The 55,351-nt window shown below is 62.2% G+C and carries 52 protein-coding genes and 1 pseudogene (1 of these 53 running past the window's edge); 29 read left to right on the top strand and 24 right to left on the bottom strand.

Annotated features, from left to right (window positions below; genetic code table 11):
* Positions 1-73 precede the first annotated feature (73 nt).
* The 3 genes from LHFGNBLO_RS22220 (at position 74) to LHFGNBLO_RS22210 (ending at position 1,000) form a co-directional block, all read left to right on the top strand.
* Entirely contained in the window at positions 74-388 is a 315-nt protein-coding gene (locus tag LHFGNBLO_RS22220) for an SH3 domain-containing protein (protein WP_258601492.1), read from the top strand.
* 62 nt (positions 389-450) lie between these two features.
* A complete protein-coding gene (locus tag LHFGNBLO_RS22215; RefSeq protein WP_258601491.1) occupies positions 451-729 on the top strand; it encodes a DUF982 domain-containing protein in 279 nt (92 codons plus the stop codon).
* 31 nt (positions 730-760) lie between these two features.
* Positions 761-1,000, top strand: coding sequence for a DUF2188 domain-containing protein (locus tag LHFGNBLO_RS22210; protein ID WP_258601490.1), 240 nt, complete (start codon positions 761-763; stop codon positions 998-1,000).
* 163 nt (positions 1,001-1,163) lie between these two features.
* Here the strand turns inward: LHFGNBLO_RS22210 and LHFGNBLO_RS22205 are convergent, their stop codons facing one another.
* Entirely contained in the window at positions 1,164-1,430 is a 267-nt protein-coding gene (locus LHFGNBLO_RS22205; RefSeq protein WP_258601489.1) for a hypothetical protein, read from the bottom strand.
* A 156-nt stretch (positions 1,431-1,586) separates the two neighbouring features.
* Positions 1,587-2,561 carry an alpha/beta fold hydrolase gene (locus LHFGNBLO_RS22200; RefSeq protein WP_258601488.1) on the bottom strand — a complete coding sequence of 325 codons (975 nt, stop codon included), beginning with the start codon at positions 2,559-2,561 and terminating at the stop codon, positions 1,587-1,589.
* A gap of 202 nt (positions 2,562-2,763) precedes the next feature.
* Between LHFGNBLO_RS22200 and LHFGNBLO_RS22195 the strand changes: the two genes are divergently transcribed.
* The 5 genes from LHFGNBLO_RS22195 (at position 2,764) to LHFGNBLO_RS22175 (ending at position 6,135) form a co-directional block, all read left to right on the top strand.
* Complete coding sequence (locus LHFGNBLO_RS22195) at positions 2,764-3,507, top strand: competence/damage-inducible protein A (protein ID WP_258601487.1); 744 nt, start codon at positions 2,764-2,766, stop codon at positions 3,505-3,507.
* 82 nt (positions 3,508-3,589) lie between these two features.
* Positions 3,590-4,423 carry a universal stress protein gene (locus tag LHFGNBLO_RS22190; protein WP_258601486.1) on the top strand — a complete coding sequence of 278 codons (834 nt, stop codon included), beginning with the start codon at positions 3,590-3,592 and terminating at the stop codon, positions 4,421-4,423.
* Between the two features lie 93 nt (positions 4,424-4,516).
* Positions 4,517-5,017 carry a xanthine phosphoribosyltransferase gene (gene gpt, locus LHFGNBLO_RS22185; protein WP_258601485.1) on the top strand — a complete coding sequence of 167 codons (501 nt, stop codon included), beginning with the start codon at positions 4,517-4,519 and terminating at the stop codon, positions 5,015-5,017.
* A 209-nt stretch (positions 5,018-5,226) separates the two neighbouring features.
* The gene (locus LHFGNBLO_RS22180) at positions 5,227-5,715 is read left to right on the top strand and encodes an NUDIX hydrolase (protein WP_258601484.1); all 489 of its coding nucleotides are present in this window, start codon (positions 5,227-5,229) and stop codon (positions 5,713-5,715) included.
* Positions 5,716-5,823: 108 nt separating this feature from the next.
* Positions 5,824-6,135 (top strand): PilZ domain-containing protein, encoded by a 312-nt coding sequence (locus LHFGNBLO_RS22175; protein ID WP_258601483.1) that lies wholly within the window; start codon positions 5,824-5,826, stop codon positions 6,133-6,135.
* A gap of 75 nt (positions 6,136-6,210) precedes the next feature.
* On the opposite strand, the gene LHFGNBLO_RS22170 is transcribed toward LHFGNBLO_RS22175, so the two are convergent.
* The 3 genes from LHFGNBLO_RS22170 to LHFGNBLO_RS22160 form a co-directional block, all read right to left on the bottom strand.
* Positions 6,211-8,016 carry an ABC transporter ATP-binding protein gene (locus LHFGNBLO_RS22170; RefSeq protein ID WP_258601482.1) on the bottom strand — a complete coding sequence of 602 codons (1,806 nt, stop codon included), beginning with the start codon at positions 8,014-8,016 and terminating at the stop codon, positions 6,211-6,213.
* A gap of 415 nt (positions 8,017-8,431) precedes the next feature.
* The gene (locus LHFGNBLO_RS22165; protein WP_258601481.1) at positions 8,432-10,114 is read right to left on the bottom strand and encodes an NAD+ synthase; all 1,683 of its coding nucleotides are present in this window, start codon (positions 10,112-10,114) and stop codon (positions 8,432-8,434) included.
* 175 nt (positions 10,115-10,289) lie between these two features.
* The gene (locus tag LHFGNBLO_RS22160; RefSeq protein WP_258601480.1) at positions 10,290-11,003 is read right to left on the bottom strand and encodes a DNA-3-methyladenine glycosylase I; all 714 of its coding nucleotides are present in this window, start codon (positions 11,001-11,003) and stop codon (positions 10,290-10,292) included.
* Between the two features lie 94 nt (positions 11,004-11,097).
* On the opposite strand from LHFGNBLO_RS22160, the gene LHFGNBLO_RS22155 reads away from it, so the two are divergent.
* Both LHFGNBLO_RS22155 and LHFGNBLO_RS22150 read left to right on the top strand, forming a co-directional pair.
* Positions 11,098-11,661, top strand: a complete 564-nt coding sequence (locus tag LHFGNBLO_RS22155) for a DUF1003 domain-containing protein (protein ID WP_258601479.1) — start codon at positions 11,098-11,100, stop codon at positions 11,659-11,661.
* Entirely contained in the window at positions 11,658-12,254 is a 597-nt protein-coding gene (locus tag LHFGNBLO_RS22150) for a DedA family protein (RefSeq protein ID WP_258601478.1), read from the top strand. Before LHFGNBLO_RS22155 ends, LHFGNBLO_RS22150 begins: the two co-directional genes overlap by 4 nt.
* 96 nt (positions 12,255-12,350) lie before the next feature.
* Here LHFGNBLO_RS22150 and LHFGNBLO_RS22145 read toward each other — a convergent pair whose 3' ends face one another.
* On the bottom strand, positions 12,351-12,710 hold the full coding sequence (locus LHFGNBLO_RS22145) for a diacylglycerol kinase (RefSeq protein ID WP_258601477.1): 360 nt from the start codon (positions 12,708-12,710) through the stop codon (positions 12,351-12,353).
* Between the two features lie 78 nt (positions 12,711-12,788).
* Positions 12,789-13,208 (bottom strand): GFA family protein, encoded by a 420-nt coding sequence (locus LHFGNBLO_RS22140; protein WP_258601476.1) that lies wholly within the window; start codon positions 13,206-13,208, stop codon positions 12,789-12,791.
* Positions 13,209-13,552: 344 nt separating this feature from the next.
* On the opposite strand from LHFGNBLO_RS22140, the gene LHFGNBLO_RS22135 reads away from it, so the two are divergent.
* From LHFGNBLO_RS22135 to thrS, 4 genes are all read left to right on the top strand, one after another.
* Complete coding sequence (locus LHFGNBLO_RS22135; protein ID WP_258601475.1) at positions 13,553-14,623, top strand: GGDEF domain-containing protein; 1,071 nt, start codon at positions 13,553-13,555, stop codon at positions 14,621-14,623.
* A 104-nt stretch (positions 14,624-14,727) separates the two neighbouring features.
* Positions 14,728-15,111, top strand: coding sequence for an MbcA/ParS/Xre antitoxin family protein (locus LHFGNBLO_RS22130; RefSeq protein ID WP_258601474.1), 384 nt, complete (start codon positions 14,728-14,730; stop codon positions 15,109-15,111).
* On the top strand, positions 15,071-15,838 hold the full coding sequence (locus tag LHFGNBLO_RS22125) for an RES family NAD+ phosphorylase (RefSeq protein WP_258601473.1): 768 nt from the start codon (positions 15,071-15,073) through the stop codon (positions 15,836-15,838). The genes LHFGNBLO_RS22130 and LHFGNBLO_RS22125 overlap by 41 nt, the downstream gene beginning before the upstream one ends.
* A 268-nt stretch (positions 15,839-16,106) precedes the next feature.
* Positions 16,107-17,336 (top strand): threonine--tRNA ligase, encoded by a 1,230-nt coding sequence (gene thrS / locus LHFGNBLO_RS22120; protein ID WP_258601472.1) that lies wholly within the window; start codon positions 16,107-16,109, stop codon positions 17,334-17,336.
* A 69-nt stretch (positions 17,337-17,405) separates the two neighbouring features.
* Here thrS and LHFGNBLO_RS22115 read toward each other — a convergent pair whose 3' ends face one another.
* The 5 genes and pseudogenes from LHFGNBLO_RS22115 to LHFGNBLO_RS22095 all read right to left on the bottom strand — a co-directional run bounded on the left by LHFGNBLO_RS22115 (position 17,406) and on the right by LHFGNBLO_RS22095 (position 23,683).
* Complete coding sequence (locus LHFGNBLO_RS22115) at positions 17,406-18,779, bottom strand: class II 3-deoxy-7-phosphoheptulonate synthase (RefSeq protein WP_258601471.1); 1,374 nt, start codon at positions 18,777-18,779, stop codon at positions 17,406-17,408.
* Positions 18,780-18,915: 136 nt separating this feature from the next.
* A pseudogene (locus LHFGNBLO_RS22110) lies at positions 18,916-19,349 on the bottom strand (DUF3995 domain-containing protein).
* The gene (locus LHFGNBLO_RS22105; protein ID WP_258601469.1) at positions 19,346-19,684 is read right to left on the bottom strand and encodes a DUF962 domain-containing protein; all 339 of its coding nucleotides are present in this window, start codon (positions 19,682-19,684) and stop codon (positions 19,346-19,348) included. The pseudogene LHFGNBLO_RS22110 and the gene LHFGNBLO_RS22105 overlap by 4 nt, the downstream one beginning before the upstream one ends.
* A 201-nt stretch (positions 19,685-19,885) precedes the next feature.
* Positions 19,886-23,383 carry a transcription-repair coupling factor gene (gene mfd / locus LHFGNBLO_RS22100; RefSeq protein ID WP_258601468.1) on the bottom strand — a complete coding sequence of 1,166 codons (3,498 nt, stop codon included), beginning with the start codon at positions 23,381-23,383 and terminating at the stop codon, positions 19,886-19,888.
* A 12-nt stretch (positions 23,384-23,395) separates the two neighbouring features.
* The gene (locus tag LHFGNBLO_RS22095; protein WP_258601467.1) at positions 23,396-23,683 is read right to left on the bottom strand and encodes a succinate dehydrogenase assembly factor 2; all 288 of its coding nucleotides are present in this window, start codon (positions 23,681-23,683) and stop codon (positions 23,396-23,398) included.
* Between the two features lie 316 nt (positions 23,684-23,999).
* Between LHFGNBLO_RS22095 and recG the strand changes: the two genes are divergently transcribed.
* Entirely contained in the window at positions 24,000-26,108 is a 2,109-nt protein-coding gene (gene recG, locus LHFGNBLO_RS22090; protein WP_258601466.1) for an ATP-dependent DNA helicase RecG, read from the top strand.
* Here recG and LHFGNBLO_RS22085 read toward each other — a convergent pair.
* From LHFGNBLO_RS22085 to glmU, 3 genes are all read right to left on the bottom strand, one after another.
* Positions 26,060-26,818, bottom strand: coding sequence for a DUF502 domain-containing protein (locus LHFGNBLO_RS22085; protein ID WP_258601465.1), 759 nt, complete (start codon positions 26,816-26,818; stop codon positions 26,060-26,062). The genes recG and LHFGNBLO_RS22085 overlap by 49 nt on opposite strands.
* Before the next feature lie 79 nt (positions 26,819-26,897).
* Positions 26,898-28,721: a glutamine--fructose-6-phosphate transaminase (isomerizing) gene (glmS, locus tag LHFGNBLO_RS22080; RefSeq protein ID WP_258601464.1), complete on the bottom strand. Its 1,824-nt coding sequence runs from the start codon at positions 28,719-28,721 to the stop codon at positions 26,898-26,900.
* Positions 28,722-28,910: 189 nt separating this feature from the next.
* Positions 28,911-30,269: a bifunctional UDP-N-acetylglucosamine diphosphorylase/glucosamine-1-phosphate N-acetyltransferase GlmU gene (glmU, locus tag LHFGNBLO_RS22075; RefSeq protein ID WP_258601463.1), complete on the bottom strand. Its 1,359-nt coding sequence runs from the start codon at positions 30,267-30,269 to the stop codon at positions 28,911-28,913.
* Positions 30,270-30,518: 249 nt separating this feature from the next.
* Between glmU and LHFGNBLO_RS22070 the strand changes: the two genes are divergently transcribed.
* Complete coding sequence (locus LHFGNBLO_RS22070) at positions 30,519-31,589, top strand: DUF4238 domain-containing protein (protein WP_258601462.1); 1,071 nt, start codon at positions 30,519-30,521, stop codon at positions 31,587-31,589.
* A gap of 34 nt (positions 31,590-31,623) precedes the next feature.
* Here LHFGNBLO_RS22070 and LHFGNBLO_RS22065 read toward each other — a convergent pair whose 3' ends face one another.
* Entirely contained in the window at positions 31,624-32,370 is a 747-nt protein-coding gene (locus LHFGNBLO_RS22065; RefSeq protein WP_258601461.1) for a cytochrome c biogenesis CcdA family protein, read from the bottom strand.
* Between the two features lie 178 nt (positions 32,371-32,548).
* On the opposite strand from LHFGNBLO_RS22065, the gene LHFGNBLO_RS22060 reads away from it, so the two are divergent.
* The 8 genes from LHFGNBLO_RS22060 (at position 32,549) to rpmG (ending at position 41,606) form a co-directional block, all read left to right on the top strand.
* Positions 32,549-32,926 (top strand): hypothetical protein, encoded by a 378-nt coding sequence (locus LHFGNBLO_RS22060; RefSeq protein ID WP_258601460.1) that lies wholly within the window; start codon positions 32,549-32,551, stop codon positions 32,924-32,926.
* Between the two features lie 372 nt (positions 32,927-33,298).
* Positions 33,299-35,935 carry a type I DNA topoisomerase gene (gene topA / locus LHFGNBLO_RS22055; RefSeq protein ID WP_258601459.1) on the top strand — a complete coding sequence of 879 codons (2,637 nt, stop codon included), beginning with the start codon at positions 33,299-33,301 and terminating at the stop codon, positions 35,933-35,935.
* 4 nt (positions 35,936-35,939) lie between these two features.
* Entirely contained in the window at positions 35,940-38,246 is a 2,307-nt protein-coding gene (gene rnr / locus LHFGNBLO_RS22050) for a ribonuclease R (protein ID WP_258601458.1), read from the top strand.
* A complete protein-coding gene (locus LHFGNBLO_RS22045) occupies positions 38,246-38,698 on the top strand; it encodes a DUF983 domain-containing protein (RefSeq protein WP_258601457.1) in 453 nt (150 codons plus the stop codon). The genes rnr and LHFGNBLO_RS22045 overlap by 1 nt, the downstream gene beginning before the upstream one ends.
* 73 nt (positions 38,699-38,771) lie before the next feature.
* A complete protein-coding gene (locus LHFGNBLO_RS22040) occupies positions 38,772-39,518 on the top strand; it encodes an NUDIX hydrolase (protein WP_258601456.1) in 747 nt (248 codons plus the stop codon).
* A 15-nt stretch (positions 39,519-39,533) separates the two neighbouring features.
* On the top strand, positions 39,534-40,709 hold the full coding sequence (locus tag LHFGNBLO_RS22035; protein WP_258601455.1) for an MFS transporter: 1,176 nt from the start codon (positions 39,534-39,536) through the stop codon (positions 40,707-40,709).
* A gap of 104 nt (positions 40,710-40,813) precedes the next feature.
* Positions 40,814-41,272: a hypothetical protein gene (locus LHFGNBLO_RS22030; RefSeq protein ID WP_258601454.1), complete on the top strand. Its 459-nt coding sequence runs from the start codon at positions 40,814-40,816 to the stop codon at positions 41,270-41,272.
* A 166-nt stretch (positions 41,273-41,438) separates the two neighbouring features.
* On the top strand, positions 41,439-41,606 hold the full coding sequence (gene rpmG / locus LHFGNBLO_RS22025; RefSeq protein WP_006201775.1) for a 50S ribosomal protein L33: 168 nt from the start codon (positions 41,439-41,441) through the stop codon (positions 41,604-41,606).
* Positions 41,607-42,118: 512 nt separating this feature from the next.
* Here the strand turns inward: rpmG and LHFGNBLO_RS22020 are convergent.
* On the bottom strand, positions 42,119-43,492 hold the full coding sequence (locus tag LHFGNBLO_RS22020; RefSeq protein WP_258601453.1) for a PleD family two-component system response regulator: 1,374 nt from the start codon (positions 43,490-43,492) through the stop codon (positions 42,119-42,121).
* Positions 43,493-43,525: 33 nt separating this feature from the next.
* Positions 43,526-43,897 (bottom strand): response regulator, encoded by a 372-nt coding sequence (locus LHFGNBLO_RS22015; protein ID WP_023667574.1) that lies wholly within the window; start codon positions 43,895-43,897, stop codon positions 43,526-43,528.
* Between the two features lie 236 nt (positions 43,898-44,133).
* On the opposite strand from LHFGNBLO_RS22015, the gene LHFGNBLO_RS22010 reads away from it, so the two are divergent.
* Both LHFGNBLO_RS22010 and LHFGNBLO_RS22005 read left to right on the top strand, forming a co-directional pair.
* Complete coding sequence (locus LHFGNBLO_RS22010) at positions 44,134-44,433, top strand: DUF3572 domain-containing protein (protein WP_258601452.1); 300 nt, start codon at positions 44,134-44,136, stop codon at positions 44,431-44,433.
* On the top strand, positions 44,430-45,083 hold the full coding sequence (locus LHFGNBLO_RS22005) for a hypothetical protein (protein ID WP_258601451.1): 654 nt from the start codon (positions 44,430-44,432) through the stop codon (positions 45,081-45,083). Before LHFGNBLO_RS22010 ends, LHFGNBLO_RS22005 begins: the two co-directional genes overlap by 4 nt.
* Before the next feature lie 11 nt (positions 45,084-45,094).
* Here the strand turns inward: LHFGNBLO_RS22005 and LHFGNBLO_RS22000 are convergent, their stop codons facing one another.
* On the bottom strand, positions 45,095-46,621 hold the full coding sequence (locus LHFGNBLO_RS22000) for a hypothetical protein (protein ID WP_258601450.1): 1,527 nt from the start codon (positions 46,619-46,621) through the stop codon (positions 45,095-45,097).
* A 107-nt stretch (positions 46,622-46,728) separates the two neighbouring features.
* On the bottom strand, positions 46,729-47,304 hold the full coding sequence (locus tag LHFGNBLO_RS21995) for a GNAT family N-acetyltransferase (protein WP_258601449.1): 576 nt from the start codon (positions 47,302-47,304) through the stop codon (positions 46,729-46,731).
* A gap of 68 nt (positions 47,305-47,372) precedes the next feature.
* On the opposite strand from LHFGNBLO_RS21995, the gene LHFGNBLO_RS21990 reads away from it, so the two are divergent.
* Positions 47,373-48,701, top strand: a complete 1,329-nt coding sequence (locus LHFGNBLO_RS21990; RefSeq protein WP_258601448.1) for a DNA polymerase IV — start codon at positions 47,373-47,375, stop codon at positions 48,699-48,701.
* Between the two features lie 10 nt (positions 48,702-48,711).
* Here the strand turns inward: LHFGNBLO_RS21990 and LHFGNBLO_RS21985 are convergent, their stop codons facing one another.
* Entirely contained in the window at positions 48,712-49,218 is a 507-nt protein-coding gene (locus LHFGNBLO_RS21985) for a hypothetical protein (protein ID WP_258609848.1), read from the bottom strand.
* A gap of 155 nt (positions 49,219-49,373) precedes the next feature.
* On the opposite strand from LHFGNBLO_RS21985, the gene LHFGNBLO_RS21980 reads away from it, so the two are divergent.
* A complete protein-coding gene (locus LHFGNBLO_RS21980) occupies positions 49,374-50,255 on the top strand; it encodes a DMT family transporter (RefSeq protein ID WP_258601447.1) in 882 nt (293 codons plus the stop codon).
* Between the two features lie 3 nt (positions 50,256-50,258).
* Here the strand turns inward: LHFGNBLO_RS21980 and LHFGNBLO_RS21975 are convergent, their stop codons facing one another.
* The 3 genes from LHFGNBLO_RS21975 to dnaE all read right to left on the bottom strand — a co-directional run bounded on the left by LHFGNBLO_RS21975 (position 50,259) and on the right by dnaE (position 55,015).
* On the bottom strand, positions 50,259-51,062 hold the full coding sequence (locus LHFGNBLO_RS21975; RefSeq protein WP_258601446.1) for a potassium channel family protein: 804 nt from the start codon (positions 51,060-51,062) through the stop codon (positions 50,259-50,261).
* Between the two features lie 279 nt (positions 51,063-51,341).
* Positions 51,342-51,476 carry a hypothetical protein gene (locus LHFGNBLO_RS21970; RefSeq protein ID WP_258601445.1) on the bottom strand — a complete coding sequence of 45 codons (135 nt, stop codon included), beginning with the start codon at positions 51,474-51,476 and terminating at the stop codon, positions 51,342-51,344.
* 44 nt (positions 51,477-51,520) lie between these two features.
* Positions 51,521-55,015, bottom strand: a complete 3,495-nt coding sequence (dnaE, locus tag LHFGNBLO_RS21965; RefSeq protein ID WP_258609847.1) for a DNA polymerase III subunit alpha — start codon at positions 55,013-55,015, stop codon at positions 51,521-51,523.
* A 278-nt stretch (positions 55,016-55,293) separates the two neighbouring features.
* Between dnaE and LHFGNBLO_RS21960 the strand changes: the two genes are divergently transcribed.
* A protein-coding gene (locus LHFGNBLO_RS21960) for a hypothetical protein (RefSeq protein WP_258601444.1) crosses the window boundary here: on the top strand, positions 55,294-55,351 show its 5' portion. It continues 170 nt past the right edge of the window; 58 of the gene's 228 nt are visible here — the first part of the coding sequence; the start codon lies at positions 55,294-55,296; its stop codon lies off the right edge, out of view.

The raw sequence follows: 55,351 nt of genomic DNA, 5'->3' as shown, positions 1-55,351 counted from the left end.
TCGCTTTAATCCCATCCGCAATATTCCCTAGGGTAAGGTCGCGATTGACGCGGCCGGGTTTGGGAGCAAAGTCATGTCATCAAGGGCAATCTATCCCGCAGCAGCCGCAGTTCTCGCCGGGCTGGCTTTCGGCGCGCCATCTCCAGCCAGCGCGCAATATTGCGAAGGCACGGTGCACGGCCTTTCCCGCCACTACAATCTGGCGACGGGAAGCGGTTTCCTTGCCGTACGGGCGCGGCCGAGTTCGTCGTCGCGCATGATCGGGCAATTGTTCAATGGCGATCATACCGAAATCTTCGACCGACGCGGAAACTGGTACAAGGTCGGAATCGGCGGCGCGACCGGCTGGGCGAACGCACGCTGGCTGCGCAACGACTGCGGTTACTGAGACGTTTGGGCGCAGGCTGACGGACACGATTGCAACCAAATTGGCTGCTTTGCGTTGCGGCCATGATGGACAACAAACCTTTTGAAAAACCGGTCGTGGTCGAACTCGGCCATGTCGGTAAGTATCGCCAGATCCGCAGCACCCAGGAGGCGGCGGAATGTTTGATGACGGTCTGGCCGCTCAATCGCGGCCCGCGCCATCGTGATGCCCTCGACACTTGCCTCAAAGTGCTGGAAGGTTATCGTTCGACGGCAGATGCACGCCGGGCCTTGATCGAGGCAGCCAGGGAATCGGAAGTGCTGGTTCCCGACGACAGGCTGCCCGAAGACAAACTGCATTGAGCGAACGGGGCTTTTTCAACCGGAGGACTTCATGGCGAAGCTGACTTACAAGATCGTCGAGCACGACGGGGGCTGGGCCTACAAGGTCGGTTCGACATTCTCGGAAACGTTCCCCAATCATCAGGATGCGCTACGCGCCGCCGAAATCGCTTCGGCCGAGCAGCAGGTCGCAGGCGCGACCGACGGGATCCAGTACGAGGATGCCGATGGCAAATGGCACGAGGAACTGGCCGATGGCCGGGACCGGCCGCAGACGGAAGTTTCAGACTAAAGCGCGTCGCGTTGACGCGCTTTAAGTCTTTGTCTTTATGCATGTCGTTGTCCAAAACCGCTGCGCACTTTTGGGCGACATGTATTAGTTTTTTCTCATCTCCTGGCGGCAGTGGATGCCCGGCGAAGGGCATCCTGCCGGCCAGTCGAGGATCTGCAGCCGATTACTTGCCGCAGTAGTGATCGTTGACGTTCAACCCGGCGTTGGCGTCGGGTCCAGCAGTATTCGACGCGCAAGGTCCAACCGCACCGGTGTCGCCAAGGCTGTTCAGACCTGAGGCATCGCTGCCCGCATTGATGCTGCCGGTGGTCATCGTCTGTTCGTGGCTGGAGACCGGGCGATGGGTTTGGTAGGTGCCCGACGATTGCGCCATCGCCGACGTGGCGAGGCCAATTGTGAAGACCGAGACCGCGAGGATTTTCGTAAGCATAGAAACTACTCCATTTCACTTTTTATTCCAGGTGTTGTCGCATGTTGTGCGACAGCGCTAAAACCGATGGCCCGGCGCGAAGTTCCGATGAAAAAGCCCTGGAGGGTCGAGAACTTCGACACCTTTTTGTGAGAGATGCGTGAAGTTGCCGCCGGCTCAGTGCTCGACCGCGAAGGCCCGCTCGGCAATGCGCTTGATGAAGGCGGTGACACGTTCCGGCTCGATGAATTGCAGCATATGGCCGAGGCCGTCGACGCGCTCGAAATCGAGACCTTCGATCTCGTCCCGCATCGGTTCGCCATGGGTGCGAATGTCGATGACGCGATCGGCGGTCCCGAACAGAATGCCGGCCGGCATGGCGATCTCGCCATAGCGCTGCTCGATCCGGCCGAGATCCTGTTCGACCGCCACCACATCGGTCGAAGTCGCATGGAAATGGGCTGGTCTCAGCCCAAGCCACCCGCCGCCGCTGACCATGTAGTCGGTGGGAAAAGCCTGCGGCGCGAAAATGAATTTCATGGTCGGCTCCGCATATTTCAGGCTGGCCGGTATCGCCACCGTATAGGCCATGATCCGGCGCAACAGGCGTGAAGGAACATAGAGCAGGTCAAATCTTTGCCTCGCCCTGGTTTCCAGATGCGTCAACGGCCCCAGCAAGGCGATGCCAGCAATCGCCTGCGGATGTTCCACGGCCAGGGTCAGCGTGACGGCGCCGCCCAGCGAATGCCCCACCACCAACGGCCTTTCCAGTCCGAGAGCTTCGATGAAGCGGCGCACGATATCGGCCTGTTCGGGCAGCCTGCCCGTCGCACCGCTGGCCCGTACCGAATAGCCCGATCCCGGACGGTCGAGCGCGATCAGCCGGTAGCCCGGGCCAAAGCGGCCGAACAGCGTGTGGCGGAAATGGTGAAGCTGCGCGCCAAGCCCGTGCAGGAAGACGATCGGCCGGCCTTCGCCGGTTTCGACATAGTGGATGCGGTTGCCGTCGATCTCGATGAACCTTCCGACCGGCGGCACCAGCCTTTCGGCCTTGGCGGCAATCCATAGCGTCGCCAGCACCAGACAGCCGGCCACGACGACTGCCAACAGCAACAAACCACCGAGCAGCCACAGCATAATCGATACCAGCATTTTTCACCCAGGATCTGAACCGGCGCGCACCATCACCCGCCGCCGGTGCCGCTGCAAGGCCGCTGGCACAGGCCGGGCGGCTTTCTGGTGGCATTGCCGCCGTCCGCCCGCCGCGCTATCTCAGGCGACCCAGTCTGCCGAGGCGACCCAGTTCTGCCCTGGCATCTCGGCTGCCTGAGCGACCTGTCTGCCGGAGTTTTCCATGCCTGAAATCGTCACCGCCGCCATGCTCGTCATTGGTGATGAGATTCTGTCCGGTCGCACCAAGGACAAGAACATTGGCCACCTCGCCGACATCATGACGGCGATCGGCATCGACCTGAAGGAAGTGCGCATCGTTGCGGACGAGGAAGACGACATCGTCGCCGCGGTCAATGCCGTGCGCGCCCGCTACACCTATGTCTTCACCACCGGCGGCATCGGCCCAACACATGACGACATCACCGCGGATTCGATTTCCAAGGCCTTTGGCGTGCCATGCGAATACGACGCCAAGGCCTATGCCATGCTGGAGGCGAGCTATGCCGCGCGTGGTATCGAATACACCGAGGCGCGCAAGCGCATGGCGCGGATGCCGCGCGGCGCCGACCATATCGACAATCCCGTATCCATCGCGCCTGGCTTCCGCATCGGCAATGTCCATGTCATGGCCGGCGTGCCGTCGATCTTCCAGGCCATGCTCGACAATGTCGTGCCGACGTTGAAGGCAGGCACCAAGATGCTGTCGGCCACCGTGCATTGCCCGTTCGGCGAAGGCTTGATCGGCGGACCGCTGGGCGACATCCAGAAAGCCCATCCGGACACGATCATCGGTTCCTACCCGAAATATGGCGACGGTAAATTCTGGACGGAACTGGTCGTCCGCGCCCGCAGCCAGGAAGCGCTGGATGCCGCGCGGGCCGATGTCGAAGCCATGGTAGCGGGTTTTGCCATCACTGCTGCTTGATCGGGCCAGATCGGAACCAAGAATGGCGCTGTAACGTTTCTCACAGACGATTTTCGATCGTCCGCAAAATGAGGGATTTGCCATGCGCTTCAAGACCATCGTCGCCATACTGCAGAACGAACAGGATGCCGAGCGTGTGCTCGATTGCGCCATCCCGCTGGCCGACCGCTTCCAGAGCCATCTCATCGGCATCCACGCCGAGGCGCTTCCCGTCCCCTACACTTCGGCCACCGGCTTTCCCGACACCGAGTTCCTGCAGGTTTCCGCCGACATGAACCGCGAACGTGCGGAAAAATTGCAGGCGACTTTCCTCAGACACATCGAGAATTCGGGACTGTCCTTCGAGTGGCACAGCCTCGAGAGCTTTTCCGGTGACAGCGCGCTGACCGGCATCTCCAGCGTCCGCGCCGCTGACCTGGTCATCGCCGCGCAGCGCGAGTCGGGCGGCGATCCGAGCGCCGATGTCGACACGCTGGTCTACGACGCCGGCCGGCCGGTGCTTGTGGTGCCGCACGCCGGCCCGCTCGTCACCACCTTCAAACACGTGCTTCTGGCCTGGAACGGCAGCAAGGAGGCCGCCCGCGCCGCCTTCGACGCCCTGCCCTTCATCATCGAGGCCGAGAAGACGGACATACTGGTCATCGATCCGCCGGATTCGCTGGACGAGAACCCGGAGGCCGCCGGCGCCGAGATCGCCGCCGCCCTGTCGAGGCATGGCGCCACGGTCAGCGTCTCGGTGCAGAAATCGGGCGGCATTTCGGTCGACGACATGATCCAGACCAGGATTGCCGAGACCGGCGCCGACCTGCTTGTGCTCGGTGCCTACAGCCACTCCTGGCTGCGCCAGTTGTTGTTCGGCGGGGTCACGCGCACGGTGCTGCGTACGGTTCCGGTGGCGGCGTTCCTGTCGCGGTAAGTCCAACATAGACAGACCACACTTGCCAAGGCCAAGCCTTTCCAGCTAATTCCGCGCGCATTCCCTTGGTGCTGCGCGCGGAGTGCACGAACAATGTCCCTTCCCGAAAAAGCTTTTCCGGTCTCCTGGGACCAGTTCCATCGCGATGCCCGCGCCCTTGCCTGGCGGCTGGCCGGCTCCAACAAGGGCCAGTGGAAGGCGATCGTCTGCATTACCCGTGGTGGGCTGGTTCCGGCCGCCATCATATCGCGTGAGCTCGGCATCCGCGTCATCGAAACGGTCTGTGTCGCCTCCTATCACGACTACACCTCACAGGGGCAGCTGCAGGTGCTAAAGGAGATCACACCCGCACTGCTTGCCGACGACGGCGCTGGCGTGCTGATCATCGACGACCTCACCGACACCGGCAAGACGGCGGGCATCGTGCGCGCAATGATGCCCAAGGCGCATTTCGCCACCGTTTATGCCAAGCCGAAAGGCAGGCCGCTGGTCGACACTTTCGTTACCGAAGTCAGCCAGGACACCTGGATCTATTTTCCCTGGGACATGGGTTTTACTTACCAGAAGCCGATCGCCGACGACCACGCTGGCTGATTCGAAAACAGCTCTTTTCCATCCTGACCCGCACCGAGAGTACGCGTTTGCTTGAACACCGCGTGCCGAGGTACAATATTCTGTAGAATCGGCATCTCTTGGTGGAATTTAACGGCTGGCATGTGAATTTTTTTACTTTCATTGCTTACGATTGGCCGTAAGATTCCTAAGGTGGCAAATGATTCTGGAGGCTGGGGCTAGCTTCTCCGATGTTGACAAGGCCAACGACGCACAACCATCTGGCCGAAAGGGTCCGCAGACTCTTCGGTACGGCGCCGTGCCGTCTGCAGGTTGCCGCCTTGCCCTGGCGCGATACCGGAAATGGCGTCGAGATCATGCTGATCACCAGCCGCGACACTGGCCGATGGGTGATCCCCAAGGGCTGGCCCGAAGCCAGGGAGCCGCTTTGCGAGGCGGCGGCGCGTGAAGCCGGCGAGGAAGCCGGATTGCGCGGCACCGTCTCCCATCTCGAAGCCGGCCGCTACTTCTACGCCAAGGTATTGGCTTCCGGCGAGGAGGTGCCTTGCGAAGTGCTGGTGTTTCCGCTGCAGGTCGACCGCGTCGCCGACCGATGGAAGGAAAAGCGCGCGCGCACCCGCAAATGGGTCAGTTCCACTGAGGCCGTTCGCATGGTCAACGAACCGGATCTTTGCCAGATCATCGCCCATTTCTGCGCCGATCCGCACGGATTCGCCTAAGTCAAGAAAGAGCAGCGACGGCAACTGATCTGTGGCATACTGCGCTCCGGATCGGGGGGTGCGCCGTTATATCGAGGGATCGATTCGGCTGTTCTGGCGTTCCTATCCATGACGACCCCCGCAATCCCCCTCGACGTGAAGGCCGACGAGCATCGGCACGAACATCGCCAGCGTGTGCTCAAAGGTGGGGCGATCATCACCGGTTTACAAAATTCCGAGATCAGTTGCACCGTGCGCAATCAGCATGAGAGCGGCGCCGAACTGAGGGTTGCGCCCGACGCCCGGGTTCCCGATCGGTTCTTGCTCTACATACCGGTCGATGGAATTGCCTATCGATCCGAAGTCCGCTGGCGCCGCAACGACAGGATCGGCGTTAAGTTCAACGGCACCGAGGGCAAGCCCAAGCTGCACTACGGCTGACATCCGGACTTCTCGGCAATCTTTTCGAACGAGCGGGGTATCCAGACCGCTTCGGCCCGGACACCCCGCTCACACTCAGATCACCAGCCCCTTGGTCAATTCGAGTGCCTGGCGCTCGAACAGGCGGCGGTAGATACCGCCTTGCAGCCGGATCAGTTCGTCATGCGACCCCTCTTCGACGATGCGGCCCCGATCGAACACCAGCAGCCTGTCGAGCGCCCTCACCGTCGAAAGCCGGTGCGCAATGACCAGTGTCGTGCGGCCGACCATCAACCGCTCCATCGCCTGCTGGATCAGCACCTCCGATTCCGAATCGAGGCTCGATGTCGCCTCGTCCAGAATGAGGATCCGCGCATCGGCGAGGAAAGCGCGTGCGATCGCCACGCGCTGACGCTCGCCACCGGATAGTTTCACGCCGCGCTCGCCAACCAGCGTGCCGTAGCCCTTCGGCAGGTTGACGATGAAGTCATGCGCGCTGGCCAGCCGCGCGGCATGCTCGATCTCGGCCTGCGTGGCGCTCGGCCGGGCATAGGCGATGTTCTCGGCCAAGGATCGGTGGAACAGGATCGGCTCCTGCTGGACGATGGCGATCTGCCCGCGCAGCGACGCCTGCGCCACCTCGGCGATATCCTGGCCATCGATCAGGATCTTGCCGGCGGTCACGTCATAGAGGCGCTGGATCAGCTTGACGAAGGTCGTCTTGCCGGAACCCGAATGGCCGACCAGCCCGACGCGCTGGCCCGGTGCGATGTCCACCGAAAAGTCGCGGTAGAGCGGCAACCGGTGACTGCCATAGTGAAAGGTGACATTGTCGAAGCTGATGCGGCCGTCCGCGATCCGGATCGGCTTGGCGCCGGGCCGATCCTCGATGCCGAGCGGTTCGGACTGGAAATCGACCAGTTCCTCCATGTCGTTGATCGACCGCTGCAGATTGCGGATATGCGTGCCGATGTCCCTGAGATAACCCTGCAGCACGAAGAACGAGGTCAGCACGAAGGCGACATCGCCGGCGCTAGCTTGCCCCCACGACCAAAGCATCAGCGCCAGGCCGATCACCGCTGTTCTCAAAAGCAGCAGCATTGCCCCTTGCGTGGTGCCGTTGACGGTGCCACGCACCCAGGTACGGCGGGTACGCGCCCGCCATTTGGCGACGACCCTGGCAAGGTGCGTTTCCTCACGCTGCTCCGCACCGAAGCCCTTGACCACGGCATTGCAGCTCACCGCATCGGCCAACGAGCCGCCGAGGCGCGTGTCCCATGAGTTGGCAAGCCGTGCCGCCGGCGCGACATAGCCAAGCGACAGCATTGCCGTCACCACGATGAACAGCACCGAGCCGGTGGCAACCACCGCGCCCATCATCGGCCAGAACCAGCCGAGCAGCAGTGTCGAGCCGAGCAGCATGGCAACCGACGGCAGCAGTGCAATCAGGATCGTGTCGTTCAGCAGGTCGAGCGCCCACATGCCCCGCGTTATCTTGCGCACGGTCGAGCCTGCAAAACTGTTGGCGTGCCAGTCGGTGGAAAAACGCTGGACGCGGTGGAAGGCGTCGGCGGCGATATCCGCCATCATCCTCAGGGTCAGTTCGACGATGGCCATGAAGGCGAGGTTGCGCAGCACGACGCCGGCAAGCGCCAGGGCCACCAGCATCGAGAACGCCGCCATCGCTGCGTTCCATGTCACATCGTCCGCCGCAGCACTGCTGGCAACGGCATCGACCAGCCGGCCGGAATAGAGCGGTGTCAGAACGTCTGCCAAGGTCGACAGCAGGAAAGTGCCCATGATGAGCGAAAGCCGCCAGGGCTGGCGCCGCCAATGGCTGAGCGTGAAGCCAAGAACGCTGCGAAAGGCGCTTGCGCGCAAATCGATTCGAAAACGAGCCATGATGTCATTCGGGCGCAAACGAGCCCGATCCCGGTAAGGTCGAAAATTGAAAAACCCGCGTCAGGGCCAATTGGCGGCCGGAAATGCGGAGGTTCGGCATATTTGGCGGCGCGCCCGATATGTCGGGCGGCGACCGGCATCGACGAACGCCTGTTCCGGGATGGGCTTCGCTACGGAGGTAAAAACCTTGTAGCGCGCCGTCTGGAACCTAGGCTTCGCGGCCTCGCATAATGGTGTCAAATGCTGGCATTCGGACCTCCCAAAGGGGAATCGCGGAGAAGGTCTTATACGGACGGCTCAACGCCTCGCCAAGATGAGGAACTGCCGAAACCGCATCTGGTCCAAGCAGTGAGACGATTTTGCAACAACGGCGGGTTGTACCGACATCGTCGGGTGGCCCATTCAAACGCGGCGTCTACCCGCGATCCCTGAACCGGTTGGTGATGGGATAGCGCCGGTCGCGGCCGAAATTCTTCCGGGTGATCTTCACGCCGGGCGCGGCCTGCCGGCGCTTGTATTCGGCTATGTAGAGCAGGTGCTCGATGCGGGTCACCGTCGCCCGGTCGTGGCCGCGCGCGACGATGTCGTCGACGCCCATCTCATTCTCGACCAGGCACTCGAGAATATCGTCCAGCACCGGATAGGGCGGCAGCGAATCCTGGTCGGTCTGGTTCTCGCGCAGTTCGGCCGATGGCGCCTTGTCGATGATGTTCTTCGGGATCACCTCGCCAGAAGGCCCGAGCGCACCCGGCGGCACGTGGCCGTTGCGCCAGCGCGACAGCGCATACACCTGCATCTTGTAGAGGTCCTTGATCGGATTGAAGCCACCATTCATGTCGCCATAGAGCGTGGCGTAGCCAACCGACATCTCGCTCTTGTTGCCGGTGGTGACGACCATCGAGCCGAACTTGTTGGAGATCGCCATCAGGATGGTGCCCCGCGCGCGGCTCTGAAGGTTTTCCTCGGTGATGCCTTCCTTGGTGCCTTCGAAAAGCTGCGTCAGCGTGTGCAAAAACCCTTCGACCGGCTCGAAGATCGGCACGATGTCATAGCGGCAGCCGAGTGCGCGGGCGCAATCCTCGGCGTCTTTGAGCGAGTCCTTCGAGGTGTAGCGATAGGGCATCATCACCGCGCGCAGCCGTTCCTCGCCAAGCGCATCGACGGCGAGCGCTGCGCAGATTGCCGAATCGATGCCGCCGGAAAGACCGAGCACGACATTTTTGAAGCCGTTCTTGTTGACGTAGTCGCGCAGCCCCAGCATGCAGGCGCGATAGTCCGCCTCCTCCCTTTCCGGGATCTTCGACATCGGTCCTTCGGAGCAGACCCAGCCGTCGGGAGTCCTCTTCCAGGTGGTGACGTCGACCGTCTCCTCGAACTGGCTCATCTGGAAGGCCAGCGTCTTGTCCGCACCGATAGCGAAGGACGCGCCGTCGAAGATCAGCTCGTCCTGGCCGCCAAGCTGGTTGGCATAGATCATCGGCAGTCCGCACTCGATGACCTGGCGGATGACGACCTGGTGGCGAACATCGATCTTGGCGCGGTAGTAGGGCGAGCCGTTCGGCACCAGCAGGATTTCCGCCCCGCTTTCGGCCAGCGTTTCGCAAACGGCGACGTCACCCCAAATGTCTTCGCAGATCGGAATTCCGATACGCACGCCGCGGAAATTGACCGGTCCCTGCATTTCCGGACCGGCCTGGAAGACGCGCTTCTCGTCGAACTCGCCGTAGTTCGGCAGGTCGAGCTTGTAACGCTCGGCAAGGATCTTGCCACCATCGGCAAAGATGATCGAATTGTGGGTGCCGCTCTTGCGCTTCAACGGCGTGCCGATGATGACCCCCGGCCCGCCATCGGCGGTGTCTTTGGCGAAGTCTTCCGCCGCCCGCTCGCAGGTTTTCAGGAACGCCGGCTTCAGCACCAGATCCTCGGGCGGATAACCGGCGAGGAAAAGCTCGGTGAACAGCACGAGATCGGCGCCCTGACGGGCCGCATCCGCCCTCGCCTCGCGCGCCTTGGCAAGATTGCCGGCAACATCGCCAACCGTCGGATTGAGCTGGGCGACGGCGATGCGCAGAATATCGGGAGCGGTCTTCTTGGTCATGCCTGCTGACTTAGCGCGTCAAAATTCGCCGGGCAATGGCGTTCGTTTGGACCACCCCAGACCGATCGACAGATCGTGTCTGACCGATCGACAGATCGTGTCTGACCGATCTACAGATCGTGTCTGACCGATCTACAGATCGTGTCTGGCCGATCCGATGAATGTGGATCAAGTCCTATTCGCCCATATATTCGCGCAGCGATGCCGGTGAATGGTTCTCGCCGATCGACATCGCCAGAATGCGCGAAATGTGGCGGCGCGGCAGTCCGGTTTGCGCCGCCCAGACATTGATCTGGGCCTGGATCTTGTCGAGATCCCTCTTCGAGGTCGGGTTTTCGGCGATGTCGAGGCCTGCATCGCGCAGCGCTGCCGCCATGTCGGCCGAGAGGATGAAAGCGTCCCACTCCAGCCACCGCAGAAAATACTGGCCGGTGTTGCCGCCAAGCCGGCTGCCATGCTTGCCGAGATAGGCCATCAGCCCAACCTGGTCGTCGGCCGGCCAGTCTGCAAGGAATGCGCCGAAGCCGCCATGTTCCTTCGATACGCGCTCGACGAAGGCAGCGTTGTCGCGCACGGATTTGATCTTCTGCGGATTGCGCACGATGCGCTCGTCGGCCGTCAGGTCGTGCCAGAAATCGTCGGGCTGGAACAACAGCCGCTTCGGCTCGAAACCGAGAAACGCCGCCTCGAAACCCGGCCATTTCTGCTCGATGACGCGCCAGACGAAACCGGCGGCAAAGACGCGCTCGGCCATCGTCGACAGAATGCGGTCATCGGCGATGTCAGCCACGGCGGCGTTGTCGGGCATGGGACCCAGCAACGATGTCAACTCCGCTTCACCACCTTTGCGTTCTGCGGCACGGGCGCGAATTTTCGCGAAATCGGGCATTCTGCTTCCATCCTCACGCCACGCTTTTGACGGAACGCCATCTTCCTATATGCAAACGAGGCTGCCAAGCCGATGCTTTCCTATGGAGACATCCATGAACAAGACCGTGCCCGAACTGGCCAACCGCTGGCTGAAGCGAACGCCGGAGACTCTGACCGAGCTTGAAAGGCAGGTGTTGCAGAGCGCCATCGACCGCAAGCTGGTATCGCAGAATCTCAACGACCGTCTTGCCGGCCTTCAGGACGCCGGCGACCGCATCGCCGATGCCATCGCGCGCATCGGCGGCTCATGGACGTTCATCCTGTCCTTCATCGCCTTCCTGATCTTCTGGATCGGCGCGAATTGGTGGCTGCTGGGGCAAAAGTCGTTCGACCCCTACCCCTTCATCTTCCTCAACCTTGTGCTCTCGATGATCGCCGCTCTGCAGGCGCCGGTGATCATGATGTCGCAGAACCGCCAGGCCGCGCGCGACCGCATCGACGCCACGCACGACTATGAGGTCAATCTCAAGGCGGAGATCGAGATCATGGCGCTGCACGAAAAACTGGACGAACTGCGCCACAGCCAGATCATCGGCATGCGCGACGAGATTGCGCAGATCGCCGAACAGCTGAAGCGGATCGACGAACGGCTCACGCCGCAGACCTCCTCCCCATGACGGACGCCATCCACCACCTGATCGAACAGTATGGGCTGATCGCCGTCTTTCTCGGCTGCGTTGCCGAGGGCGAAAGTGCCGCTATCCTCGGCGGCTTCTTCGCGCATCAGCATGTCTTCATCCTTTGGCAGGCCTTCCTCGCTGCGGCTCTCGGCGCTTTCATCGGCGACACGTTCTTCTTCACCCTCGGCCGAAGCTTTGCCGATCATCCGTCGGTTCTCAGGCTGAAAGCCAGGCCGGGCTTCAGCCACGCTTACCGTCTCGTTTCCTCGCATCCCAACATCTTCGTGCTGTCCAACCGCTACATATATGGCATGCGTCTGGTCGGCGGCATCGCCGCCGGCTTCGCCGACATCACGGTGACGCGCTTCGTCATTCTCAACGCCATCTCGTCGCTGGTCTGGGCAGCCCTGTTCAGCACCGTCGGCTATGTCTTCGGACTGGGTGCGGAGCGCATCGTCGGCCAGGCGCTGGCCCGTCACGAGCGGCTGCTGATCGCCCTGGCCATCGGGCTCATCGTGGCCATCCTCGCTTGGCTCGTCGCCCGCTCCGTCGCCAGGAAAGAGCGGGTGAAGGACGCCAGGGAGACTTGAAAATCAAACGATGCCGAGCGCCTGATCGCGGGGCTGAAATTCGTGGTGATGCAGGTTTGGGTGTTCGCGAACCGGTCCCCGCCCTGAGGACCACCCCTAGATCGGCAGCCCCGTGATGCGCTCGATGATGGCGATGCCCCAGACCCCGGCGACGATCACCACCGAAATCAGCACAGCCAGCGAACCGCAATCCTTGGCCAGCTGGATATCGACATTGAACTCCCGGCTGAACGCATCGCACGCCGCCTCGATGCCGGTGTTCAGCACTTCGACCATGATCAGCAGCAGCACCGCGCCGATCAGCAGCGCATAGCCGCGCCACGACACCGAAACAAACCAGCCGAGCGGCAAGGCAAGCACGAGCAGCATCAGCTCCTGCTGGAAGGCTTTCTCGCTGGCGGCCAGCTTGCGAAACGCCCGCACCGAATTGTAGAAAGCATCGATCAGCCGCTGCATGCCCAAATCCCTTTCCGAATCACCGGCAGGGGATAACCCAATGGCCGGATCAAGGGAATAAGGCAGCCGCTTCAAAAATCATTCGTCGGCAACCTTGATCGACGGCGTCGACTTTTCGAACTGGGGCAGCGTGTCGTCGATCGAATAATAGTCGCCCTTGTCACCGACGAAGATGTGGCACTGGCCCTCGAGTTCAGTGGGCTTGTCGAACAGCCCGGCCATAACGGAGACATAAGCGTCGTGCCGTGGCTTCCAGAACAGCAGCGAGCCACATGCCTTGCAGAAGCCGCGCCTGGCAAACGAAGACGCTTCGTACCAGGTGATGCTCTCCTCGCCCACTATTGCGATGTTTTCATCGGGGACGTTGGTTGCGGCGTAGAAATGCCCGCTCTGCTTCCGGCACTGCGAGCAATGGCAATAGATCACCCCGCGCAATGGGCCCTGCGTCTTGAAGCGCACCGCCCCGCACAGGCAAGATCCGCTGTGATTGTCATCCATCCGGGCCTCCGATCGACTTGCCATTTCCTGTCCGCCGTCGGCAGCAGGATTCCAGTTTTGCTGCGACCGCGCACGAGCAAATGCGACACCGGGCGGGCGTATTCGAAAATTCTCGCGGCACAGCGGCAAGGCTTTTTACAGCCTCAGGTAGAGAAACCGTGCTGAACCAATTGCACATTAAGGAAACTTTAGCGCGCCTGCATCTATGGTCTGTGCAAGCGAAAGTCGTTATCGGGGACGCGCCTTTTCGCCGGCCGATCTGGAATTCCGGCTCGCATTCCCCCGTCAGCGACATCTTGCACTCGCAGGTCTGCGATGGCTCCCAGGGGTAGAGTGAACAGAACATGCAGCCGGCAGCCGTTCAGCCCGACCGAAACACAGACATCGCAACCAATGTTGTGGCGACCATGCGTCAGCTCGGTGTGCTCGGTCTGCCGCGCAACTATGAGATCTTCTACGAGGCGTTGAACGGCACCAATCGCGAACTCAGCCTTGCCGTCGTCTCATTGAGCAACCGGCCGACGCAGGACGATCTGGACCGCATCGGGCGCTCTTTCTTTGCCCAGCATCATGGCCCCGGCATTGTCGAGCAGGCGCGAGATGTCCTTGCCAAGGAACTCGAGGACGTCGCCTCGCTGCTGAGGAGTGAACGCAGCCATATCGAGAAATACGGCAGGATCCTCGACGAGACGTCGAGCGGGCTTTCCAACCGCAGCCTGCTTTCGCAGGAGCTGCTGCAAAAGGTCGTCAGTGCCATGTCGGTCGCCACCAATTCGACGATCGACCACGGCAAGCAGGTTGCAACGACGCTCAGCGACAAGACGGCCGAGCTCGAGAGCGTCAAGTCGAAGCTCGAAGAGTACAAGCGGCTCGCCGACACCGATCCCTTGACCCACATCTGGAATCGCCGCGCCTTCGACAAGCAAATCACCAGGATCTACACCAGCAACAAGGGCATCCTGTTCAACGCCTTGATCCTTGCCGATATCGACCGCTTCAAGGACATCAACGATCGCTACGGCCACCCTGTCGGCGACAGGATCATCCAGATCGTCGCCGACATTTTTCAGACCAGCATTGCCGGCGACATGTTCGTGGCCCGAACCGGCGGCGAGGAATTCGCGCTGATCATCGAAGGCGCCAGCGAGGACACCACCTACGAGATCGCAGAGCGCATACGCGCGCTGATCGAGCAGACGCCGTTCACCAGCAGCCAGACCGGCGCAAATTACGGCACGGTGACTGTGTCCATGGGCATCTGCATGGCATCCGAGGCTGAAAGCCCCGAGGATCTCTACACAAAGGCCGATCGGGCGCTCTATCGCTCCAAGGTCAGCGGGCGCAATCGCGTGACTAAGCACTCGGCGATGGCCGGCCGCTCCGGCAAGAGCTGGCTGCTCTACAAGAAGGACTGACCTTTTCGCTCGACGCCTGTCTGCTGCCTCCTGAAATTGTTTTTGCGCAGCATCTTTCCATGTAAATTTTTATGGACTATATTTCCCATGGAAATGGAAAGAGTATGCCTGTGATACAACCCCACGCCGCTGCCAACGCAGCCGAGAATGCGGTCCTTACCAAGGCCACGCTGCGTGCCGCCGACCTTTTGGACATAACCGCCAGGATGCTGGCTTCCGTCATCGGTGTTTCGGAAGCCACGGTTTCACGCATGCGTAGGCAGGAGTTCCTGTTGGAGCGCGGGACCAAGCCGTTCGAGCTTGCGGTGTTGTTCGTGCGGCTGTTCCGCTCGCTCGACGCCATCGTCGGCGGTGACGAGACTGTCGCCCGGGCGTGGCTGAAGAACACCAATACGGCGTTCGATGGCAGCCCGCTGGAAAAAATCTTGACCATTACCGGGCTTGTCGATGTCATTGCCTATCTGGACTCCCGACGCGCTCTCGTCTGAAGCCGTCCGCCTCGACGGCAAATACTGGCGCATGGTCGAGGCGCAGCACCGCGTGTCGACGCTCAAGGTCGTCGACACACTCGACGAGCAGGCACTGCTGGAAGACTTGATCGAGGAAACCAAGCCGCAAATCCCGCTCGAATGCCGGCATCTGCATTATCTCCTGGCGACGCCCTTCCGCTATGGCTCGGTCTACCCGCACGGTTCGCGCTTCCGCCGCGCCGGCCGAACCAGAGGCGTCTACTACGCAGCGGAAACGATGATGACCGCCGTTGCCGAAATGGCCTTCTACCGCTTGCTGTTCTTTGCTGAATCGCCCGATACGCCGTGGCCGCACGACGCCGCCGAATACACAGCCTTTGCCGCCGCGATACGCTGCGACAGGGCTATCGACCTGACGCGGCCACCGCTCGATCGCGATGCGGTTTCGTGGACAGATCCAACCGACTATGCCGCTTGCCAGAGCATTGCCGATGTCGCGCGCGAGGCCGGGCTGGAGGCCATCCGCTACCGCTCGGCACGTCACCCCGGCGCCAATGTGGCGCTGCTGACGTGTCGCGGCTTTGCCAAGGCCAAGCCGCTGGAACCCCAGACCTGGCGCATCCGGCTCGGCGCCTTCGGCGTGCAGGCGATCTGCGAATTCCCGGAAAAGCGGATCGAGTTTTCCAGGACGGCTTTTGCCGCCGATCCGCGGCTCAACGGCCTGCGTTGGGAACGCGCGCGCTAGAGCGGCATCCGATGATGTTGCATCGTATCCTGCGGCGGCGAAGTAGTTCCGACGTTGCCGGATTGTTGACACTTAGTATGCTGCGCGCTAGTTGCATTCCCATGCAACAGCGCCTTTCTTCTCTGACCACCACGACCACCACCGCTTTGCGGTGGCTGGTGGTTTGACGCGCTAAGCAAATCGTCACAACGACCGCAGCCCCGCCGGATACGCGCGGGGCTTTTTTGTTCCTTTTGCTGTCCGGCTTTTATCCCCGAAGGACAGACCAATGGAACAAGACGATCACCGCATTCTAGCCCGCCGCCTCGACCTCTACCACATTGAGGAAGATGCGCCGGGAATGATCTACTGGCACCCTGCGGGCTGGCAGCTCTACCGTCAGCTCGAAGAATACCTTCGCGGGCGGATGCGGGAGCTTGACTACGAGGAGGTAAACTCTCCGCAACTTCTGCCGCGCGGTTTGTGGGAGCGGTCAGGACACTGGGAAAAGTTCCGAGAGAATATGTTCGTGGTGCCGCGGGACTCCGGCCGGGACATGGCGCTCAAGCCCATGAGCTGCCCATGCCATCTGCAGATCTTCAATTCGTCGCTCCGCTCCTGGCGCGATCTGCCGATGCGCCTGTCGGAGTTCGGCGCCTGTCACAGGGATGAGCCCTCCGGCTCGATGCACGGCCTTCTGCGCACGCGCGGCTTTGTGCAGGATGACGCCCATGTGCTCTGCATGTCGCAACAGATTGAAACGGAAGTCGCGCGCTTCGTAGGATTGCTGTCGTCGGTTTATTCCGAGCTCGGCTTCGAGGAGTTTGACGTGGCGCTTTCGCTTCGGCCCGAAAAGCGAGCAGGCTCGGATGAAGATTGGGATCAGGCGGAAGCCCAATTGCTCGCTGCTGCACGAAGTACGGGTCTCAGTCCCGTTTTGCAGCCGGGCGAAGGGGCATTCTATGGTCCAAAGCTGGAATTTGCCTTACGTGATCGGCAAGGCAGATCATGGCAGTGTGGCACCATTCAGCTCGACTTTGTGCTACCCGCACGGCTTGGCGCCTCTTATGCCGACTCCAATGGAAACCGGGCGGTTCCGGTCATGCTGCATCATGCTATTTTCGGTTCGATGGGGCGCTTCATTGGAATCCTACTCGAGCATCATCATGGACGACTGCCCTTTTGGCTGGCTCCGGTCCAGGTTGCCGTTATGCCAGTCTCAGAACATCAACTCGGGATCGCTCAGGAACTCAAGCGCCACCTTGTAGCAGCGGGACTTCGGCCTAAACTATTCGATGAGTCCGAAACGCTGGCGCGGCGTATCGTCAGCAGTCACGATCTTATGGTTCCTGTCGTGGCCGTCCTTGGTAGGCGAGAAGCACAAGATGGGTCTATCACGCTGCGATCACAGCAGGGACAATGGGTTGCGGATTGGCACACGGGCATTGCCAAGCTGGCGGAGACGGCCACAAGGCGTTTGACGGAGGTTCCATCGGATATGCTGGTGGCAGTCCACTAGACTAAACAAATGAAAAGAGCGCCGGATCTCTCCGGCGCTCTTTGATCGGTCAAGTCCGTTACAAGAGTCTCAGCCGTTGACGGCCCGCTTGTGCTGCACCGGATGGCTCTTCTTGAGCAGATCCGACACCAGGAACGCCAGCTCGATCGCCTGGTCGGCGTTGAGGCGCGGATCGCAATGGGTGTGGTAGCGGTCCTGCAGCTCTTCGGCCGTGATGGCGCGGGCGCCACCGGTGCATTCGGTGACGTTCTTGCCGGTCATCTCGATATGGATGCCGCCCGGATGCGTGCCCTCGGCGCGGTGCACCTCGAAGAAAGTCTGCACCTCCTTGAGGATGCGGTCGAAGGGCCGCGTCTTGTAGCCGGCGGCCTCGATGGTGTTGCCATGCATCGGGTCCGACGACCACACCACGCTGCGGCCTTCCTTCTTCACCGCGCGCACCAGTTTCGGCAGATGGTCGGCGACCTTGTCGGAGCCGAAGCGCGCGATCAGCGTTAGCCGTCCCGGCTCATTTTCCGGGTTGAGCAGGTCGATGAGCTGCAGCAGACCGTCCGGCGTCAGCGACGGACCGCATTTGAGGCCCAGCGGGTTCTTGATGCCGCGGCAGTACTCGACATGGGCATGGTCGGGCTGGCGGGTGCGGTCGCCGATCCAGATCATGTGGCCAGAGGTCGCGTACCAGTCGCCGGAAGTCGAATCGACGCGGGTCAGCGCCTCCTCATAGCCGAGCAGAAGCGCCTCGTGGCTGGTGTAGAAATCGGTCTCGCGCAGCGCGTAATTGGTCTCCGAGGTGATGCCGACGGCCTTCATGAAGTCCATCGTCTCGGTGATGCGGTTGGCGAGCGACTCGTATTTCTCGCCCTGCGGGCTGTCCGACACGAAGCCGAGCATCCAGCTGTGCACGTTCTCCAGGCTGGCGTAGCCGCCCTGCGCGAAGGCGCGCAGAAGGTTGAGCGTCGCCGCCGACTGGCGATACGCCATCTCCTGCCGTGCAGGATCGGGAATGCGCGACTTGGCGTCGAACTCGATACCGTTGATGATGTCGCCGCGATAGCTGGGCAGCGTCACATCGCCCTTGGTCTCGTTGTCGGACGAGCGCGGCTTGGCGAACTGGCCGGCGACACGGCCCACCTTCACCACCGGCTGCGCGCCGGCGAAGGTCAGCACCACCGACATCTGCAGGAAGACGCGGAAGAAGTCGCGGATGTTGTCCGCGCCATGCTCGGCGAAGCTCTCGGCACAATCGCCACCCTGGAGGAGGAATGCGTCACCGGCAGCGACAGCAGCAAGCTGCTTCTTCAGCTTGCGCGCCTCACCTGCAAAAACCAGCGGCGGAAAGGTGGCGAGTTGGGCTTCCGTGTTCTTCAGCGCGACAAGGTCCGGATAAGCAGGAACCTGCTTGATCGGCATCGCTCTCCAGGAATTCGGCGACCATTTCGTCATCGTTGCACCCAACGCTCTTTCCAGCGGGCGTCATCGCCCGTCATTCCGACCCCTACATGGGATCGCGGCTCCATACACGAAGCCGATTTCCTATTCTAGACCGGATTTGACCGCGTGGCGAATGGCGGCTCGGGGATCATTGCACCGTGTCTGTCAGCGCCAGATAGAAGAAACCCAGCCCCAGCACCAAGCATAGCGGGCTGTAGAACCATGTATCATATCTGGCAAAACGCGTCGTCCTGACCCGCTTGAACAGCCCACATATCTGGACCAACTCAGCGCCCGCGCGGTGAAGATGACCGCCCAAAGGATGCCCCCTGCCCTCAGCCACGATTGCGGCAACGGCAGATGGATCATCCCCACGAGGGCAAAGACGAGCAAAAGCACCACCGCCAGCACGAGGCCGACGGCAATGGCGCCGAAGGCCGCGGTCTCGATTGCTGGACTGCCGTCTTCGCGTTGCGGCAGCGCCACGCCTGCAGCGACACGACCGCCGAATCCCCAATAGAAGTGAAATCCCGCTGCAAGCAAAAGGATCGCTGCGCAGATGGCGCTGACTGCATTCGTCATGCCTGTCGAGCGACCCCGTCCAATCGCCGGAGTTGACGGCCGAGGCCACCCGTCAGGTCGAGCGCCAGCATGCGAAGCAGCGCGATGGCGCTCCACAACGGCCGGTCCGCGAAGGTTTTGTTGCTGTTGTGCTCGAGGAAAGGATGGGTGAGCAAGGCAGCGAAATAGAAGAAAGGAATGATGACGAGGAAAGCCCACCAGACAACAAGGAACGATGCGGCGACCCCGGCTATCGGGGCGAAAAACAGGCCGAGATAGTGGACAAGCCGTGTGGAAGTCCGGGAATGGCCGGCCAGATAACCGAGCCAATATTCATCGAAGGTTCGAGGGTCCATGGTCGTTCCCCTTCAGCTTCCGGCATTGACCAGTTGCAAGACCATCTCAATCCGTTGGCCGAAATACTTCAATGGCTCCAATCGTCGCACATCTGTCCGACGGACGCAGCCTGATCCCTGCGCGTCAGTTACTATTTCCTTTCCACACAGATCATGAGTAGCGGTGACCAGCTTCCGCCCGAAAAGCACAGGTCAGCGATACTAGGCCGCTTTCTCCGCCAACCTTGCCAGTTGCGTCATGACGACCGCGGACCCTGCCAGCCGCTTTTCAGGCGTCGCCCAGTCGCGGGTAAAGACGACGCTGTGGTCCGGCCGGATCTTGGCCAGCGAACCCTGCTCGCCGATGAACTTGACCAGCCCGACGGGGTTGGAAAACTCGCGCTTGCGGAAATGGATGACGACGCCCTTCGGCCCGGCGTCGAGCTTTTCGACATTAGCCTTGCGGCAGAGCGCCTTGATGAAAACGATCTTCAACAGGTGCTTCACTTCCTCCGGCAGCGGTCCGAAACGGTCGATCAGCTCGGCGCCGAAGGCGTCTATCTCCTCGGTGTTTTCGAGATCGCCGAGGCGGCGGTAGAGCGCCAGCCGCAGTTGCAGGTCCGGAACATAGCTCTCCGGGATCATCACCGCCGTGCCGACGGCGATCTGCGGCGACCAGCCGCCATCCTGCACTTCGCCGGAATCCTTCACCTCGGCAACCGCCTCTTCCAGCATCTGCTGATAGAGCTCGAAGCCGACTTCCTTGATGTGGCCGGACTGTTCTTCGCCGAGAAGATTGCCGGCGCCTCTGATATCGAGATCGTGGCTGGCGAGCTGGAAGCCGGCGCCCAGTGTGTCGAGCGACTGCAGCACTTTCAGCCGGCGCTCGGCAGTGTCGGTCAGCTTGCGATTGGCCGGCAGCGTAAAAAGCGCATAGGCGCGCACCTTCGAACGGCCGACGCGGCCGCGCAACTGATAGAGTTGCGACAGGCCGAACATGTCGGCGCGATGCACGATCAGCGTGTTGGCGGTCGGGATATCGAGGCCGGATTCGACGATGGTGGTCGACAAGAGAACATCGTACTGGCCGTCATAGAAGGCGTTCATGATGTCGTCGAGCTCGCCCGGCGGCATCTGGCCATTGGCCACCGCCACTTTCAGCTCCGGCACGGATTCACGCAGGAAATCATGGATTTCCGCGAGATCGCTGATGCGCGGCACGACATAGAAGGAATGGCCGCCACGATAGCGTTCCCTGAGCAGCGTCTCGCGGATGACCAGCGGATCGAAAGGCGAGATGAAGGTGCGCACCGCCATGCGGTCGACCGGCGGCGTGGCAATCAGCGACAGTTCGCGCACGCCGGTCAGCGCCAGTTGCAGCGTGCGCGGGATCGGCGTCGCCGACAGCGTCAGAACGTGGACGTCAGTCTTCAGGTCCTTCAGCCGCTCCTTGTGCTTGACGCCAAAATGCTGCTCCTCGTCGATGATCAGCAGGCCGAGATTCTTGAACGAGATCGAGGCGCCGAGCAGCGCATGCGTGCCGATGACAATGTCGACCTGGCCCTCGGCGATGCCTTTCTTGGTTTCGGCCAATTCCTTGGCGCCGACCAGCCGCGAGGCCTGGCCGACGCGGATCGGCAGGCCCGAGAAGCGCTGCGAAAACGTCTTGAAGTGCTGGCGCGACAGCAATGTCGTCGGCACCACCACCGCAACCTGAAAGCCTTCCATGGCCGCGATGAAAGCGGCGCGAAGCGCCACTTCGGTCTTGCCGAAGCCGACATCGCCGCAGATCAGCCGGTCCATCGGCTTGCCGGCCGCCAGATCGTCCTTGACCGAATCGATGGCTGTCTGCTGGTCGTCGGTTTCCTCATAAGGGAAGCGGGCGGCGAACTCGCCATAGAGGCCGTCCGCCGGCACCAGCGCGGGTGCGGCACGCATCTGCCGCTCGGCGGCGATGCGGATCAATTGGCCGGCCATGTCGAGCAGGCGTTTCTTCAGCCGCGCCTTGCGCGATTGCCAGGCGCCGCCGCCAAGCTTGTCGAGTGAGGCTTCGGCTGTGTCAGAGCCGTAGCGCGACAGAAGCTCGATGTTTTCCACCGGCAAGAACAGCCGGTCGTCACCGGCATAGTGGATTTCGAGACAGTCGTGCGGCGCGCCGACCGCCTCGATGGTGCGCAACCCGATGAAGCGGCCAATGCCGTGATCGGCATGGACGACGATATCGCCGGCCGACAGCGATGAGGCCTCGGCGATGAAGTCGGAAGCACGCTTTTTGCGCTTCGAGCGCCGGATCAGCCGGTCGCCGAGAATGTCTTGTTCGGCGACGACGACCAGTTTTTCGGTCTCGAAGCCGGATTCGAGCGGCAGTACGGCGAGTGCCGCCTGCCCCGGCTCGAGCTTTTCCGCCTCGGCCAGCGTCGCGACCTGCTTGAGGTTGCCCAGATGATGCTCGGCCAGGATCTGGCCAAGCCGGTCGAGCGAGCCCTCGGTCCAGCCGGCAACGACGATGCGGCGGCGCGCGGCGCGTTCGTCGGCGATATGTCTTACGACGACGTCAAAGACGTTGGCATTGGGGTCGGCACGCTCCTCGACGAAGCTGCGGCCATGGCGCGAGCCGGCATGATAGACTTTTTTGGCGCCGGCATCGGGCGCATCGAAAGGCGTGAAGTCGATCGCTTCGCGCGGCCCGAGCGACGCCACGAGATTCTCGGGCGAGAGATAAAGCGGGTCCGGCGGTACCGGCTTGTAGGGCACGGCATCCTTCAATGCGCCGTCAGCCTGCTTTTTGCGCGCTTCGTAGTGATCGAGGATCAGCGTGTGGCGTTCAGCCAGCGCCTCATGCGCCAGGTGGTCGAAGATCACAGGTGTATCGGGCAAGTAGTCGAACACCGTCTCCAACTGCTCGTAGAAGAACGGCAGCCAGTGCTCCATGCCGGCAAAGCGCCTTCCCTCACTGACCGCGGCATAGAGCCCGTCGTCGCGCGAGGGCGCGCCAAAGGCTTCGATGTAGGAGCGGCGGAAGCGGCTGATCGTCTCCGGCGTCAGCGCCACTTCGCTCATCGCCTGCAGCGCCATCGACTTGCGCTGGCCGGTGGTGCGCTGGGTGGCGGCGTCGAAGACGCGGATCGATTCCAGCGTGTCGCCGAAGAAATCGAGTCGTAGTGCTTCGGTCCAGCCGGGCGCCAGGAGGTCGAGAATGCCGCCGCGCACCGCGAACTCGCCGACACCGCGCACGGTCGGCACCCGCTCGAAACCGGACGTTTCCAGCCGTGACACCAGCGCGTTCATGTCGATCTGGTTGCCTGGCTTGGCGTGAAAGGTCTGCGCCTCGACCAGACCTGCCGGCGGAATGCGCTGCAGCAACGCATTGGCGGTAGTGAGGATGACGGCGCGGTGCGGCTTCTTGGCCAGAGCAATCATTGCCGTCAGCGCATCGAGTCGCTTGGCAGCAGCATCGGAGCCGGGTGAAACACGGTCGTAGGGCAAACAGTCCCAGGCCGGCAGTTCGAGCACCGGCAGGCCGGGCGCGGCAAAGGCGAGCGCTTCGACGATCGACGGCAGGCGCTGGCCGTCGCGCGCCACGAACAGCACCGGCTTGTCCGGCGCGATCTCAAGCGCTGCCTGCACCAGCGCGAAGGCCTCGTAGCCGTCGGCGACGCCATCGACGATGAACTGGCCGGCGCGACCTTTCGGCAGGCCGATGGTGGGGATCAAGCTCATGGAATCACGTTTTCAGAATGTCATCGCCCGGCGCGAGGCCAGGATCTTTTGCAGGACGGCACAGTCGATATTCCGGGGAATCGGACGTTCGCCGGTGACCATAGGCAGGAATTCGGTGTCGGGAATATCGAGGAGGTGTTCATATTGGTCGATTTCGTCGTCGGTCAAGGCGCCGATCTCGGCATCGGCGAAGCTGCCGAGGATCAGGTCCATCTCGCGCATGCCACGATGCCAGGAGCGAAACAGCAGCTTGCGGCGGCGGGCGTCGAGCCCCTCGCTTGATCGTGTCGTTCCGGTCATCGTGCCGCTTCCTTGCCTGAAGCGGCGCATATAGCGTGGATAGAGAGCGGTGTCAGCCTTGCAACAGGCCCGTGGGTGTCTAACATCCCGGCGTGACGAACATTCCTGACAACATCGGCGCTAGCACCCCCCTCTGTCCTGCCGGACATCTCCCCCTCAAGGGGGGAGATTGGCAGTTTTGGCCTCACCGCCCATCTTGCAGCGCTGGAGATTGGCGAAACCAGACGCGACAGCAAATCTCCCCCCTGGAGGGGGAGATGTCCGGCAGGACAGAGGGGGGCAGGACTGGGCCCCCCCATAGCGCGGTCTCCCACATATGAGACCTTCCATCCTCGATCCGCTATTCGTCCCGATCACCTCGCTTGCCGGCGTCGGGCCGAAGGTCGGCGCGCTGATCGAGAAGGTCGTGGCAGCCGATCTTGGCGATCGCGCCGCGCGCGCCGGCGACCTTCTGTTCGTGCTGCCGCACACCGTCATCGACCGCCGCAACCGGCCGGGCATTGCGCTTGCGGCCGAAGGCGCGATCGTCACACTCGACGTGCGCATCGACCGCCACCAGCCGCCGCCGCGCGGCAACAGGTCGGTGCCGTACCGTGTCTATGCCCATGACGACACCGGCGAGATCGGGCTGACCTTCTTCCATGCCCATGCCTCCTATCTCGAAAAGGCCATGCCCGTGGGCGAGCATGTCGTGGTGTCTGGTCGCATGGAATGGTTCAACGGTCGCCCGTCCATGGTCCACCCCGACCACATCGCGCTGGCCAGCGAGGCTGAAAACCTGCCGCTGGTCGAGCCGGTCTATCCGCTGACGGCTGGCCTCTCCGGAAAAGTGCTGCGCCGCGCGATCGGCCAGGCTCTCGGCCGGCTGCCGGTGCTGCCGGAATGGCAGGACGACGCGTTCATGCGGCGCCGCACCTTCCCGGCGTTCGGCGATGCGCTCGCCCGCATCCACAATCCGGCCGATCCGATCGATGTCTCGATCGACGGCGCGGCGTGGCGGCGGCTTGCCTACGACGAATTATTGGCGGGCCAAGTGTCGCTGGCGCTGGTGCGGGCAAAGGTCCGCCGCCTGTCCGGCCGGCCTCTCGTCGGCGACGGCCGCATCGTCGAAAGGCTGCGCGCGGCCCTTCCCTATTCGCTAACCGCCTCGCAGGAGATGGCGCTTGCCGAAATCAACGCCGACCTCGGCGATCCCGAACGCATGCTGCGCCTGCTGCAGGGCGATGTCGGTTCCGGCAAGACGGTGGTCGCGCTGCTCGCCATGGCGCGTGCCGTCGAGGCTGGCGGCCAGGCCGCCTTGATGGCGCCGACCGAAATCCTCGCGCGCCAGCATCTCGCGACCATCGCGCCTCTGGCAGAACATGCCGGTCTGCGCATCGCCATTCTCACCGGCCGCGAAAAGGGCCGCGAGCGCAGTGAAACGCTTGCCGGTCTGGCAAGCGGAGAAATCGACATCGTCGTCGGCACCCATGCGCTGTTCCAGGAGACGGTGACCTACCACGACCTCGTCTTCGCCGTCGTCGACGAGCAGCACCGCTTCGGCGTCCACCAGCGACTTGCGATCACCGCCAAGGGTGATGCGCCCGACATGCTGGTGATGACGGCGACGCCGATCCCGCGCACGCTGGTGCTGACCGCCTTCGGCGACATGGACGTGTCGAAGCTGACCGAAAAACCGGTCGGCCGCCAGCCGATCCGCACCGTCACGCTGCCTCTCGAACGGCTCGACGAACTGGTTGGCCGCATGGTCGACGCCGTGGCCGACGGCCAGAAGATCTACTGGATCTGTCCGCTCGTCGAGGAATCCGAAGAGATCAAGCTGATGTCGGCGGAGGACCGCTTTGCCTCGCTCGAGCCGCTGTTCGGCGACCGCATCGGCCTTGTCCACGGCCGCATGAAGGGTGCCGAAAAGGACGAGGCGATGCGCGCCTTCAAGCAGGGCGACACGCGTATCTTGATCGCCACCACGGTCATCGAGGTCGGCGTCGACGTGCCGGACGCGACGATCATGGTCATCGAACATGCCGAGCGTTTCGGCCTTGCCCAGTTGCACCAGCTGCGTGGGCGGGTCGGGCGTGGCGACAAGCCGTCATCCTGTGTGCTGCTCTACAAGGATCCACTCGGCGAGACGGCAAAGCGCCGTCTGTCGGTGATGCGCGAGACGGAAGACGGCTTCCGCATTGCTGAGGAAGATCTGAAACTGCGTGGCGAAGGCGAGTTGCTAGGCACCCGCCAGTCCGGCACGCCGGGCTTCCAGGTGGCGCGCCTCGAGGCGCATGCCGACCTGCTGGAAGCCGCCCGCGACGACGCCCGGCTGATCCTGTCGCGCGATCCGGACCTGCAGTCCGAACGCGGCGCAGCGTTGCGGCTGCTGCTTTATCTGTTCGGCCGCGACGAGGCCGTGCGGCTCTTGCGCGCCGGCTGAGGCAAGGCGCCGAGCGACGGGTTGGCGAGATTTCCGGCGATAGGCTCGCCGTTCACCGTCACCAGCTTCGTCTTGAGCTCCGGCGCCACCAGTCCGGCCGAGACGATCAACTTGGCGCCGTCCTCGATCGTCATGTCGAGCAGCACGATGTCGGATTTCAGCACATACATTAGGAATCCGGTGGTCGGGTTCGGCGTGCACGGCATGAACACCGCAATCAGCGGATCGCCTTCCTGGTCGAGCTTCTGGTTGATCTCGGTTTCCTTCTCGCTGGCGACGAAGACCAGCGACCAGACGCCCTTGCGCGGATACTCGACCAGCCCGACCTGGCGGAACATGTCGCCCTTGTTCGACAGCACGGTTTGGAAAATCTGCTTCAGCGAACCGTAGATGCCGCGCACCAGCGGCATGCGGCCGAGCAGGCGCTCGCCGAAGTTGACGATGGCGCGGCCGACGATGTTGGCGGTCATGAAACCGATCAAAGTGATGAGGACCAAGGCAACGATCAGGCCAAACCCCGGAACCGGAACCGGCAGATAGGTGTCCGGGCTGTAGCGTGCCGGAATGTAGGGTTTCACCCAGGAATCAACCCAGCCGATGAACGACCAGGCGATGTAGGCGGTAATCGCAAGTGGCGCACAGACGACAAAGCCCGTCAGGAAATAATTCCTCAGCCGGGTCATGCCGGAAGTTCTTGGAGCATCGGACATGGTTCACCGGGGCGCGGGTTGCAGCGCGACATTAGTGAACCGGAAGGCGCTTTGGAACTGCGAAGTTTTTAAAGAACGCCTATTCCACCGTCACCGATTTCGCCAGATTGCGCGGCTGGTCGACGTCGGTGCCCATGAACACGGCGGCGAAATAGGCGAGCATCTGGATCGGCAGCGCATAAATGATCGGCGAGATGATTTCCGGCACGTCGGGCAGGATGATCGTCTCCATCGTCTTCACGCTCGACTGCGCCGCGCCCTTGGCGTCGGTGATCAGGATGATCTTGCCGCCGCGCGCCGCCACTTCCTGCATGTTCGACACGGTTTTCTCAAAAATGCGGTCATGCGGGGCGATGACGATGACCGGCATATTCTCGTCGATCAGCGCGATCGGCCCATGCTTCAGCTCGCCGGCGGCATAGCCTTCGGCGTGGATATAGGAGATTTCCTTGAGTTTCAGCGCGCCTTCCATGGCCAGCGGAAAATTGGTGTCGCGGCCGAGATAGAGCACGTCCTTGTAGCGCGAGATTTCGCGCGCGATGCGCTCGATCTGCTCTTCGAGCTTGAGCACCTGGTTGGCGTAGCGCGGCGCTTCCGAAAGCGCGCGCACCAGCGTCTTTTCCTCTTCCTTCGAGATCGTGCCGCGCGCCACGCCGGCGCGCACCGCAAGCGACGCCAGCACCGAGAGCTGGCAGGTAAAGGCCTTGGTCGAGGCGACGCCAATCTCGGGGCCGGCCAGCGTCGGCAGCACCACATCGGATTCGCGCGCCATGGTCGATTCGCGCACATTGACGATTGCGCCGATCTTCATGCCGGCCTTGCGGCAATAGCGCAGCGAGGCCAGCGTGTCGGCGGTCTCGCCCGATTGCGAGATGAAGAAGGCGGCGTCATTCGCCGACAACGGCATTTCGCGGTAGCGGAATTCCGAGGCGACATCGATGTCGACCGGCAGCCGCGCATAGCGCTCGAACCAGTATTTGCTGATCAACCCGGCGAGATAGGCGGTGCCGCAAGCCGAAATCGCCAGCCGGCCGATCTTGGCGAAGTCGAAGGGCAGGTCGAGCGGCTTCGAGACCCCGCCGACGAAATCCACATAATGCGCCAGCGTGTGCGAGATCACTTCGGGCTGTTCATGGATTTCCTTCTCCATGAAATGGCGCCGGTTGCCCTTGTCGACCATGAAGCTGGTCGAGAGCGACTGCTGGCGCTTGCGGGCAACCTTTTTGCCGTCGATGTCGAAGATGGTGGCGCCGTCGCGGCGCACCACGGCCCAATCGCCGTCTTCCAGATAGGTGATGGAATTGGTGAAAGGCGCTAGCGCAATGGCGTCCGAGCCCAAAAACATCTCGCCATCGCCATGGCCGACAGCCAGCGGCGGGCCGTTCCGGGCGCCGACGATGAGATCCTCATCGCCCTTGAACATGATGGCCAGCGCAAAGGCGCCTTCCAGCCGCTTCAGCGCCTGGTGCGCGGCCTCGACCGGCTTCAGCCCCTTGGCCAGTTCACGCGCCACCAGATGCGCGACGACCTCGGTGTCGGTCTGCGACGAGAAAGAATAGCCGTCGCGGATCAGCTCCTCGCGCAATTCGGCGAAATTCTCAATGATGCCGTTGTGGACGATGGCGACGCCGTCGGAAAAATGCGGATGCGCGTTGGTCTCGTTCGGCACGCCATGCGTCGCCCAGCGTGTGTGGCCGATGCCGATCGTGCCGTCGAGCGGCTCGTTCTTCAGCAGACGTTCGAGATTGATCAGCTTGCCTTCGGCGCGGCGGCGACCGAGTTGGCCATGTTCGATGGTGGCGACACCGGCGGAGTCATAGCCGCGATATTCCAGCCGTTTCAGCGCATCGACGATGAGCGGCGCAACCTGCGAGTGGCCGACAATTCCAACGATACCGCACATGGCCGCTTGCCCCCGATTCCCCACGGAAAACCAGCGCTATCTAGGGATGGCCGGCCTGCCGCGAAAGTCACATTGCGTTTCGTCCCGTTTCAGCCGGGACGGTCTTGCATCGATGCACCATGCCAGACCGCTCTTGCAATCCGGTTACTGCAATCGTTCAGTTTTTTCAGGCGTACGATCTGAAAATATTCACTTTTTCTTCGCCGCCGCAGCCGAGGCAAAACGCTCGCGCAGTTCCTTGCCCTTGCCGGGGATCGTCTTCTGGCGGGCGCGGCCGAAGGCCAGCGCGTCGTCGGGCACACTTTCGGTGATGACGCTGCCCGAGGCGATGTAGCCGCCCTTGCCGATGGTAACAGGCGCCACCAGCGAGGAATTCGAGCCGACAAAGGCGCCCTCACCGATGTCGGTGAAGAATTTTGAATAGCCGTCATAGTTGCAGGTGATGGTGCCGGCGCCGATATTGGCGCCCGCGCCGACGCGGGCATCGCCGATATAGGTCAGGTGATTGACCTTGGCGCCTTCCTCGATGACAGCCTGCTTGACCTCGCAGAAATTGCCGACCTTGGCCTTTTGCCTCAAGTCGGCGCCCGGCCGCAGCCGCGCAAACGGCCCGACATCGCAATTCGACGCGACGGTGGCGCCTTCGATATGGCTGAAGGCATGGATCTTGGCGCCCGTGGCGATCTTCACGCCCGGCCCGAACCAGACATTGGGTTCGACGAGAGTGTCGGCGCCAATCTCGGTGTCGTGCGAGAAGAACACGGTTTCGGGCGCAATCAACGTCACCCCAGAGAGCATCGCCTCGCGCCGCCGGCGCGTCTGCCAGATGCCTTCGGCCTCGGCAAGTTCGGCCCGGTTGTTGATGCCGAGCGCATTCTCGAAGCTGGCCTCGGTGGCGACGACATCGAGGCCTTGCGCGCTGGCAATTTCGACGATGTCGGTCAGATAGTACTCGCCCTTAGCGTTGGTGTTGCCAACCGCGTCGAGCAGCTTCAGCGCCTGGCTGCCGGCAACCGCCATCAGCCCGCCATTGCAGAAGGTGATCTTCTTCTCCTCCTCGGAGCAGTCCTTTTCCTCGCGGATGGCGACTAGCTTGTCGCCTTTTTCGATCAGCCGGCCGTAACCGGTCGGATTGGGTGTACGGAAACCGATGACGACGACTGCCGCACCTTCCGCCAGCTTCAGCCGCGCTACGGTCAGCGCATCCGGGTCGATCAGCGGCGTGTCGCCGAACATCACCAGCACATCGTCGTAACCCCTTGATATCGCTGCACGTGCCGCCAGCACGGCGTGCGCGGTGCCGAGGCGCTTTTCCTGCACGAAGGTCTCGGCCTTCGGTGCGAACTTTGCCGCTGCCTTGCGCATCTCGTCGGCGCCGTGGCCGATCACCAGCGCCTGGTCGCCGGCGCCGGCGGCTTCGGCCGCCTTCACGACATGGGCGACCATCGGCAGGCCGGCGATGGGGTGCAGCACTTTCGGCAGCGCACTCTTCATGCGCGTACCTTCGCCGGCGGCGAGGATGACGGACAGGCAGGATCTCTGGCTCATGGATGGCAACCGTATGGAAGGGATCAGGAATCGGGACTATCTAACATTGGCGCGCATGCTGCACCAATGCGGTTAAATTCCGGTGAGATGGCGGAGCAGCTGCAAAACTGACCTTAAGGCCCTGTCCCTAAGTCGATAGATCCGAACAGATGCAAATTTGGGCTGATACGACCCCCCGGCGCGAGACGGGCGCAACCCACTCGGATATGGTCACATCGTATCGGCGAGAAAAGAAGTCCGAGTTTTAATATGCAGAAGCAAAAAGAGAACAATCACTTTATCTCTGAATTTCAATTGAAATATTTCAGTTGCCCTCCCCCAGCAAAAAAGCCCGGGAAGCACTACATCTGGGTATATACGAATGGGAAAGACGCTGAGTGCAAGAACACGAAATGGGTGGGATCATCCAGCAATTTCTACGGGAAGGACGACGACAGACTGGAGGATTTACTTGCAATAACAGAAGGAAAAAATGGGCAAATTTTTAAAGAAATAACCTCTAAGGGGGAGATTCTCGATAGGCACGAAAGCCAACTAGGAGACCTATTCTGGATCCTCGCATTTCGGACCCGGGCTTTGCGAGAGCGCCTTCGAGGAGGCTTTACCGCCGCGATAGACCTGATGGCGGAGCGATCAACGAGCGACAAAGCTCAGGCCTTTTATAAGCAAATGGCGGATAAGGAGCTTGAGAAAAAGATAGCTGAGATGACGGCTGGATTGAATGTATTTCAACGCCTTCAACTGAAAAACGACCCAGAATTTCTGAAGCGTGTTCGGCTAGCTCGTGAGGTAATTGCCTCCGGGGCACTGACCGGTATTATGCAAGATGGCTTCAGGAATTTTTCCGAAGTATTCAAGGCTAGCACCGCTATCGATGAGGGTCACAATAAAGGGCTCGAACAATTTTTGACCTCAGGCGGAAAATGCCCGGATAGCGTACGGCCGCTTAAATGGTGCGTCGTAACGGACGCAGCCAATAGATTTGTGCTCGGCGATAGCGGGGTATTTTCGCGCACAGAAAATGGGGCAATATGCTCATTGATCGGAATTTCTAGCGACTGGTTCGAGGTTTATTTGCCTATTAGTCCGTCTACCGCCGTTGTAGGAATGCGTCACAACAACCCTCCGTCACTCAGTGTAGAAGGAATCATGGCCGGAGCGATCTCAACGTCCTATGAGCAGTTTTATAGCAATGCATATTCCAGCTCGCTGGAATCTAGAGCTCGCATTGAGATAGACACCAACAATGAATTCTTCGACCAATCTTCACTTGAAGGGATCGTTACCGGTGTTTGGGATCGAAAGGTCGATCACACTTAGTAGCCAGGTAGTCCTGACAACCACTTTTGAGCACTTACCCCAACTGCCCCAGCAGCGGAAAATTCTCCAGCAGCCAATAAGATGCGGCCTGCACGCCGCCAGTCAGGAAAAACACCCCGGCGACGACCAGCAGCGCGCCGATGGCCTTTTCGACGCGACCGAGATGGACGCGGAATTTCGAGAGAAAGCGCATGAAGGCGCCGGAAAACAGCGCGGCAATCAGGAACGGAATGCCGAGCCCAAGCGAATAGGCGGCGAGCAGCAGCGCGCCCTCGCCCACCGTCTCGCGGCCACCGGCCAGCGTCAGGATCGGCCCCAGCACCGGGCCGATGCACGGTGTCCAGCCGAAGGCGAAGGCCAGTCCCATGACATAGGCGGCGACAACGCTGGCCGGCTTGCCTTGCGATTGGAAGCGCGCCTCGCGCGACAAAAGCGGGATGCGCAAGATGCCGAGGAAATTCAGGCCCATCAGGATGATCAGCACGCCGGCGGCCATCGCCAGCGGCTCCTGCCAGACGCGCAGCCAATGGCCGATGGTCGAGGCGCCGGCGCCGAGCGCCACGAACACGGTGGAGAAGCCGAGAACAAAAGCCATCGAGGAATAGAGCAGCGCGCCGCGTGCGCCGGGCTTTGCCGTGGCGCCAGCCTCGCCGCGGAAATCGTCGACCGACACGCCGGCCATGTAGCAGAGGTAAGGCGGCACCAGCGGCAGCACGCAAGGCGACAGGAACGAGAGCGCCCCTGCCCCGATCGCGCTGACATAGCCGATGTCCAATGCCATTCCCGTCTCCTGATGCTTGCGCTGCCATATAGCCGCGACCCCACTGGTCCGCCAATCACCATCGCGTGGCAAGTCGTCGCTTCGCCCGGGATTGGCCGGGAAGAAAGGGCAGCCGGGCAGCGTTGATACAGGAGGCCGCGATTTTCCGCGCGCTTCTCGATCACCCAGGGAGATTTCCATGAAAACGATCACAGTCGGATTGGCCGCGCTTTTGCTCAGCACCGCCGCATCCTTCGCCGCCGATGCGTGGAAGGAAGCCGAGGTCGGAGGCACCAAGATCTATACCGATGCCAACGGCATGACACTCTATACTTATGACAAGGACGAGAAGGGCAAGACCAATTGCTACGACAAATGCGCCACCAACTGGCCGCCGCTGAAGGCCGAGGCCGACGCAAAGGCGGATGACGAATGGAGCGTTGTCGACCGCACCGACGGCACCAAGATGTGGGCCTATGACGGAAAGCCGGTCTACACCTTCATCAAGGACAAGAAGGCCGGCGATATGACCGGCGACGGCGTCGGCGAGGTCTGGCACGTCGTCAAGGCCGACTGATCTTCGAACCTCATTCCCGCCTGATCGGCGGGAAATCGGCTGGCTGCCGGAAATCCCTCCAAGCGCCCCGGCGGCCAGCTTATGTTTGCATAGCGTGACGCTCGGTCCGTATGCACCCAGCCTGACTTGCACGAACCGGCCGGCGACGTAACCCCGAGTCGTTTGCTGCGACTCGAAGCGCGAACCTGCCCTTCCCAAGATTCTGTGATTTTCTCCATACACTCTAAGAGTGTATTGCTGCGGACATCCCGGCAATTTGGGCGCTTCCCCTTGACCGGATGCAAAAGCGCGGCCATGTGAGCGACAAATCATACGAGATTTCGTCGCGCGCAGCGGAATTCTTCTGCCGCACCACAGCTGATATGAGACCTCATGGACGTCGTCGTCGTCGAATCGCCGGCCAAGGCAAAGACAATCAACAAGTACCTCGGCAAGAACTATAAGGTTCTGGCCTCGTTCGGCCACGTCCGCGATCTGCCGGCCAAGGATGGCTCGGTGCGCCCGGATGAAGATTTTGCCATGTCCTGGGCTGTCGACACCGCCTCGGGCAAGCGCCTGGCCGACATAGCCAAGGCGGTCAAGGACGCCGACGGCCTCATCCTCGCCACCGATCCGGATCGCGAGGGCGAAGCCATTTCCTGGCATGTCCTGGAAGTGCTGAAGCAGAAGCGCGCGCTCAAGGACAAGCCGGTCAGCCGCGTCGTCTTCAACGCCATCACCAAGACATCGGTGCTGGAAGCGATGGCCAATCCGCGGCAGATCGACGGTCCGTTGGTCGATGCCTATCTCGCCCGCCGCGCGCTCGACTATCTCGTCGGCTTCACGCTGTCTCCCGTCCTGTGGCGCAAGCTGCCGGGCGCCCGCTCGGCCGGCCGTGTCCAGTCCGTGGCTCTGCGCCTCGTCTGCGACCGCGAATCCGAGATCGAGCGTTTCGTCCGCGAAGAATATTGGCAGATCGCCGCCATCCTCGGCACGCCGCGCAAGGAAAATTTCGAAGCGCGGCTGACCGCCTTCGACCGCAAGAAGCTGCAGAAGCTCGATATTTCCAACAAGGCGCAGGCAGATGACATCAAGGCGATGCTCGACGGCGCCACCTTCAAGGCGGTGTCGGTCGAAGCCAAGCCGACCAAGCGCAATCCGGGCCCGCCCTTCACCACATCGACGCTGCAGCAGGCCGCGTCCTCGCGCCTCGGCTTTTCGGCCAACCGCACGATGCAAGTGGCACAGCGGCTCTATGAAGGCATGGAGATCGGCGGCGAGACCACCGGCCTGATCACCTATATGCGAACCGACGGCGTGCAGATGGCGCCGGAGGCGATCACTGCTGCGCGTGATGCGATCGCCAAGGAGTTCGGCCCAAAATATCTGCCGGATACGCCGCGCCTCTACACGACCAAGGCCAAGAACGCCCAGGAAGCGCACGAGGCGATCCGCCCGACTGATTTCATGCGCACCCCGGCTTCGGTCAGGCAATATCTCGATGCCGACCAGGCACGGCTCTACGAGATGGTGTGGAAACGCGCCATCTCCAGCCAGATGCAGCCGGCCGAGATCGAACGCACCACCGTCGAGATCGAGGCGGTCAACGGGCCGCGCACGGCGGAACTCCGCGCCATCGGTTCGGTCGTTCGTTTCGACGGCTTCATCGCCGCCTACACCGACCAGAAGGACGAGGATGCGGAAGACGAGGAAAGCCGCCGTCTGCCCGAGATCCGTGCCGGCGAGCAGCTTGCCCGCGAAGCGATCAACGCCACCCAGCACACCACCGAACCGCCGCCGCGTTACTCGGAAGCCTCGCTGATCAAGAAGCTCGAAGAACTCGGCATCGGTCGTCCCTCGACCTACACGGCAATCCTGAAGACGCTCGAGGACCGCGACTACGTCACCCTCGACAAGCGCCGGCTGGTGCCGCAGGCCAAGGGCCGGCTGTTGTCGGCCTTCCTCGAAAGCTTCTTCCGACGCTATGTCGAGTATGACTTCACCGCCTCGCTCGAAGAAAAGCTCGACGAGATCTCCGACGGCAAGCTCGCCTGGAAGGATGTGCTGCGCGATTTCTGGAAGGATTTTTCCGGCGCGGTCGCAGACATCAAGGAACTGCGCGTCACCGACGTGCTCGATGCGCTGAACGAGGAACTGGCGCCGCTGGTGTTTCCGGCGCGAGAAGACGGTTCGAACCCCCGGATCTGCCCTAAATGCGGCAGCGGCAACCTGTCTCTGAAGCTCGGCAAGTTCGGCGCCTTTGTCGGCTGCTCGAACTATCCCGAATGCTCCTTCACCCGCCAACTCGGCGATGCCGCCAACCCCAATGGCGAGAACGGCAATGGCGACGACGGCACCAAGGTGATCGGCAAGGACCCGTACACCGCGGAGGAGATCACACTGCGCAGCGGCCGCTTCGGTCCCTATCTGCAGCGCGGCGACGGCAAGGAAGCCAAGCGCTCGAGCCTGCCCAAGGGCTGGACGGTCGAGTCCATCGACCACGAAAAGGCTCTCGCCCTGCTGTCGCTGCCGCGCGACGTCGGCAAGCATCCGGAATCCGGCAAGATGATCTCCGCCGGGCTCGGCCGCTATGGTCCCTTCGTTCTGCATGACGGCACCTACGCCAATCTCGAAGGCATCGAGGAGGTGTTTTCGATCGGGCTCAATCGCGCCGTGTCGGTGATTGCCGAGAAGCAATTGAAGGGTAAGGGCGGCCGCAACGGCGGCACGCCAGCTGCCTTGAAGGAACTTGGCGACCACCCTGACGGCGGCGGCAAGATCGTGGTGCGCGATGGCAAATACGGACCCTACGTGAACTTCGGCAAGGTCAACGCGACGCTGCCCAAGGGCAGGGACCCGCAGTCGGTGACCATCGAGGACGCGCTGGCGCTGATTGCCGAGAAGGAAGCCAAGGGCGGCGGCGGCAAGAAGCCGTTCCGCAAGGCGGCGGCGGCCAAGGCCCAAGCACCCGGAAAAACGGCAACCAAGAAGGCGGCGGCCAAAAAGCCGGCGGCCAAGAAAAAGGGATAAGAGCGTGGCGCGCAGGATCACCGGTAGAACCCACGGCGATCCGCGCACGGCCGATACCCGCGCCAAGGTCAAGGACGACTACCGCCCGTCCCGCGACGAAATCCTGCGCTACATCGCCGAAAATCCGGATCGCGCCGGAAAACGCGAAATCGCCAAGGCGTTTGCGCTGCGCGGCGACGACCGCATCTGGCTGAAGGACATTTTGCGTGACCTGCAGGACGAGGGCCTGCTGACCAAGGGGCGCAAGCAGCTCGCCCGCGTCGGCGCCCTGCCCCATGTCGCCGTGCTCGACATTTTTGGCCGCGACGGCGACGGCATCCTGTTGGCGCATCCCGCCGAATCCGTCGGCAGCGGCGAGCCGCCCGTTGTCTCGATCCGCGTGTCACGCGGCGGCAATGGCCCGGCGCCCGGCATCGGCGACCGCGTTCTGGCCAAGACCTTCCCGACCAATGAGGCGACCGGCCCCGCCTATACCGGGCGGGTAATGAAGATCTTCGAGAAGCGCACCGATGCCGTTCTCGGTATCTTTCGCATTCTGCAGGACGGCACCTTCCGCATCGAACCGGTGGAGCGCCGCCAGCCCGAACTGACCGTCGACAAGGAATTCCAGAACGGCGCCAAAAACGGCGATCTGGTCGAGGTCGAGCCCGCGCGCGCCTCCCGCTACGGGTTGCCCAGAGCCAAGGTGCTCAACGTCCTGGGGTCGCTGACCAGCGAAAAGGCGGTCTCGATGATCGCCATCCACGCCCATGACATTCCGCACATCTTTCCGACCGATGTCATCGCCGAATCCGAGGCCGTGAAGCCGGCCACGATGGATCACCGCGAGGACTGGCGCGACCTGCCGCTGGTCACCATCGATCCGGCCGACGCCAAGGACCATGACGACGCAGTGTTCGCAACGCCCGACCTGGATGAGAAGAACCCCGGCGGCGTGGTCGCCACCGTGGCGATTGCCGATGTCGCCGCCTATGTCCGCTATGGCACAGCACTTGACCGCGAGGCGCTGAAGCGCGGCAATTCGGTCTATTTCCCCGATCGCGTCGTGCCGATGCTGCCGGAGCGCATTTCCAACGATCTCTGTTCGCTGCGCGAAGGCCAGGATCGTCCCGCGCTGGCCGTCCGCATGACTTTCGCGGCCGATGGCCGCAAGCTCAGGCATTCCTTCCACCGCATCATGATGAAGTCGACGGCAAAACTCGCCTATCCGCAGGCTCAGGCCGCGATCGATGGTGCGCCCGACGACAAGACCGGCCCGATCCTGGACACCGTGCTGAAGCCGTTGTGGGGCGCCTACGTCATCCTGAAACGGGGCCGCGACGCCCGCCAGCCGCTGGAACTGGAGCTGCCAGAGCGCAAGATCGTGCTCAAGGAGGACGGCACCGTCGATCGCGTCATCGTCCCGGAGCGGCTCGACGCGCACAAGCTGATCGAAGAGTTCATGATCCAGGCCAATGTCGCCGCGGCCGAGACGCTGGAGGCGAAGAAGCAGGCGCTGGTCTACCGCGCCCACGACGCGCCTTCGCTGGCCAAGCAGGAATCGCTGCGCGAGTTTCTGCAGACGCTCGGCCTGTCGCTGGCACGCGGCGCCCAGATGCGGCCCGCCCAGTTCAATGGAATTCTGGAACGCGTGCGCGGCGCCGACAATGAGGGGCTGGTCAACGAAGTGGTGCTGCGCTCGCAAAGCCAGGCCGAATATTCGCCCAAGAACATCGGCCATTTCGGCCTCAACCTGAAACGCTATGCGCACTTCACCTCGCCGATCCGCCGCTATGCCGACCTGATCGTGCATCGCGGGTTGATAGCAGCACTTGGCTTTGGTCCGGGCGGGTTGACGCAGGATGAGGAAGCACGGCTCGAAGACGTCTCCGTGCTGATCTCCGGCACCGAGCGTCGCGCCATGGCCGCGGAGCGCGATACGGTCGACCGGCTGATCGCCGCCTATCTCGCCGAACGCATCGACGATCGTTTTGACGCGCGCATTTCCGGGGTCACCAAATCGGGACTATTTGTCCAGTTGCCACAATTTGGCGCAGATGGTTTCATCCCGGTGTCAACTCTGGGCGGCGACTACTATATATACGATGAAACGGCCCGATCGCTTTACGGAGAGCGCACCGGCAAGGGTTATCAGCTTGCCGACCGTGTCGAGGTCCGCCTTATCGAGGTGGCGCCGATGGCCGGCGCGATGCGCTTCGAGATGCTGACCGACCCGAAGCCGCTACCCGGCTCCAAACGGTCGTTTCACAAGGCCAAAGGCCGCGCCCGCGCGTCGCAATCGCGTCCAGGCGCGCGCGGCAGGAGACGATGATGCAAAAAGAACTAGGCATTGAACAACCGGTTTTCGGTGGCGAACATCATTCGGGCCGGGTTGCCCGCCCGCTATGGACGGCGATGAAGCGCGGCCTGCTCGGCCGCTGCCCGCACTGTGGCGAGGGCAAGCTGTTTCGCGGCTTCACCAAGACCGTCGACAAATGCGATTTCTGCGGCGAGGAACTTCATCACCATCGCGCGGACGACCTTCCCGCCTATCTCGTGATCGTCATCGTTGGCCATATTGTTCTCGGCGCCTTCATGGGTGTCGAGGCGACCTCCACTTTGTCCCTCTGGCAGCACATTGCCATCTGGGTGCCGCTGACCATCCTTCTCGCGGTAGCCCTCCTGCAACCGGTCAAGGGCGCTGTCATCGGCCTGCAATGGGCGCTCTATATGCACGGCTTCGGCGGCCAGGACGATACGATCGATCATCATCCCCAGGCTTGAAACCGCAGCTGGCGCAATCTTCCATGGCTGAACGCCACTTTCCCTCGCGAGAAGATTCCGCTAGTTCGAGCGTATGGACGCGATGACCAGAGCGGACGTCGACAAGGCGGGGCGGAGCGAGACCCCGCGTGACGCCAAGCCGATGCGCCCGCGTGACGCCGCGACTCTGATCCTGCTCGACCGGAAGGGCGATGAGTTTCTGGTGCTGATGGGCCGGCGCCATGCCCGTCACGCCTTCATGCCGGGGAAATTCGTCTTTCCCGGTGGCCGCACCGATCCGGCCGACAGCCGTATTCCCGTCGCCACCGCCTTGCACCCGCAGGAAGAAGCGAATTTGACCGCAGGTGTTGGCCGCACCAGCCTGGTCCGCGCCCGCGCCATTGCGCTGTCGGCGATCCGCGAAACCTATGAGGAAGCAGGCCTGCTCATTGGCCAGAAAGGCGCTTTCGCGACAAGCAGGCGAGACTGGCAGGGTTTTGTCGAGCACGGCGTGACACCTTCGCTGGCGGCGCTGCGCTTCATCGCGCGTGCCATCACCCCGCCAAACCGGGTGCGCCGTTTCGACACCCGCTTCCTCAGCGCCTGGCGCAGCGATGTCGCCGTCGAATTGGCGGATGGCGGTCCAACCAACGAACTGGAAGAACTGGTCTGGCTGCCGCTTGCCAAGGCCAAGCAAGCTGATGTTCCTGACATTACCAGGGCTATTCTGGAGGGTCTGGAAATTCGGCTCGCCCATGATCCACTTCTGCGCCCCGGTGGTTCCGTGCCGTTTTATCGGCTTGTCCACAACCGCTTCGTCCGCGAAACGATACAAGCATAGGTATTCAGGCATCTCATGACGGTCGATACCCAGCAACAGGGCGACGAACGCGTACACTGGCTGCCGATGGTGGCGGCGATCTCGTCGATCAGCGTCGTCGGCATCGCCATCGGCCTCGGCATGCCGCTGCTCAGCGTCATCCTCGAAAGCCGCGGCCATTCGGCGACGATGATCGGCCTCAACACTGCAATCGCTGGCCTCGCCTCGATCGCCGGGGCTCCGCTCGCCACGCCGCTTGCCATGCGGTTCGGCGTCGCCTGGACCATGCTCGCCATGATTGCCGTAGGGGCGCTCGCCTTTGTCGGCTTCCATTTCGCTCCGGATTTCTGGATGTGGTTTCCATTGCGCATCCTGCTGCACATTGCGCTGACGGTGCTGTTCATCCTGTCGGAGTTCTGGATCAGCACGTCGGCGCCGCCGCACCGGCGCGGCCTGGTCCTTGGTATCTACGCCACCGTGCTGTCGCTCGGCTTTGCCGCGGGACCGTGGCTGTTTGCCCATCTCGGCAGCGCCGGCTTCCTGCCCTTCGGCGTCATCATCGTTCTGGTGACGCTGGCTGCCATTCCGGTGCTGGCGGCGCGCAAGGAGAGCCCGACGATCGTTTCCGATGGCGAAACCAGCAACTTCCTGCGCTACATCTGGATGGTGCCAACAGCGACCGCCGCGGTGCTGGTGTTCGGCGCGGTCGAGACCGGCGGTTTCGCGCTGTTTCCGATCTATGGCAACCGCATCGGCTACTCCGAAGCCGACGCCGCCCTGCTGCTGACCATGATCGGCCTCGGCAACGTGCTGTTGCAGATTCCGCTCGGCATGGTCAGCGACCGCGTCAGCGACCGCCGCTATCTGCTTCTGGTCTGCGCCATCGTCGGGCTTGCCGGCACGATCTTCATGCCGCACTTCGCGCAGAACTGGCATTTGATGGCCGCACTTCTGTTCGTCTGGGGCGGTGTCGTCGCGGCCATGTATACGATCGGCCTCGCCCATTTGGGCTCCAAGCTTTCGGGTCATGAACTGGCATCCGCCAACGCCGCCTTCGTGCTGTGCTACGGGGTCGGCATGGTGCTTGGCCCACAGGCGATCGGCATCGGCATGGACTTGTTCGGACCGTCCGGTTTCGGCTGGTCGCTCGGGTTGTTCTTCGGCGCCTATATCGTCCTGGTCGGCGTCAGGCTCGTCCGCAAGATTCTCTAAAACAGCTTGGTTAAACGCCGCAAAGCACGACACTGCTGACATCACCATGTCAGCAGCGTCAGATTATACCCTGCTCCAAAGCACCACGAGCAGGGAGATATGACATGATCGATAGCGGCTTTGAAACAACCTCCGTGCGGATGGAATTGCTGCTGCTTGTCACCTTTCAAGCACCGGCAGCCGATGTCGACCGCATCATGGAAGCGATAACCGCGATAGCACCATTGCGCATGGGTAAATACGACAGCAATGCCTATCAGTCGGCGGACGGTATCGAGCGCTATCGTCCGTTGGAAGGTGCCGCTGCCGGCGCCGAGACGGAGTTGCGCAGACGCCCGGGTACGGTCGAGGTGTCGTTCGAACTGCCTGATGACCAGAGGCTGGCCGCCCGCATCGTCGAAGCGATATATCAGGTGCACAGCTATCAGGAGCCGGTGATCCGCATCCAACCGATCCTTGCCAGCCGCTCCAAGGGCCTCGACGACAGCTCCAACCCGAACCGCTGGTGGAACACGACGGGCGACTGGAAGAAGGCTGCTTCTCCGGTCAGGGAAGATGCCTGACCCAATGGGCCATTTCAGACTGCCAACCGGCTCGGATGTTTGCGGCGAAGCCACGCGGGCTTGACTTTCCGGGCGCGTTCTTTATGTGTCGCGCCAAGTTTCCCGCGTCCGGGTGTTTCCCCGTGCTCCAGCGGCCAAAACCCCACGAACATAACGGACTGATATCATGGCCAAAGCCGCAAACATCAAGATCAAGCTTCTGTCGACCGCCGACACCGGTTTCTTCTACGTGACCAGCAAGAACAGCCGCACCAAGACGGACAAGCTGTCGTTCCGCAAATACGATCCGGTCGCCAAGAAGCATGTCGAGTTCAAGGAAACCAAGATCAAGTAATCCGGTTTCCTTCCGCATACAAAAACGCCGCCCAGTGGGCGGCGTTTTTGTTTCAAGGCGCGAAAAGGACCAAATTTCCGGTGCTTGACGCAGAGTCATGATGTCTTTGGCAAAGGGGGCCGGTCGGCGTTTGGCAGCGGTACGAGGAGGCCACTATGTGCCAGCGCCGGCCGGCCGACCCCACGGACCCAGGAGATGCGGCGGACCTGAGCATCATGGGGTATTTTTCGGATCGATCCGGCAATCCATCCTCGCGCCGGCTCCGTCTATGGCTTCACATTTGCGCAATAGCTTATGGAAATCAACAGTTTCTTAACCAAGCTGCCGAATCGCTTGGATTAAGGTAAATTCCTAACCCTGTCTGGTTGCCTGATTAATTGGGCGCCGGACCCCGAGCCTGTTCCATCCCGATGGAATCGGGATGGGGCTCTATGTTTCTGTTTTGAGCATGATCTCTTCCGAACCGAAGGTCAGCGCAGCAAAAACCGGTTCCCACTTTTGGGGATCATGCTCTAAGCCGCCTTGGCGACGACGCGGTTGCGGCCGGCGCTCTTGGCTTCGTAGAGCGCCAGGTCGGCGCGCTTCATCAGCGCCGCGACCGTATCCGCTCCCTTGAGCACCGACGACACGCCGACACTGACGGTTACTTCGGTCGTCTTGCCCTCATGGCCGATGGCGAAAGGCATCTGGGCGATTTCGGCGCGAATGCGCTCGGCGACCTTTTCAGCCACAGCGCCATCCGTGTCCGGCATCACCACGACGAACTCCTCGCCCCCGAAGCGGCAGGCAAGGTCGATGCCGCGCACATTCTTGCGCAGCCGCCGCGCGAATTCGCGCAGCACGTCGTCGCCGCCATCATGGCCGTGCGCGTCGTTGATGGTCTTGAAGCGATCGAGATCGGTGATCATCACCGACAATGGCCGCCGCCGCGCCACCGCGCGATCGAACAGCGTCTGCAGGTGACTGTCGAGGTAACGGCGGTTGTGCAACCCGGTCAGCCCGTCGGTCACTGCCATTTCGATGGTTTGGGTGACGCTGGCGCGGAGCTGATCGTTGTAGCGTTTGCGGCGCACCTGCGTGCGCAGCCGCGCCAGCAGCTCCTGCTGGTCGATCGGCCGCATCAGATAATCGTTGATGCCAAGTTCGAGGCCGCGGATGATACGCCCCTCCTCGCCTTCCTCCGCCAGAAGGATGATCGGCAGGAAGCGGGTGCGGTCGAGCGAACGCAACTGCGAGCACAGCCGCAGCGGATCGAAATCGGCGAAGGCTGTCGAGATCATCACGCATTCATAGGGCGCCTCGGCAGCCTGGAAGAAGCCGGCATGCGGATCGGTGGCAATGTCGAGGTCGGCGCTGTCGCGCAGCATTTTCTGGATGCGCTCGAACGAGGGTTGGCGCTCATCGATCAGAAGAACCTTCGGCGTCGCGTCCTCGGCCGTGAAGGTCCGGCTCAAAAGCTCCTCGATGCCGATGTTGCGTGTGGTCGAGGCACGCAGGCGCAATTCGTCGGTCAGCGACTTCAGCCTGACCAGGCTCTTCACGCGTGTCATGAGCTGCAGATCATTGACCGGCTTGGTCAGGAAATCGTCGGCGCCGGCCTCGAGACCGCGCACCCGGTCGGAAACCTGGTCGAGCGCGGTGATCATCACAACCGGGATATGCGACGTCGCCGGATCGCTTTTCAGCCGCTTGCAGACCTCGAATCCGTCCATGTCGGGCATCATCACGTCGAGCAGCACGACATCGACCTTGCCGTTTTCGCAGGTCTCGATCGCGTCCGCCCCGTTGGAGGCGGTCAGCACCTCGAAATATTCGGCAAGCAGCCGAACTTCGAGCAGCTTCACGTTGGCAGGGATGTCGTCGACGACGAGGATCCGCGCAGTCATGTCACAAGGCTCCGGCTCGGCTGGACATACGCATCAGGCATCGCCCAGATAGGATTTGATGGTTTCGATGAAACGCGGCACAGAGATCGGCTTGGAAATATACGCCTCGCAGCCGCCCTGGCGAATCCGCTCCTCGTCGCCCTTCATGGCGAACGCGGTGACGGCGATGACCGGGATGGAGTGGAGGTCATCGTCTTCCTTCAGCCATTTGGTCACTTCCAGACCTGACACTTCGGGCAGCTGGATATCCATCAAAATCAGATCCGGCCGGTGCTGGCGCGCCAGATCCAGCGCCTCCAGACCGTTGCGCGTGCGTACCGTCTCGTAGCCGCTTGCTTCAATGAGGTCCCGAAAGAGCTTCATGTTGAGCTCATTGTCCTCGACGATCATGACCTTCTTAGGCATCGATTTCCCGTCCCGGCCTGCCCTGTCCGAAGCCTGCCGCTCATGCGCCCTTTGTCGGAGCACACCAAACCCTTGTTCACTCTAAGGCAATTTGATTGACGAAACGGAAACCTGAAGCTGCAAAAGCTATTCGGATTCTACCTCGAAAACCGCATTGGGCTGGGACGGTGGCTTGCCGCAGGCGACGCTTGCGATTACTGCGGAAAAGAGACTCATTCCGCAACCAGAAGGTAGTGATGGCAAACGCAGCGTCAATGCGCGAGGAAGCGGAAACCATTGCCGTGAAGGCATTGGGCTTCGTCGCCACCGATCCGGAACTTCTGCCGCGTTTCCTGGCGATCACCGGCATTGAAGCGCATTCAATCAGGCGGGCGGCCAGTGAGCCGGGATTCCTGGCCGGCGTGCTGCAGTTCATTCTCGCCCACGAGCCGACCTTGTTGCGCTTCGCCGAGGAAACCGGCACGCCGCCGGCTTCGGTCGGCAAGGCCCTGCGGGCGCTGCCGCTTGGCGGCGACGATCACGAGCATTCGATATGAGCGACGATCCCGAAACGGCGCGGCAGATCGAGGAACTTGCCTCCGACGACCGGCCGCTGCTGGTGCTCGACGTCGATGACGTCGTGCTCGAATTCATCCGGCCGTTCCCGCATTTCCTGCAATCAAGGGGCTTTGGCTTGACGATGGCTTCCTTTCGCCTCACCGGCAACATTGCCGAAACAGCGAACGGCCGCCTGATCGAACAGCCGGAGGTGACGGCGCTTCTGGGTGAATTCTTCGATGCCCAGGCCGAGTGGCAGAGCGTCACCGACGGGGCCGCGGACGCGCTTGCCAGTCTTGGAGGGCGGGCGGAGATCGTCCTGCTGACGGCCATGCCGCACCGCCATCGCGCGGTGCGCCGCGCCCATCTCGATGCGCTGGGGCTGCCCTACCCGCTTTTGACCACCGAGATGGCGAAGGGGCCGGCAGTGGCGAAATTGCGTGGCGGCAAGGGCCGGCCGGTGGCCTTTGTCGACGACCAGCCCTCCAATCTCATCTCGGCGCGCAGTTCGGTCGCGGATGCGCATCTCTTCCATCTGATGGCCGACAACTCGCTACGCGCCTTTCTGCCGCCCGCGCCCGACGATATCGTCTCCGTCGAGGACTGGCGCGAGGCGGCGCCGAAGATTGCAGCGGCGCTCGGGCTGTAGATCCTGAACACTCAGGGTTTCAGGATCGCTCCCTCCCCGCCGCTATCGTCCTCGCCCGAGCTGTCATCCTCATCGACGCTGTCATCCACGGCGGGATCGGCAGGCTTGAGCATGACGCCGTTGACCGTGACCGAACCGTCGGCCTTGGCGTTGACAACCCATTCCATCCGGCCATCGGGCAGTGTCTTGCCAAAACCTTTCACCATGAGAGCGACGGGGACGTACTGCGCCACCTCCGGTTCCGACTTGGCCGCGGTCTGCAGGCTCTCGACAATCTTGTCGAAGCCAGCGACATCGACGGTGAGATTTGCGTCGGGCTTCTCGCCAGGGAACGTCATCTCACCTTCCAACGCGATCTCCATGTCGTTGTTCTTCACGCTGCTGTGGCCGATAACGACCTTCGGCGTCTTGGCCATGAAGTCGGCGGTGAGCTTGTCACCGAAATCAGCCGGCAACGGCGGATCCTGATTGAGATCAAAGGCTTCGATCGCCTTCTTCGCCATGCTGTCAAGATCGATGTTGGCGCCGCCGAAGTTCAGGTCGATATCGGTGGGCAGCAGCGCTACACTCCAGCTTGGCAGAAGCTCCTGTGGCACGGTCAACCCTGACGCCTTGATGCCATAGGTGATCTTGCCGTTCTGGGCGACGCCGTCGGTACCGAATGCGGTGCTGAGCTGCGCCGCGCCAAAATTGCCGACCGGGCTTTCCACCTTAAAATCCTTGAAACCGTAGGTTCCGTCGATCCGCTCCCACAACGGCAGCGCCGCAAGCAGAAGCGATTTGAGCTGCGCCTGGTTGGCCTTCAGCGTGGTTTCGTCTTCATTGGCCACGGCAAATGCCAGGAGATCGAGCAACGGCTTTGTCCGCACCCCCTTGCCGCTCGCCTCGACCGACAGTTCGGGCGACCTGACGGTGACCGGGAACTTCAGCCCGCTCTCAGGATCGTCGAAATCGATCGCTTCGACAAAGCTCGAAATCTTCTGCGACGTTGTGAAGTCGACGCCGCCCGTCGCGGACTTGGTCGCGGCAATGGTCGCAGTACCAGCGCCTGCGCTGACATCCACATGCTGCTTGGCATCCTTCGATGTCATCGTCATGCCGGCCATCGAACTGGTGGCGCTGGTGAATGCCGCCAGATTGGGGTCGTAGACGCCGGAACCCTTGCCGTCCTTGATTGAAAACTGCGTGCTTTGCAGCCCTTCAGGTCCATTGAATTCGAAGGACGCGCTTTGCGAAAAATCCATCGAAACATCCCAGGAGCCGTCGCTGCGCGGTTTGACCAGCAAGGCATAGGGCGCAAAGTCGAATTTCAGCAGCTTCTGGTCCGGCAAAGCTCCGGCAAGCGCCTTGAAATCGAACACGATCTTGTAGGCGCCGCCTTCGACCGAAACCTTCAGCACGCCTTTGTCGATCGCCTGCTTGCCGACATAGTGGGACAGGTTCTCGGACAGTTGCACCGCACCCTGGCCATCGACGGTCTGGCCGAAAGCAGGCGCGTTCAGTGCAAGAAGGAAAACGAATGGCAGGGCACGGTTCACGTAAATTCTCCGTTTGACCTAAAAGGAACGCTTCGTCCGTCTGGTATGAAATTACCGCTACAACCGCAAGGTGACATCAACGAAGCCGCCACATCGGCCAACTCTGGTCAAAGCACCAGCCGCATCAGCGGCCGGCCGGTCTTGCGCTCGACCAGCCGTTCGAAGCCGGCCTTCTCGAAGACCCGAGACGAGCCGACGAAAAGGCCGATTGAGCGCGAATCGCGTGACAGGTCGATCGGGCAGGCCTCGACCTGCCGTGCACCGTTCTGGCGCGCAAAGGCGATGCCGCCCTCGACCAGGCGATGGCTGATGCCTCGCCCCCTGGCTTTGACGCGGATGAAGAAGCACGAGATCGCCCACACGCCGGGATCCGAAGCATCAGCCGGATCGACAGGCGCCGACCCCCTGCCCTGGTTGTTCCACTCGGGCACGTCGGCGCGCGGGCCGATCTGCATCCAGCCGACCGCAGTGCCATCCTCGAAAGCCAGCAATCCGGGCGGCGGCCCGGCCTCGATCCGCGCCTTGATATGATCCTTGTTGCGTTCGCGGCTGCTCTCGCGGCGCACCGCCGGCGCCAGCCGGAAATGCGTGCACCAGCAGCCGTAGCAGGCGCCCTGCTTGCCGAAAAGATCTTCGAAATCCGTCCACAACTCGGGCGCCAGCGGGGCTATGGTCGTGCTCATACGCGCTCTCCCGGCCCGCCGCCTTGTAGCGGCTTCCGTCCTGACGTACCATTGGGTCTGTTCTCTTTATGTTCGCAGCGATGGCGGCCCCTGTCAACAATCCCGATCACGGTTTTTGCCGCGACTGCCTGACTTTTCAGCGTGGCGAGGCACGCCGCTGCGAGCGCTGCGGCAGCCCTCGCCTTGCCCGCCATCCCGAACTTTACCGGCTACATCTGGCCCATATCGACTGCGACGCCTTTTATGCGGCTGTCGAAAAGCGCGACAACCCTGCGCTGAAGGACCGGCCGCTGATCATCGGCGGCGGCAAGCGCGGCGTCGTCTCCACCGCTTGCTACATCGCCCGCATTCATGGCGTGCGCTCGGCAATGCCGATGTTCAAGGCGCTCGAAGCTTGCCCGGAAGCGGTCGTCATCCCGCCGGACATGGAAAAATATGTCCGCGTCGGCCGCGAGGTGCGCGCCCTGATGGAGGCCCTGACGCCGCTGGTCGAGCCGCTCTCCATCGACGAAGCATTTCTCGACCTTGCCGGCACCGAGAGGCTGCACGGCATGCCGCCGGCTGTGGTGCTGGCGCGATTTGCGCTGACTGTCGAAAAGGAGATCGGCATCACCGTTTCGGCTGGCCTTTCCTATTGCAAATTCCTGGCCAAGGTGGCGTCCGATTTCCGCAAGCCGCGCGGCTTTTCGGTGATCGGCGAGGCCGAGGCGGTCGGCTTTCTGGCAGAGCAACCGGTGACGCTGATCTGGGGCGTGGGAAAGGCCTTCGCCGCAAACCTGGAACGCGACGGTATCCGCACCATCGCCCAGTTGCAGCGCATGGAGCGCGGTGACCTGATGCGCCGCTATGGCGTGATGGGCGACCGGCTCTACCATTTGTCGCGCGGCGAGGACGACCGCCGCGTCCATCCCGATCAGGACGCCAAGAGCGTATCGGCGGAAACCACCTTCGACACCGACATCGCCACCATGGACGAACTGGTCCCTGTGCTCAGGGCATTGTCGGAAAAGGTCTCGGGGCGGCTGAAAAAATCAGGCATTGCCGGCCGGACCGTGGTGCTGAAGCTGAAGACGCAGGACTTCAAGCTGCGCACCCGCAATCGCCAGCTTGGCGACCCGACCCGGCTGGCCGACCGCATTTTCCAGACCGGGATCGAGCTGCTGCGCAAGGAGGCCGACGGTACGAAGTACCGGCTGCTCGGCATCGGCGTCAGCGACCTCTCGGACGACGACAAAGCCGACCCGCCCGATCTCGTCGACATCCAATCGCACAAACGCGCCATGGCCGAAGGCGCGATCGACACGCTGCGCGACAAGTTCGGCCGCAAGGCGGTGGAGACCGGCTATACTTTCGGCAAGGGCCGCAACGCCCATCCGCCAGAGCCAATCGAGGATTGAGGCTTCCCGATCAGGTTCGTTGCAGATCGATACGGCTGACGACAACGCTTTTGCCGGTTTTCGGGTCGACGTCGGTCGTGGTCAGCCGCATGCCATTCTCGCCCCGCTTTTCAAGCGTCATCTGCGCCTTGAGGTCGCCATTGACCTCTGTGGCCCAGCGAATCCCGAGATTGATGGCGTTTCCTGAACGGCTGCCGCTGAGTCCGGCAGTACCGCTGCGCGATCCGATATAGGTCCCGGCGTATTTTGCGCCTTTGACCTTGAGGTCGGCGCTGATGTTGCGAGAGACGACGATCAAACCGCGGCAGACCCCGTTGAGCGACAGTGAGGTCGCCGTTGCGTCAGACTTGAACGTGCAGGACACATTCACCGTTGGCGAATCGGTGGTCACCTTGACTTCGCCCTTTCCGGCAAAATTTCCGTCGAACGAACGAAGGAAATCGGCCTCGTCGGCGTGAGCGACGCCCAACCCCGCTAACAGGCAGCCAGCAAGTGCAAAACGGGCGAACGATTTCATGGGTTTTCCTCCGTTGGCAGAACGCCAATGCTGAGGGGTCAACGCCTGCCGCTGCGTCAGGTTCCGCTCTTGACGTTTCGAAAGCGGCGTGTTGGCCCAGTCGAATGCGGCGACTAGCGGTTGCGATAAAAGTCCCGGCTTGCGACATAGCGCGCATGGCACCCTCCCCTTCGATCCCCAAGGCCGCATTCTGGATGGCGCTGTCGATCGCGTCGTTTCTGGCGATGTCGGTCGCCGGTCGCGCCACGACAGCCGAGCTCAATGTCTTCCAGGTGCTGGAGCTGCGCTCGGTAATCGGCTTTTTCATCCTTCTGCCACTGGTGATGATGAGCGGCGGCTTTGCCGCGATGCGCACACAGCGCCCAGTCGCCCATCTCGCCCGCAACCTCATCCATTATACCGGCCAGGCGGCCTGGCTCTACGCGCTGACGCTTATCCCGCTGGCCGTGCTGATTTCGATCGAGTTCACGACGCCGATCTGGACGGCCCTTCTGGCGGTCGGCTTCCTTGGCGAAAGGTTGAGCCGGCCCAAGCTGGCGGCGATCGTGCTGGGGTTGGTCGGTGTGGTGATCATCGTGCGTCCCGGTGTCGGCGCGGTCGATCCGGGACATCTTATCGTGCTCGGCGCCGCGGTCTGCTTCGGCATCTCGGTGGTCATGGTCAAGTCGCTGACGCGGACAGACAGCGTCGTGCGCATCATCTTCTGGATGCTGATCATCCAGTCGGTGGTCGGCCTCATCCCGGCGCTCTACGAGTGGAAAAACCCGCCGCTCGAATTGTGGCCGTGGATCCTGCTGATCGCCTTCACCGGCATGTCGTCGCATTTCTGCATGGCCCGCGCACTTGGCTACGCCGACGCGACCGTCATCTCGCCGATGGATTTTCTGCGCGTGCCGCTGTCGGCGCTGATCGGCTGGCTGCTCTATAGCGAGCAGATCGACGCCTACACGGCCGGCGGCGCGCTGCTGATCCTGATGGGCAATTTGCTCAATCTGCAACGCAAAGCGACGAAACCGGCGGAGATCGCAGTATCTTAGCCGTCAATTGCCTTCGTCGGGTATATTGAGAACATGCCCGCAGGCCTTGCAGTGGACCGCGTCCGGCTCGTGCCGCTGCAGCCCACATTGCGGGCAGGGAAAGAACACCTTGGCCGGGCGGAAGAGCGCCTGTGCCAGCCTCACGAACAGCGATATGCCGATGATCATGGTGGCGATCGCCGTCAGCTTGCCCGCCATGCCCGGCAACACGATGTCGCCAAAGCCGGTCGTGGTCACCGTGGCAACGGTGAAATAGAGCGCGTCGATGTAGCCTTCGAGGCCGGACCCAGTGCGAAAGAAGAAGGTGTAGACGAAGCCGGTGATGATGAAGAGGAATGTCAGCAGATTGATCACCGCCTGGCTCGCCTCGCGCCATGGCTTGAGGCCGCGCATCTCAAAATGCCGCCACAAGGACCCACCACGCGACAACGACCACAGCCGCAGGATGCGCAGAAAACCGAGATTGGCGAGCGCCGCAGGCATCAGCAACGTCAGCAGGATGAAGGCATCGATCCATGATGTCGGCTGCTTCATCAAGCGCAGCATGTCGTTGGAGGCAAGCAGCCGGGCAATCATGTCGGCGGCGACCAGTGCTGCCACAGAATAATCGAGCCACAGAAACGAGGGCGAGTCCTGAAGGACAGGCGTGGCGATGAAGAAAGCGATGATGGCAAGGTCGATCAGGATTGCTGCCAGCTGAAACCGGAAAGCCGCCGGCGTGCGCCCGTGGTATAGCTTGCGCAGTACGTCGCGAAGCCGTGCCAGAGCTTGCTTTTGTGGTGGAGTGCCCTTGTTCTCAACCGTCATCAGATGGCGATAGCGCCGGGCGGACAAGCCGTCCAGTGCTCTCTGCCATACCACCGGCGAAACGACACGGCAAAACATGGCGCCCGGCAGGTGCAATGCACCAGCGCGCGCGACTTGGCTGCGCTCAATCCGCGATGCGCTGACCAACGATGGACGGTGCCACCTCCCGGTACGGTTTCTGGCTATCGGTTTGATGAGACGATGCCCACAAATCGATCCTATAGCCGGTGAAGGGGTTGCCTCAGGCCGTGTCGGCGCCTGGCAATACACGCTCGCCAATCACACCGGCCTGGCCTCGATCACACTGATGCGTGGCCCCGCCTCGATAACGTCGATGACGTCGAATCTGCCCCACGCCAGCAGCGACTTGAACTCTTCAGCCGTCCGCTCCTGGCCGTCCGGCGCGACCAGCATGTTGAGATCGGCGAACTTATGGCACGCCCCAGCCCGCCGACGGTCTATACAAGCTCCACTTCGACCACGCCCGGCACCGCGCGCATGGCCGATGCGATCTGCGGCGAGATGCGATAGCGGCTGGGCAGTTCGATCTCGACCTCGCCCTCGCCACCCTCCTTGATCAGCACGAAGCTTACCTGGCCTTCGCCCTTGACGGCAAGCTGGCCGGCCAGCGTGCCGATCGGCGCGGCATCGCGCACGAAGATGCGCAGGGCTTTCTGGATGCGGCTTGCCTCGTCCTCCAGCGATTGCACGGTCTGGATGCGCAGATTGACGCCTTCGGGCCGGTCCTCGGCCGACACGGTGATCACCACCGAACGGCCGGGCTCGAGCAGGTCGCGATACTGCGCCAACCCCTCGGAAAAGAGCACTGCCTCGTACTGGCCCGACGTGTCGGAAAAGGCCACGACGCCCATCTTGTTGCCGGTGCGCGTCTTGCGCTCCTGCTTGGTGGTGACGGTTCCAGCCAGCCGCCCGGCGGCAGCGCCGCGTTTGACGGCGGCCGAGAATTCGCCCCAGTTCTGCACCCGCATCTTCTGCAGTGCCGCCTTGTACTCGTCGAGCGGATGGGCGGAGAGATAGAAGCCGACCACCTGGAATTCCCTGTGCAGGCGATCGGCGGCAAGCCACGGTTCCGTCGCCGGCAGGTTGAGCGCCTGCGACTGTGCCCCCAGGGAGGCGCCAAAGATGTCGGCCTGACCGGAAACGGCATTCTGCTGCGCCAGCGACGCCAGTCCCATCATCCGCTCGACGCCCGCCATCATCGCGGCACGATCGTGGCCGAAGCAATCCAGCGCACCGGCGGTGATCAGGCTTTCGAAGACGCGCTTGCCGACGATCTTCGGATCGACCCTTTCGCAGAAATCGGCGAGGTTCTTGAACGGTTTTTCGCCACGCATGGCGACGATATGCTCGACCGCCGCGTCGCCGACGCCCTTGAGCGCCGCCAGCGAATAGAAGATGCGGTTCTCACCGACCTCGAAATTTCGGAACGACGTCATTACCGACGGTGCCAGCACCTCGATGCCGAGACGCAGCGCATCCTGGCGGAAATCGGCAAGCTTGTCGGTGTTGCCCATGTCGAGCGTCATCGATGCCGCCAGGAATTCGACCGGGTAGTGTGCCTTCAGATAGGCCGTCTGGTAGGAGACGACCGCATAGGCGGCGGCATGCGATTTGTTGAAACCGTAGTCGGCGAACTTTGCCAGCAGATCGAAAATGAAGTCGGCTTGCGGCTTGCCGACGCCGCGCTCGACCGCGCCCGAGACGAAGCGCTCGCGCTGCTTATCCATTTCGGCGCGGATCTTCTTGCCCATGGCGCGGCGCAACAGGTCGGCTTCGCCCAGCGAATAGCCGGACAGTTCCTGCGCGATCTGCATGACCTGTTCCTGGTAGACGATGACGCCTTGCGTCTCCTTCACCAAATGGTCGATCTTCGGATGGATCGAGGCCATCTCCTCTTCGCCATGCTTTCTGGCGTTGTAGGTCGGGATGTTCTCCATCGGGCCCGGCCGATAAAGCGCGACCAGCGCGATGATGTCCTCGATGCAGTCCGGCCGCATGCCGATCAGCGCCTTGCGCATGCCGGCACTTTCCACCTGGAACACGCCGACCACTTCGCCGCGCGACAGCATGGCGTAGGTGTCGGGATCGTCGAGTGGGATGCGGGCGAGATCGATCTCGATGCCACGGCGGCGGATCAGCTTGACCGCCGTTTCCAGCACCGTCAGCGTCTTCAGGCCGAGGAAGTCGAACTTCACCAGCCCGGCCTGCTCGACATATTTCATGTTGAACTGGGTGACCGGCATGTCCGAGCGCGGATCGCGGTACATCGGCACCAATTCCGACAAAGGTCTATCGCCGATGACGATGCCGGCGGCGTGCGTCGAGGCGTGGCGGTAGAGCCCTTCCAGCTTCTGCGCCATGTCGAGCAGCGTCTGCACGATCGGCTCGCGTTCGGCTTCCTCGGCAAAGCGCGGCTCGTTGGCAATCGCGTCGGCGAGCTTGACCGGATTGGCCGGGTTCTGCGGCACCATCTTGGAGAGCTTGTCGACCTGGCCATAAGGCATCTGCAGCACGCGGCCGACGTCGCGCAGCACCGCGCGGGCCTGCAGCGTACCGAAGGTGATGATCTGGCCGACCTGGTCGCGACCGTATTTTTGCTGGACGTAGCGGATGACCTCCTCGCGCCGGTCCTGGCAGAAGTCGATGTCGAAGTCGGGCATCGACACGCGGTCGGGATTGAGGAAGCGCTCGAACAGCAGCGAGAAGCGCAGCGGATCGATGTCGGTGATGGTCGTGGCGTAGGCAACCAGCGAACCGGCGCCCGAACCGCGGCCCGGCCCGACTGGAATGCCTTGCGCCTTCGCCCATTTGATGAAGTCGGCGACGATCAGGAAATAGCCGGGATACTTCATCTTCTCGATGACGCCGAGTTCGAAATCCAACCGCTCGTGATATTGTTCGACACTGTAGCCGGCAGTCGGGCCGTGTGCCGCCAGCCGCGCTTCCAGCCCCTCATGCGCCTGTCTGGCAAGCTCCTGCGCCTCCGCCTTCACCGCCGCATCGGCGTCGGCGACATCGCCGCCGGCAAAGCGCGGCAGGATCGGGTTTCGGGTCTTCGGATAGTAGGAACAGCGCAACGCGATCTCGACGGTGTTGTCGATCGCCTCCGGCAGGTCGGCAAACAGCTTCGCCATATCGGCCTGGCTGCGCAGGAAATTGTCGGGCGACAGCCGGCGGCGGTTGTCGGCGGCAACGACCGAACCTTCGGCGATGGCGATCAGCGCATCATGCGCCTCATAGTCGTCGCGCGAGAAGAAAAACGCCTCGTTGGTCGCGACCAGTGGCAAGTCATGGATATAGGCCAGATCGACCGACGATTTCTCGATGGCCCGGTCATAGCCAGAAACCCGGTCCAGTTCGACATAGAGCCGGTCGCCGAACAGCGCCTTGAGAGCCAAGAGCCGCGCCTCGGCCAGATCGCGGCGGTCTTCCTTCAGCGCCCGGCCGATCGGGCCACGCGGCCCGCCTGAGAGGCAGATCAGCCCATCAGAGTGGCCCTGCAGCATCTCGGTGGTCAGATGCACGGGCTCGCCGGGCGGCGTTTCGAGATAGACGCGGCTGACCTGCTTGACCAGATTGCTGTAGCCGGCCTCGGTCGCGGCAAGCAGCACCACGGCGCTCATCTCAGGTCCATGACGGCGACGGTCGCGCTGGGCGTCGCTCGTTTCGCCGGAAAAGACGAGATCGATCTGGCAGCCGATGATCGGCTGGATGCCGTCTTTCACCGCCTTCTGGGCAAATTCGAGCGCGCCGAACAGATTGTTGGTGTCGGTGACGGCGATCGCCGGGCACTCGTCCTGCACCGCATGGCCGACGACCTTGCCAAGCTGCAGCGCGCCTTCGAGCAACGAATAGGCTGAATGCACGCGCAGATGGATGAAAGGCCGCGCCGGCACTTCCGGCCTTGCCGCTCGCGCAATGGCCTCGCGCATCAGCGGATCGCGTGTCGTTTTTTCGTCTGCCACTCGACTTGGCTTTCAATCTGTTCGGCGAATCTGGTTGTCGTCATAATCTAGGCTCCCGTTTCGCCGCCCGCCAGCACTCCCGCTCTCGAGATGCACTGATCCCCGAAAAACCGACCGTTTGAGCCAAGGAGCCGTCAGCGCCCGAGATCGATCCGGCCAGTGTGAAGCGCTTCATGGTCGATGGGCACCGGTATCGGCACGCTGCCGACCGTGAACGAAATCATCTTTTTTGAGAGGAGATGTTCATGGCCAGTCGTTTTGTCGTCGATCTATCCGGTCTCAAGCTCGCCAAGGGCATGGATG

The sequence above is a fragment of the Mesorhizobium sp. AR10 genome (assembly GCF_024746795.1).
Lineage (GTDB): Bacteria > Pseudomonadota > Alphaproteobacteria > Rhizobiales > Rhizobiaceae > Mesorhizobium.
Note: the sequence above shows the minus strand (reverse complement) of the source record. Positions and strands in the feature narration are given on the sequence as shown.

Excerpts from the sequence above, each read along its gene's own strand:
- LHFGNBLO_RS22190 (WP_258601486.1), top strand. The coding sequence starts at position 3,590 with ATGCGCTTCAAGACCATCGTCGCCATACTGCAGAACGAACAGGATGCC.
- LHFGNBLO_RS22210 (WP_258601490.1), top strand. The coding sequence starts at position 761 with ATGGCGAAGCTGACTTACAAGATCGTCGAGCACGACGGGGGCTGGGCC.
- LHFGNBLO_RS21975 (WP_258601446.1), bottom strand. The coding sequence starts at position 51,062 with ATGACGGTTGAGAACAAGGGCACTCCACCACAAAAGCAAGCTCTGGCA.
- LHFGNBLO_RS21985 (WP_258609848.1), bottom strand. The coding sequence starts at position 49,218 with ATGAAATCGTTCGCCCGTTTTGCACTTGCTGGCTGCCTGTTAGCGGGG.
- LHFGNBLO_RS21990 (WP_258601448.1), top strand. The coding sequence starts at position 47,373 with ATGTTCGCAGCGATGGCGGCCCCTGTCAACAATCCCGATCACGGTTTT.
- gpt (WP_258601485.1), top strand. The coding sequence starts at position 4,517 with ATGTCCCTTCCCGAAAAAGCTTTTCCGGTCTCCTGGGACCAGTTCCAT.
- LHFGNBLO_RS22165 (WP_258601481.1), bottom strand. The coding sequence starts at position 10,114 with ATGACCAAGAAGACCGCTCCCGATATTCTGCGCATCGCCGTCGCCCAG.
- LHFGNBLO_RS22205 (WP_258601489.1), bottom strand. The coding sequence starts at position 1,430 with ATGCTTACGAAAATCCTCGCGGTCTCGGTCTTCACAATTGGCCTCGCC.
- mfd (WP_258601468.1), bottom strand. The coding sequence starts at position 23,383 with ATGAGCTTGATCCCCACCATCGGCCTGCCGAAAGGTCGCGCCGGCCAG.
- LHFGNBLO_RS22145 (WP_258601477.1), bottom strand. The coding sequence starts at position 12,710 with ATGCAGCGGCTGATCGATGCTTTCTACAATTCGGTGCGGGCGTTTCGC.
- topA (WP_258601459.1), top strand. The coding sequence starts at position 33,299 with ATGGACGTCGTCGTCGTCGAATCGCCGGCCAAGGCAAAGACAATCAAC.
- LHFGNBLO_RS22200 (WP_258601488.1), bottom strand. The coding sequence starts at position 2,561 with ATGCTGGTATCGATTATGCTGTGGCTGCTCGGTGGTTTGTTGCTGTTG.
- thrS (WP_258601472.1), top strand. The coding sequence starts at position 16,107 with ATGGAACAAGACGATCACCGCATTCTAGCCCGCCGCCTCGACCTCTAC.
- LHFGNBLO_RS22175 (WP_258601483.1), top strand. The coding sequence starts at position 5,824 with ATGACGACCCCCGCAATCCCCCTCGACGTGAAGGCCGACGAGCATCGG.
- LHFGNBLO_RS21995 (WP_258601449.1), bottom strand. The coding sequence starts at position 47,304 with ATGAGCACGACCATAGCCCCGCTGGCGCCCGAGTTGTGGACGGATTTC.
- LHFGNBLO_RS22115 (WP_258601471.1), bottom strand. The coding sequence starts at position 18,779 with ATGACGAAATGGTCGCCGAATTCCTGGAGAGCGATGCCGATCAAGCAG.
- LHFGNBLO_RS22015 (WP_023667574.1), bottom strand. The coding sequence starts at position 43,897 with ATGCCTAAGAAGGTCATGATCGTCGAGGACAATGAGCTCAACATGAAG.
- rpmG (WP_006201775.1), top strand. The coding sequence starts at position 41,439 with ATGGCCAAAGCCGCAAACATCAAGATCAAGCTTCTGTCGACCGCCGAC.
- LHFGNBLO_RS22140 (WP_258601476.1), bottom strand. The coding sequence starts at position 13,208 with ATGGATGACAATCACAGCGGATCTTGCCTGTGCGGGGCGGTGCGCTTC.
- LHFGNBLO_RS22045 (WP_258601457.1), top strand. The coding sequence starts at position 38,246 with ATGCAAAAAGAACTAGGCATTGAACAACCGGTTTTCGGTGGCGAACAT.
- dnaE (WP_258609847.1), bottom strand. The coding sequence starts at position 55,015 with ATGCGCGAGGCCATTGCGCGAGCGGCAAGGCCGGAAGTGCCGGCGCGG.
- LHFGNBLO_RS22220 (WP_258601492.1), top strand. The coding sequence starts at position 74 with ATGTCATCAAGGGCAATCTATCCCGCAGCAGCCGCAGTTCTCGCCGGG.
- LHFGNBLO_RS22105 (WP_258601469.1), bottom strand. The coding sequence starts at position 19,684 with ATGGACCCTCGAACCTTCGATGAATATTGGCTCGGTTATCTGGCCGGC.
- LHFGNBLO_RS22020 (WP_258601453.1), bottom strand. The coding sequence starts at position 43,492 with ATGACTGCGCGGATCCTCGTCGTCGACGACATCCCTGCCAACGTGAAG.
- glmU (WP_258601463.1), bottom strand. The coding sequence starts at position 30,269 with ATGAGCCAGAGATCCTGCCTGTCCGTCATCCTCGCCGCCGGCGAAGGT.
- LHFGNBLO_RS22125 (WP_258601473.1), top strand. The coding sequence starts at position 15,071 with ATGTCATTGCCTATCTGGACTCCCGACGCGCTCTCGTCTGAAGCCGTC.
- LHFGNBLO_RS22150 (WP_258601478.1), top strand. The coding sequence starts at position 11,658 with ATGACGGACGCCATCCACCACCTGATCGAACAGTATGGGCTGATCGCC.
- glmS (WP_258601464.1), bottom strand. The coding sequence starts at position 28,721 with ATGTGCGGTATCGTTGGAATTGTCGGCCACTCGCAGGTTGCGCCGCTC.
- LHFGNBLO_RS22195 (WP_258601487.1), top strand. The coding sequence starts at position 2,764 with ATGCCTGAAATCGTCACCGCCGCCATGCTCGTCATTGGTGATGAGATT.
- LHFGNBLO_RS22095 (WP_258601467.1), bottom strand. The coding sequence starts at position 23,683 with ATGACCGGAACGACACGATCAAGCGAGGGGCTCGACGCCCGCCGCCGC.
- LHFGNBLO_RS22070 (WP_258601462.1), top strand. The coding sequence starts at position 30,519 with ATGCAGAAGCAAAAAGAGAACAATCACTTTATCTCTGAATTTCAATTG.
- LHFGNBLO_RS22040 (WP_258601456.1), top strand. The coding sequence starts at position 38,772 with ATGGACGCGATGACCAGAGCGGACGTCGACAAGGCGGGGCGGAGCGAG.
- LHFGNBLO_RS22215 (WP_258601491.1), top strand. The coding sequence starts at position 451 with ATGATGGACAACAAACCTTTTGAAAAACCGGTCGTGGTCGAACTCGGC.
- recG (WP_258601466.1), top strand. The coding sequence starts at position 24,000 with ATGAGACCTTCCATCCTCGATCCGCTATTCGTCCCGATCACCTCGCTT.
- LHFGNBLO_RS22180 (WP_258601484.1), top strand. The coding sequence starts at position 5,227 with ATGTTGACAAGGCCAACGACGCACAACCATCTGGCCGAAAGGGTCCGC.
- LHFGNBLO_RS22010 (WP_258601452.1), top strand. The coding sequence starts at position 44,134 with ATGGCAAACGCAGCGTCAATGCGCGAGGAAGCGGAAACCATTGCCGTG.
- LHFGNBLO_RS21980 (WP_258601447.1), top strand. The coding sequence starts at position 49,374 with ATGGCACCCTCCCCTTCGATCCCCAAGGCCGCATTCTGGATGGCGCTG.
- LHFGNBLO_RS22060 (WP_258601460.1), top strand. The coding sequence starts at position 32,549 with ATGAAAACGATCACAGTCGGATTGGCCGCGCTTTTGCTCAGCACCGCC.
- LHFGNBLO_RS22065 (WP_258601461.1), bottom strand. The coding sequence starts at position 32,370 with ATGGCATTGGACATCGGCTATGTCAGCGCGATCGGGGCAGGGGCGCTC.
- LHFGNBLO_RS22130 (WP_258601474.1), top strand. The coding sequence starts at position 14,728 with ATGCCTGTGATACAACCCCACGCCGCTGCCAACGCAGCCGAGAATGCG.
- LHFGNBLO_RS22170 (WP_258601482.1), bottom strand. The coding sequence starts at position 8,016 with ATGGCTCGTTTTCGAATCGATTTGCGCGCAAGCGCCTTTCGCAGCGTT.
- LHFGNBLO_RS22155 (WP_258601479.1), top strand. The coding sequence starts at position 11,098 with ATGAACAAGACCGTGCCCGAACTGGCCAACCGCTGGCTGAAGCGAACG.
- LHFGNBLO_RS22085 (WP_258601465.1), bottom strand. The coding sequence starts at position 26,818 with ATGTCCGATGCTCCAAGAACTTCCGGCATGACCCGGCTGAGGAATTAT.
- LHFGNBLO_RS22005 (WP_258601451.1), top strand. The coding sequence starts at position 44,430 with ATGAGCGACGATCCCGAAACGGCGCGGCAGATCGAGGAACTTGCCTCC.
- LHFGNBLO_RS22035 (WP_258601455.1), top strand. The coding sequence starts at position 39,534 with ATGACGGTCGATACCCAGCAACAGGGCGACGAACGCGTACACTGGCTG.
- LHFGNBLO_RS22030 (WP_258601454.1), top strand. The coding sequence starts at position 40,814 with ATGATCGATAGCGGCTTTGAAACAACCTCCGTGCGGATGGAATTGCTG.
- LHFGNBLO_RS22160 (WP_258601480.1), bottom strand. The coding sequence starts at position 11,003 with ATGCCCGATTTCGCGAAAATTCGCGCCCGTGCCGCAGAACGCAAAGGT.
- LHFGNBLO_RS21970 (WP_258601445.1), bottom strand. The coding sequence starts at position 51,476 with ATGCTGGTCGCGCCGGACGGCCAGGAGCGGACGGCTGAAGAGTTCAAG.
- LHFGNBLO_RS22135 (WP_258601475.1), top strand. The coding sequence starts at position 13,553 with ATGCAGCCGGCAGCCGTTCAGCCCGACCGAAACACAGACATCGCAACC.